The 57671-nt window shown below is 70.0% G+C and carries 45 protein-coding genes and 7 pseudogenes (1 of these 52 running past the window's edge); 20 read left to right on the plus strand and 32 right to left on the minus strand.

Annotated features, from left to right (window positions below):
- The 4 genes from AB0M87_RS07720 to AB0M87_RS07735 form a co-directional block, all read left to right on the plus strand.
- The coding region (locus AB0M87_RS07720; RefSeq protein WP_365850996.1) for a zinc-binding alcohol dehydrogenase at positions 1-663 on the plus strand (663 nt) is incomplete at its 5' end.
- 81 nt (positions 664-744) lie between these two features.
- Positions 745-1545, plus strand: coding sequence for a sugar phosphate isomerase/epimerase family protein (locus AB0M87_RS07725; RefSeq protein ID WP_365850998.1), 801 nt, complete (start codon positions 745-747; stop codon positions 1543-1545).
- Positions 1546-1550: 5 nt separating this feature from the next.
- On the plus strand, positions 1551-2933 hold the full coding sequence (locus AB0M87_RS07730) for a trehalase family glycosidase (RefSeq protein ID WP_365851458.1): 1383 nt from the start codon (positions 1551-1553) through the stop codon (positions 2931-2933).
- Positions 2930-4891, plus strand: a complete 1962-nt coding sequence (locus tag AB0M87_RS07735) for a glycogen debranching N-terminal domain-containing protein (protein WP_365850999.1) — start codon at positions 2930-2932, stop codon at positions 4889-4891. Before AB0M87_RS07730 ends, AB0M87_RS07735 begins: the two co-directional genes overlap by 4 nt.
- A gap of 168 nt (positions 4892-5059) precedes the next feature.
- Here the strand turns inward: AB0M87_RS07735 and AB0M87_RS07740 are convergent, their stop codons facing one another.
- The 3 genes and pseudogenes from AB0M87_RS07740 to AB0M87_RS07750 form a co-directional block, all read right to left on the minus strand.
- The gene (locus AB0M87_RS07740) at positions 5060-6151 is read right to left on the minus strand and encodes a DUF1996 domain-containing protein (RefSeq protein ID WP_365851000.1); all 1092 of its coding nucleotides are present in this window, start codon (positions 6149-6151) and stop codon (positions 5060-5062) included.
- 124 nt (positions 6152-6275) lie between these two features.
- Positions 6276-8453 carry a discoidin domain-containing protein gene (locus AB0M87_RS07745; RefSeq protein ID WP_365851001.1) on the minus strand — a complete coding sequence of 726 codons (2178 nt, stop codon included), beginning with the start codon at positions 8451-8453 and terminating at the stop codon, positions 6276-6278.
- A 244-nt stretch (positions 8454-8697) separates the two neighbouring features.
- Positions 8698-8931: pseudogene (locus AB0M87_RS07750) on the minus strand (coagulation factor 5/8 type domain-containing protein); the annotation flags it as partial.
- 807 nt (positions 8932-9738) lie between these two features.
- On the opposite strand from AB0M87_RS07750, the pseudogene AB0M87_RS07755 reads away from it, so the two are divergent.
- Positions 9739-9969: pseudogene (locus tag AB0M87_RS07755) on the plus strand (NAD-dependent dehydratase); the annotation flags it as partial.
- A gap of 204 nt (positions 9970-10173) precedes the next feature.
- On the opposite strand, the gene AB0M87_RS07760 reads toward AB0M87_RS07755, so the two are convergent.
- The 5 genes from AB0M87_RS07760 to AB0M87_RS07780 all read right to left on the minus strand — a co-directional run bounded on the left by AB0M87_RS07760 (position 10174) and on the right by AB0M87_RS07780 (position 17787).
- On the minus strand, positions 10174-10755 hold the full coding sequence (locus AB0M87_RS07760) for a hypothetical protein (protein ID WP_365851002.1): 582 nt from the start codon (positions 10753-10755) through the stop codon (positions 10174-10176).
- Positions 10756-10860: 105 nt separating this feature from the next.
- Positions 10861-12078: an SGNH/GDSL hydrolase family protein gene (locus AB0M87_RS07765; protein WP_365851003.1), complete on the minus strand. Its 1218-nt coding sequence runs from the start codon at positions 12076-12078 to the stop codon at positions 10861-10863.
- A 50-nt stretch (positions 12079-12128) separates the two neighbouring features.
- Entirely contained in the window at positions 12129-14546 is a 2418-nt protein-coding gene (locus AB0M87_RS07770; RefSeq protein WP_365851004.1) for a glycoside hydrolase N-terminal domain-containing protein, read from the minus strand.
- An 86-nt stretch (positions 14547-14632) separates the two neighbouring features.
- Positions 14633-16510: a carbohydrate-binding protein gene (locus AB0M87_RS07775; protein WP_365851005.1), complete on the minus strand. Its 1878-nt coding sequence runs from the start codon at positions 16508-16510 to the stop codon at positions 14633-14635.
- A gap of 23 nt (positions 16511-16533) precedes the next feature.
- A complete protein-coding gene (locus AB0M87_RS07780; RefSeq protein ID WP_365851007.1) occupies positions 16534-17787 on the minus strand; it encodes an ROK family transcriptional regulator in 1254 nt (417 codons plus the stop codon).
- A gap of 135 nt (positions 17788-17922) precedes the next feature.
- On the opposite strand from AB0M87_RS07780, the pseudogene AB0M87_RS07785 reads away from it, so the two are divergent.
- Positions 17923-18103, plus strand: a pseudogene (locus AB0M87_RS07785) (acyl esterase); the annotation flags it as partial.
- Positions 18104-18441: 338 nt separating this feature from the next.
- On the opposite strand, the gene AB0M87_RS07790 reads toward AB0M87_RS07785, so the two are convergent.
- The 17 genes and pseudogenes from AB0M87_RS07790 to AB0M87_RS07870 form a co-directional block, all read right to left on the minus strand.
- On the minus strand, positions 18442-18882 hold the full coding sequence (locus AB0M87_RS07790) for a DUF6278 family protein (protein ID WP_365851008.1): 441 nt from the start codon (positions 18880-18882) through the stop codon (positions 18442-18444).
- A 59-nt stretch (positions 18883-18941) separates the two neighbouring features.
- On the minus strand, positions 18942-19742 hold the full coding sequence (locus AB0M87_RS07795) for an exodeoxyribonuclease III (RefSeq protein WP_365851010.1): 801 nt from the start codon (positions 19740-19742) through the stop codon (positions 18942-18944).
- 29 nt (positions 19743-19771) lie between these two features.
- Positions 19772-20404 (minus strand): MBL fold metallo-hydrolase, encoded by a 633-nt coding sequence (locus AB0M87_RS07800; protein ID WP_365851459.1) that lies wholly within the window; start codon positions 20402-20404, stop codon positions 19772-19774.
- 18 nt (positions 20405-20422) lie between these two features.
- Entirely contained in the window at positions 20423-21721 is a 1299-nt protein-coding gene (gene pcaC, locus AB0M87_RS07805) for a 4-carboxymuconolactone decarboxylase (protein ID WP_365851011.1), read from the minus strand.
- Positions 21722-21828: 107 nt separating this feature from the next.
- Complete coding sequence (locus AB0M87_RS07810; RefSeq protein WP_365851013.1) at positions 21829-22275, minus strand: hypothetical protein; 447 nt, start codon at positions 22273-22275, stop codon at positions 21829-21831.
- Positions 22276-22860: 585 nt separating this feature from the next.
- A complete protein-coding gene (locus tag AB0M87_RS07815; RefSeq protein ID WP_365851460.1) occupies positions 22861-23970 on the minus strand; it encodes an Mrp/NBP35 family ATP-binding protein in 1110 nt (369 codons plus the stop codon).
- Positions 23971-24062: 92 nt separating this feature from the next.
- Entirely contained in the window at positions 24063-25160 is a 1098-nt protein-coding gene (locus AB0M87_RS07820) for a 2-oxoacid:ferredoxin oxidoreductase subunit beta (RefSeq protein ID WP_365851014.1), read from the minus strand.
- Positions 25157-27070, minus strand: a complete 1914-nt coding sequence (locus AB0M87_RS07825) for a 2-oxoacid:acceptor oxidoreductase subunit alpha (RefSeq protein WP_365851015.1) — start codon at positions 27068-27070, stop codon at positions 25157-25159. Before AB0M87_RS07825 ends, AB0M87_RS07820 begins: the two co-directional genes overlap by 4 nt.
- Before the next feature lie 257 nt (positions 27071-27327).
- Complete coding sequence (locus AB0M87_RS07830; protein ID WP_365851017.1) at positions 27328-28272, minus strand: hypothetical protein; 945 nt, start codon at positions 28270-28272, stop codon at positions 27328-27330.
- The gene (fdxA, locus tag AB0M87_RS07835; protein WP_365851019.1) at positions 28269-28607 is read right to left on the minus strand and encodes a ferredoxin; all 339 of its coding nucleotides are present in this window, start codon (positions 28605-28607) and stop codon (positions 28269-28271) included. The genes AB0M87_RS07830 and fdxA overlap by 4 nt, the downstream gene beginning before the upstream one ends.
- A 56-nt stretch (positions 28608-28663) precedes the next feature.
- A complete protein-coding gene (locus tag AB0M87_RS07840; protein ID WP_365851020.1) occupies positions 28664-29437 on the minus strand; it encodes an ABC transporter ATP-binding protein in 774 nt (257 codons plus the stop codon).
- A complete protein-coding gene (locus AB0M87_RS07845; protein WP_365851021.1) occupies positions 29434-30330 on the minus strand; it encodes an ABC transporter permease in 897 nt (298 codons plus the stop codon). The genes AB0M87_RS07840 and AB0M87_RS07845 overlap by 4 nt, the downstream gene beginning before the upstream one ends.
- A gap of 21 nt (positions 30331-30351) precedes the next feature.
- On the minus strand, positions 30352-31806 hold the full coding sequence (locus AB0M87_RS07850; RefSeq protein ID WP_365851023.1) for an ABC transporter substrate-binding protein: 1455 nt from the start codon (positions 31804-31806) through the stop codon (positions 30352-30354).
- 17 nt (positions 31807-31823) lie between these two features.
- On the minus strand, positions 31824-32051 hold the full coding sequence (locus tag AB0M87_RS07855) for a ferredoxin family protein (RefSeq protein ID WP_175436735.1): 228 nt from the start codon (positions 32049-32051) through the stop codon (positions 31824-31826).
- A gap of 130 nt (positions 32052-32181) precedes the next feature.
- Positions 32182-34880: pseudogene (locus AB0M87_RS07860) on the minus strand (fumarate reductase/succinate dehydrogenase flavoprotein subunit).
- Between the two features lie 5 nt (positions 34881-34885).
- On the minus strand, positions 34886-35683 hold the full coding sequence (locus tag AB0M87_RS07865) for a GntR family transcriptional regulator (protein WP_365851025.1): 798 nt from the start codon (positions 35681-35683) through the stop codon (positions 34886-34888).
- 457 nt (positions 35684-36140) lie between these two features.
- Positions 36141-36350, minus strand: coding sequence for a DUF6243 family protein (locus AB0M87_RS07870; protein ID WP_221174717.1), 210 nt, complete (start codon positions 36348-36350; stop codon positions 36141-36143).
- Positions 36351-36688: 338 nt separating this feature from the next.
- Here AB0M87_RS07870 and AB0M87_RS07875 point away from each other — a divergent pair.
- Positions 36689-36850, plus strand: a pseudogene (locus AB0M87_RS07875) (TetR/AcrR family transcriptional regulator); the annotation flags it as partial.
- A gap of 33 nt (positions 36851-36883) precedes the next feature.
- On the opposite strand, the gene AB0M87_RS07880 reads toward AB0M87_RS07875, so the two are convergent.
- From AB0M87_RS07880 to AB0M87_RS07890, 3 genes are all read right to left on the minus strand, one after another.
- A complete protein-coding gene (locus tag AB0M87_RS07880) occupies positions 36884-37078 on the minus strand; it encodes a hypothetical protein (protein WP_365851490.1) in 195 nt (64 codons plus the stop codon).
- Between the two features lie 9 nt (positions 37079-37087).
- Positions 37088-37210: a hypothetical protein gene (locus tag AB0M87_RS07885; RefSeq protein WP_365851491.1), complete on the minus strand. Its 123-nt coding sequence runs from the start codon at positions 37208-37210 to the stop codon at positions 37088-37090.
- Between the two features lie 182 nt (positions 37211-37392).
- Positions 37393-38790, minus strand: coding sequence for an amino acid permease (locus tag AB0M87_RS07890; RefSeq protein ID WP_365851027.1), 1398 nt, complete (start codon positions 38788-38790; stop codon positions 37393-37395).
- Between the two features lie 754 nt (positions 38791-39544).
- Between AB0M87_RS07890 and AB0M87_RS07895 the strand changes: the two genes are divergently transcribed.
- The 10 genes from AB0M87_RS07895 to AB0M87_RS07940 all read left to right on the plus strand — a co-directional run bounded on the left by AB0M87_RS07895 (position 39545) and on the right by AB0M87_RS07940 (position 50340).
- Positions 39545-40000, plus strand: coding sequence for a hypothetical protein (locus AB0M87_RS07895; protein WP_365851029.1), 456 nt, complete (start codon positions 39545-39547; stop codon positions 39998-40000).
- A gap of 95 nt (positions 40001-40095) precedes the next feature.
- Positions 40096-41742 (plus strand): multicopper oxidase family protein, encoded by a 1647-nt coding sequence (locus AB0M87_RS07900; RefSeq protein ID WP_365851030.1) that lies wholly within the window; start codon positions 40096-40098, stop codon positions 41740-41742.
- A 356-nt stretch (positions 41743-42098) separates the two neighbouring features.
- Entirely contained in the window at positions 42099-42440 is a 342-nt protein-coding gene (locus AB0M87_RS07905; protein WP_365851032.1) for an NADH-quinone oxidoreductase subunit A, read from the plus strand.
- Positions 42431-43729 (plus strand): hypothetical protein, encoded by a 1299-nt coding sequence (locus AB0M87_RS07910; protein WP_365851033.1) that lies wholly within the window; start codon positions 42431-42433, stop codon positions 43727-43729. The genes AB0M87_RS07905 and AB0M87_RS07910 overlap by 10 nt, the downstream gene beginning before the upstream one ends.
- Positions 43722-44651 (plus strand): NADH-quinone oxidoreductase subunit H, encoded by a 930-nt coding sequence (locus AB0M87_RS07915; RefSeq protein WP_365851034.1) that lies wholly within the window; start codon positions 43722-43724, stop codon positions 44649-44651. The genes AB0M87_RS07910 and AB0M87_RS07915 overlap by 8 nt, the downstream gene beginning before the upstream one ends.
- 19 nt (positions 44652-44670) lie before the next feature.
- Positions 44671-45240 carry an NADH-quinone oxidoreductase subunit J gene (locus AB0M87_RS07920; protein ID WP_365851035.1) on the plus strand — a complete coding sequence of 190 codons (570 nt, stop codon included), beginning with the start codon at positions 44671-44673 and terminating at the stop codon, positions 45238-45240.
- Positions 45237-45542: an NADH-quinone oxidoreductase subunit K gene (locus tag AB0M87_RS07925; protein WP_365851036.1), complete on the plus strand. Its 306-nt coding sequence runs from the start codon at positions 45237-45239 to the stop codon at positions 45540-45542. The genes AB0M87_RS07920 and AB0M87_RS07925 overlap by 4 nt, the downstream gene beginning before the upstream one ends.
- Positions 45539-47410, plus strand: a complete 1872-nt coding sequence (locus AB0M87_RS07930) for a proton-conducting transporter membrane subunit (RefSeq protein ID WP_365851037.1) — start codon at positions 45539-45541, stop codon at positions 47408-47410. The genes AB0M87_RS07925 and AB0M87_RS07930 overlap by 4 nt, the downstream gene beginning before the upstream one ends.
- Positions 47411-47416: 6 nt before the next feature.
- Positions 47417-48922, plus strand: coding sequence for an NADH-quinone oxidoreductase subunit M (locus AB0M87_RS07935; RefSeq protein WP_365851038.1), 1506 nt, complete (start codon positions 47417-47419; stop codon positions 48920-48922).
- Positions 48919-50340 (plus strand): NADH-quinone oxidoreductase subunit N, encoded by a 1422-nt coding sequence (locus AB0M87_RS07940; RefSeq protein ID WP_365851039.1) that lies wholly within the window; start codon positions 48919-48921, stop codon positions 50338-50340. Before AB0M87_RS07935 ends, AB0M87_RS07940 begins: the two co-directional genes overlap by 4 nt.
- A gap of 197 nt (positions 50341-50537) precedes the next feature.
- Here AB0M87_RS07940 and AB0M87_RS07945 read toward each other — a convergent pair.
- The 3 genes and pseudogenes from AB0M87_RS07945 to AB0M87_RS07955 all read right to left on the minus strand — a co-directional run.
- A pseudogene (locus AB0M87_RS07945) lies at positions 50538-51290 on the minus strand (FAD-dependent oxidoreductase); the annotation flags it as partial.
- A gap of 133 nt (positions 51291-51423) precedes the next feature.
- Entirely contained in the window at positions 51424-51957 is a 534-nt protein-coding gene (locus tag AB0M87_RS07950; protein ID WP_365851040.1) for a MarR family transcriptional regulator, read from the minus strand.
- An 8-nt stretch (positions 51958-51965) separates the two neighbouring features.
- Positions 51966-53000, minus strand: coding sequence for a PP2C family protein-serine/threonine phosphatase (locus tag AB0M87_RS07955; protein WP_365851461.1), 1035 nt, complete (start codon positions 52998-53000; stop codon positions 51966-51968).
- A 377-nt stretch (positions 53001-53377) separates the two neighbouring features.
- Between AB0M87_RS07955 and AB0M87_RS07960 the strand changes: the two genes are divergently transcribed.
- Complete coding sequence (locus AB0M87_RS07960) at positions 53378-53785, plus strand: nitroreductase family deazaflavin-dependent oxidoreductase (RefSeq protein ID WP_365851462.1); 408 nt, start codon at positions 53378-53380, stop codon at positions 53783-53785.
- 3 nt (positions 53786-53788) lie between these two features.
- On the opposite strand, the gene AB0M87_RS07965 is transcribed toward AB0M87_RS07960, so the two are convergent.
- Positions 53789-55468 (minus strand): chloride channel protein, encoded by a 1680-nt coding sequence (locus AB0M87_RS07965; RefSeq protein ID WP_365851463.1) that lies wholly within the window; start codon positions 55466-55468, stop codon positions 53789-53791.
- A 409-nt stretch (positions 55469-55877) separates the two neighbouring features.
- Between AB0M87_RS07965 and AB0M87_RS07970 the strand changes: the two are divergent.
- A pseudogene (locus AB0M87_RS07970) lies at positions 55878-56127 on the plus strand (MerR family transcriptional regulator); the annotation flags it as partial.
- 353 nt (positions 56128-56480) lie between these two features.
- On the plus strand, positions 56481-57671 hold the 5' portion of the coding sequence (locus AB0M87_RS07975; protein ID WP_365851041.1) for a cation:proton antiporter. It continues 69 nt past the right edge of the window; the window shows 1191 of its 1260 coding nt (coding positions 1-1191); its start codon is at positions 56481-56483; its stop codon lies off the right edge, out of view.

Consider the following 57671-nt stretch of genomic DNA (forward strand, 5'->3'; position numbering starts at 1 on the left):
CCCTCGGGGCTCGAGCCGCTGGCCGGCGCCTTCGCCCGGGTCGGCGCCATCGCGTACAACGCTGTTCTCGGCGCCGACATCCACCTCGGCGAGAATGTCGCCGTCTTCGGCCAGGGCGTCATCGGTCTGCTCACCACCCGCCTCGCCCAGCTCAGCGGCGCCCGGGTCACCGCGGTCGACGCACTGGACGGGCGGCTCACCACTGCCCGCGAATACGGCGCTCTGCACACCCTCAACGCCCGCACCGGTACGGTCGCCGAGCAGATCCGCCAAGCCACCGGAGGTGTCGGTGCCGACGTCGCGATCGAGATCAGCGGCGTCTACCCGGCGCTCCAGGAGGCCATGCGGTCCGTCACCGTCGGCGGCCGGGTGGTCGCATCCGGCTTCTACCAGGGCGACGGCATCGGCCTGCGTCTCGGTGACGAGTTCCACCACAACCGGGTGCAGCTTGTCTGCTCGCAGATCGGCGGTGTTCCGCCGCAGCTCGCGGGACGGTGGACGGTCGAGCGCCTCCAGCAGACCTTCCTGTCGCTGGTGGCCGAGGGCCGGATCGACGTGAAGTCGCTGGTCAGCCACATAGTGCCGGTGGCGGACGCAGCAGACGCGTACGCCCTGCTCGACGAACGGCCCGCAGACGCCCTGCAGATCGTCCTGGAGTTCTGAGATCTCCCGTCGGCGCCCGCATCCGGCCGCCGCACCGCCGCCAGACACCGAACGCCGGCACTCCGGCTCTGAAAGGCCCCCATGTTGAAGACCGCCTGCCAGGAGCAGCTCCTCCCCGGCACCACTCTCCAGGAGAAGTGGGAGTTCGCACAGGGAGTCGGCTACGACGCTATCGAGCTGCGTTCCAAGGGCGACTTCCAGTTCCGTGACCGTCTCCCCGAGTTGACGCGGGCCCACGCCGATGGCGTCGTCATGCCGACCGTCTGCGTCGACATGCTGCACTTCTTCGCCGCCTTCGACGACTCCCTGCGCCGCGACGCACTGGAGCAGCTGAAGTCACAGCTCAGCGTGGCGGCCGAGATCGGCGCCCTGGGCGTGCAGACTCCCGCCTCGTACGGCATGTTCTCGCGCAGGCTGCCGCCCTTCGAGCCCCCGCGTACCGAGGAGCAGGATCGTGAGGTGCTGATCACGGGCCTCACCGAGCTCGGCGAACACGCCCGCCGGGAGGGCGTGAGCCTTTACCTGGAGCCGCTCAATCGGTACGAGGACCACATGGTCAACCGCCTCGAACAGGCCGCCGAGCTGATCAGAACAGTGGGCATCGACTCAGTCCGTATCGGCATCGACAGCTACCACATGAACATCGAGGAGGGCGACCCGTCGGCAGCCATCCTGGCCGCAGCGCCCTACATCGGCCACGCCCAGGTCAGTGATTCCAACCGATTCCAGCCGGGCGCCGGGCACCTGGACTGGCCCGCCTGGCTCGGTGCGCTGCACAGCATCAACTACGACGGGTACCTCGCCGTCGAATGCCGGCTGACCGGCGACCCCACGGAGGCCGTCCGCTCGATCCCCGCGTTCCTACGGAGGTCCGGCGCGTGACGTCGCTGCTCGAAACGCCCGCGCCCGCCGCAGCCGATGGCCTGACCCTTCGGCGCGGTGCGGCGCGGGTCCTGCTCGCCAACTGGACGGGAACATCGACAGTCCCTTCCCGTGGCCTGTATCCGCACCAGTGGAGCTGGGACTCGGCCTTCATCGCGATCGGCCTGCGCCATCTGTCGGTGCGGCGCGCCCAGCGCGAACTGGAGAGTCTGTTCGGCGCCCAGTGGGCCGACGGACGCATCCCGCACATCGTCTTCAACCCGGCTGTCCCACTGGACGCCTACTTCCCCAGCCCCGACTTCTGGCGTTCGTCCAGCGCCGGCGCGACGACGGGTGCCCCGGCGGGCACCGAAACCTCAGGGATCGTGCAGCCCCCGGTTCACGCCCTTTCCGCGTGGCTCGTTCACCGTGCCGACCCGGAAGCCTCACGCCGGCGCGGCTTCCTGCCCCGGCTCTACGGGCGCCTCGCCGCCTGGCACGACTACCTCACGGGTCCCCGCGATCTCGGTGGCGGCGGGCTCGCCGCCGTGGTGCACCCGTGGGAACCCGGGATGGACAACAGTCCTTGCTGGGACAGCCCCCTGCAACGCGTGGAACCGTCCGCCCCCAGCTCCTACCGGCGCGCCGATCTCGATCACGGACAGCCCGCGGAGCGCCCCACCGATCTGGACTACGGCCGCTACGTACGCCTCGCCACCGACTACCGCGACCGGTTGTACGCGGACTCCGGAGAGGACCACACCTTCGCCGTCGAGGACCCCTGCTTCAACGCTCTGCTGATCGTCTCCGAACACGCTCTCGCCCGGATCGCCACCGCGACCGGAGCCGACCCCGCTCGTCACGAGCGCCGGGCCGCGCAGCTGACCGACGCACTCGTGGCGCGCCTGTGGTCCTCCGCCGAGGGAATGTTCCTCTGCCGGGACCTGGTGGGGGGCGAGCTCATCCCCGAGCGCAGCGTCGCCGGGCTTGTCCCCCTCATCGTGCCCGGGCTCCCTCGGGACCTGGTGGACGCACTCCTCTCAACGGCGGCGGGCCCCGGCTTCCGCCTCGGCGAGGTACCGATGGCACCCTCGTACGACTTCACCGGCCACGCCTTCGACGGGTCCCGTTACTGGCGCGGACCGGCCTGGTTCAATACCAACTGGCTGCTGGAGCGCGGTCTGCGCGAGTACGGGCAGACCCGGGAGGCGGACCGGCTGCGCGCATCGATGCTCACCGCCGCGGGCGCCTGCGACTTCGCGGAGTACGTGGATCCCTTCACCTCGCAGTCCCGGGGCACCCGCGACTTCGCATGGACGGCCGCCCTCACCCTCGATCTGCTGGCCGCCGCCCGGCCCTCGGAGAGGGCCGACCGTACAACCGGCCCCACGAACGGAGTACGTACGTGAGCACCACAGCGGACACCATCCTGGTCCGGGCGGGCACCTTCGCCATCCTGGGTGCCGACGGCGGTATCACCGGCAGCCTCGGTGCATCGCCCGACGGGATGTTCCGGCAGGACGCAAGGCATTTGAGCCTCTGGTCCCTGACCGTGGACGGCACGGCCCCTGCGGTGCTTGTCCCCTCAGCGGGAGAGTTCTCCGCCGCATGTGTGCTGACCCCGCCGGGCACCCGTGACGAGCCCCCCGCGTACACCGTCTTCCGTGAGCAGTCCCTGGCCGACGGAGCCTTGGCGGAGCGGCTCCGACTGGTCAGCAACCGGTCGGAGACCACCACGGTGGTGGTCGGGCTGACGGTGGCTGCCGATTTCGCCGACCAGTTCCAACTACGCTCCGACGAGCGTCACTACGACAAGGGCGGCGCACAGCGCAGCGCCCGTGTGGTGCCCGGCGGAGTCGCCTTCACCTACGAGCGCGGTGACTGGCTCTCCCGTACAACGGTGTCCGCGACACCTGCCCCCGATAACGTCGTGCCGGCAGGCGGGCAGGACACCGCACACCTGCTGGAGTGGCGGCTGGACCTGCCGCCACTCGGTGCGGTGGAACTGCTGCTGACGGTGACGGCGTACCCACACGGCGGGCCTGCCCCGGCAGCGGTCGCCACTCCCTCGGAGACCGCAGCGGTCTGTGCCGCCGACGTCGCGGCCTTCGTCGGTGACGCGCCGCTGCCCATACCCCGGGATGCACCCCCCGGTCTGGCCGCGGCCTGCTCACGCGGCCTGCGCGACCTGGCAGCGCTGCGCATCCCCGCCACGGGACCGGATGGCGAAGAGCTGAGAGTCCCGGGCGCCGGCGTCCCCTGGTTCCTCACTCTCTTCGGCCGCGACTCCCTGCTCACCTCGCTCTTCGCACTCCCGTATCGCCCGGAGCTGGCCGCGGCGACCCTCGCCGCGCTCGCGGCGACTCAGGGCAGCCAGTACGACCCGGACCGCGGCGAGCAACCTGGCCGCATCGTCCACGAGCTCCGCCACGGTGAGCTGGCCAGTTTCCGCCAGGTGCCCTACGGCCGCTACTACGGATCGGTGGACGCGACCCCCCTCTTCCTGGTGCTCCTGGGCAGCTACACGCAGGCCACGGGGGACAGCACGCTCGCCGCTCGCTTGGAGCCCCATGCCCGCGCAGCCATGGCGTGGATGTTCCGGGACGGCGGCCTGGACACCGGTGGCTACCTGGTCTACACACCTGATCCCAACGGACTGATCAACCAGAACTGGAAGGACTCCGCCGGAGCCGTCTGCTTTCTCGACGGCACGCAGGCCGAGGGGCCGATCGCGGTCGTCGAGGCCCAGGGATACGCTTACGACGCGCTGGTCCGCACCGCGCGGCTCGCCCGTTCGGTCTGGAACGACGCGGGCTACGCCGACCAACTCGAGGCCGCCGCCGCCGGTCTACGGGAGCGCTTCCTACGGGACTTCTGGATGCCGGAAACCGACTTCCCAGCCCTGGCGCTGGACGGCCAAGGGCGGCAGGTCGACTCGCTCGCCTCCGACGCGGGACACCTCCTGTGGTCGGGCATCCTCGACGAGCCCCACGCGCACCGCGTAGGGCGGCGGTTGCTGGAGCCAGACTTCTTCTCCGGCTGGGCCATCCGGACCCTGGCATCGGACCAGCCCGGCTACCACCCGCTCTCCTACCATCGCGGCAGTTCCTGGCCGCACGACAACGCAATCGTGTTGCTCGGGCTCGTACGCTGCGGTCTGACGGACGAAGCCCGCACGGTCGCGCTCGGTCTGCTGGACGCGGCCGCACACCACGGTCACCGGCTGCCCGAGGTGATGGCGGGTTACGGACGCACCGACCACCCACAGCCGGTGCCCTACCCGCACGCGTGTTCGCCACAGGCCTGGGCGGCGGCCACTCCCCTGGCCCTTCTCACGGCGCTGCGTCAGACGTCCTTGGCATGCTGAACCTCGCCGCGACCACTGACCTCCAGGAAGCAGCCTCTGTAGTCCCCTCCGACAAGCCGGACCCGGGCAACCGGCTGAGACAGCCGGTTGCCCGGGAACAGCCCGAGGGCCCGGTCGGCCTGCGTGGGGTGCGCGGGACCGGCCGGGCCGAGTGGAACGGGTCGGGGGTCAGGGAAGCCGGTAGTCCTCGTTGAGGGCAGCACCCGCCTCCGGGTGTGTCTGGTCGTAGCCGCGGGCGTCGCACTGGAGCCCGCCCACGATGCAGTGGTCGACCATGGCCTTGAGTGTGCGGTCCTCCCAGGCGTCGAAGAAGTCGTAGTGGAAGGAGTGACCGCTGCCGCTGGCGAGGTGCACCTGGCTCATGTCACCGTTGACCGGGAACGCCATCTTGAACTCGATCATCGGCACGGCGACCGGATGGTCGGCGGGGCAGACGTTGTCGTTGGTGCCGGGCTTGACGACCGGGTAGGCCATGTGGCTCTTGTGGTCCGGCGTGTCGAGGTACTTCCCGTCCCAGCAACTGGGGGCCTGGAAGCGGATGTTGAGTTGGACGTCGGCCCGGTTCGCGCAGTTCGCCGGGAAGTCGACGTTGAAGTAGCTGTCGCCGCACTCCCAGCCCTCGACGAAGCCGGGGTGGTGGCGGAACTCGTCGGCGCTCTGCATCGGGCTGCCCACGACGAACCGCAGTCCCTTGGGGAAGGGCCGCACACTGGTGTAGTCGGTGACGCCGGACTTGTAGTAGATGGTCTGCGGGCCGACCGGGAGGATCTTCTGGTCGCCCTTGAACAGCGAGGGCATCCAGTACGCCGAGGCGTCGGCGGGCGCCTTGCAGGTGGTGGCGCCGCCGTCGAGGGAGGCGGTCGTGCTTGCGGCGTTCGTCGAGGTGTTGCCCATGAAGGTGTGGTCGTGGGACTTGCCGGGCTGGCCCGGGTAGACGATCGGATCGTCCGGAGCGGTGTGCGTGACCGAGCAGTTGGCCTGGAACTCGTGGAAGTAGCGGTGCGGCGGGTCGGCCGAGGACGGCGTGACGCCGGTGACCTGCGGCACGGCCGGTATGTAGCCGTCGCCGTCCGGGTCGTCGGCGGATGCCTGGGGGGACACGGACATGGTGTGCCCGGCGGCGACAGCGGCAGGCGCACCGCCGTCCTTGTCGCCGGCGGCGGAGGCGGAGGCAGAGGCGATGGTGCCGATGCCCAGGACACTGGTGAACAGCGCGGTGCCGAGGAGGAGTGCGGGGAACCGTTTCGGACTCGATCTCATGGGGGTCTCCTGCCCGTGGAGTGGAAAGAGGGCCCGCGCACGCGTGGGTGCGGCACGCGGGAGGTGCGATCGGTGCGGTGGCGGCGCACCCACTGAGGGGCCGCCGCCGTCCGGGGCACAGCCGTCAGCTGTAGATCCCCAGATCGTGCAGCGAGTAGCCCCAGCTCGTGCCGCGCGCCGTCAACTGCAGGCGCACGTAACGAGCGGTGGCCGAGACGTCGATGGTGTCGACGTCACCGTCGCCGGCGGTCGTGGAGTACACCGAACGCCAGTTGCTGCCGTCGTCGGAGACCCGCACCTCGTAGGACTTGGCGTAGGCCGGGTCCCAGACGAGCTGCAGCTTGCGCAGGGCCTTCGACGCGCCGAGGTCGACCTGCAACCACTGCGGATCGCTCCAGTCACTGGCCCAGCGGGTGTCGGTGCGGCCGTCAACGGCCATCGCCGGGGTGCAGGGGCAGTCGCCGTAGGACTGCTGCGAGGAGGAGGCGGTCGCGGGCCGGTTCAGCGCCAGGTCGGTCCCGCTCACCGGCGGGGCGACGACCTTGACCGACTTCGTCTCGATGCCGGCGTTGCCGTGCCCGTCCTCGGCCTGGACGTAGACCTTCCACACACCGAGCTTCTGCGGCGCGGTGACGGCGAAGTTCCCGTTGCCCAGCGAGCGCCACTGCGCGTCGACGAGCCGCTTGTCGCCGTTGGCGTAGTTGCCGCTGAGGTAGATCTTGTAGGTGACGGGGTCGCTGTCGGGGTCGCGGACGGCGGCGTGCACGGTGAACTCGCCGCCGGCCGGCGCGGAGGAGGCCGGGGCGACGGTCATGTCGCTGATGACCGGCGGGGTGTTGTCACCGGACGTCGAACCGGTGTAGGCCTTCTTGACAGCGTAGTACGACAGCCGCTTCAGCCCGTCGGGCACCAGGTTGAACCAGACACCGCCGAAGTCGTGTTCGGTGCCGTAGTGGAAGAGGGTGGCGCCCAGTGCAACGCCCTGGTGGCCGGTGACGCAGTTCCAGGCCTTGGTGTACCCGTCCGCCTTCTGCACGTCGGTCGGCTCGTCGGGGATGCCGTTGGCGTCGTTGGGCACCTCCCACTCACCGGCCGGACCGGTCTCGGTGATGATGTACGGCTTGGTGTAGCCCCCGTCGATCCAGTCCTGGCGGACCTTGCACACATTGCTGTAGGAGTTCATCGCGTACAGGTCGAGGTCGGGTGCGTTGCGCTTGTAGTACGCCCAGGCCCCGGTCCACGCGTCGGTGGACGTGACCGGGTGGTCGGGGTCGATGCTGTGGATCTTCTTGGCGACGTCGTTGACGAAGCTGGTGTACGCGTTGCGCTCAGCCTCCAGCTGACTGCCGCTGTAGCAGTTCTGCAGACCGAGCACCGACTCGTTGCCGACGTTCCACATCAGCGTCGCCGGATGGCTCTTGTAGGCGTCCACCCACTTGGCGAACTCGGTGAGCATGTCGTTCTTGTACGTCGTGTCGGTCACGTAGTCGACGCAGCCGCCGGCACCCGGCCCGCCGCCCGGTTGCAGCCAGAAACCGTTGATCACGTGGATCCCGTTGGCCGCCGCCGCGTCCAGGAGCGCCTTGCTGGAGCCGTCGGTGCCCCAGGTGCGGATCGTGTTGGCGCCCATGGCCTTCACATCCGGCAGATACTTGGGAGCATCCGAGATCGCCGGGCCCCAGGTGACTCCCTTGACGGTGTACGGCTGACCGCCCACGGTCAGGCGCCAGTTGCCCTGGGTGCCCTCGACCTTGACTGCGCCCGAGGTGGGGGGCGGTGTGGTGCCGCCGGCGGAGCCGTAGACCTGGAACTCCCACAGCGAGTATCCGTACCCGCTGGACCGGGCGAGGCCCTCCATCCGGACGTAGCGGCCGGTCCCGGACACAGCGAGGTCGTCGGTGCCGCCGTCGCCGCCGGTCACCCTCTTCAGGGTGTGCCAGTCGGTGCCGTCGTCGGACGCCTGGATCTCGTAGTCCTTGCCGTAGGCCGGCTCCCAGGTCAGAACGACATGGCTGAGATCCGACTCCTGCCCCAGGTCGACCTGGAGCCACTGCTCGTCACTCCACTTGCTGGCCCAGCGGGTGCCGGTCAGGTCGCCGTCCACCGCGGCGGCGGCCGAGTAGCCGTCACCCTCCTGCGAGGAGGCGGTGGCGGTCCTGCCCTGGGACAGGAGGGTGTCGGCCGCGTGCGCGCTCGGCGCGAGCGCGACGGTGAGCAAGGACGCGAGGAGGGCGCCGAGCGCGAGAAGGGCGAAGGCGGCGCGGCGGGGAGCGAGCGTCACCGGTGAGGGTGGTCTGGGCACGGGTACTCCTGAAGGGTCGGTCCGAGGGAAAGGTCTGCTGCGGCAGCCATGCGCTTCGATGGCCTTGTGGGCTTTTTCGGGGTCGGGGTGAAGATGCGTCGGGCTCACGCCGGCGAAGGAGGCCGGTCATGTGCTCGAACTGAGTAGGGCGTCCCTCTCGGGGCCGGGGACGCGGAGCAGGGTCGTCCGGCCCGAAGACAGCTGGCCGGGCCCGAATTCCGGACGGCACCGCCCCGGGCGTGGATCAGGGGGAGGCCACGACCGTGAGGGGGACGGTCGAGGTAGCCGAGGTGGGCGATCCGGGGTCGTTGATGACGTGCTCGTACTGTCCGTCGCCGGCCAGGGAGACCACCAGGAGGCTGTGGAACGTCACTCCCGGTTTCACCGGCGCTTCGGATCCGTGGCCATGCCGGATGACCGGGACCGTGGTGCAGTTGCAGTAGCTGCCTCGGCCCCAGGCCTCGTGCGTGCTGGACGCCGGCACGGGTCTGCCCTGAGACAGCAGCACGGGAACGGCCTGCGCCGCGGTGGCCGGAAGAAGGACGAGCAGGACGCCGACGAGCGCGTTGACCAGCGCAGTGGCGATGGCCCTGCGCGCTGGGCCGGAGCGTCGTCTTCGTGGCGGTCTCGCCACGGTCATACCAACTGCGGACACAGAAGTCGCCTCCTCCCACAGGGAGTTGAGAGATGAAGCGCCTAGGGAGAGCGCTCTCCCGAACGATGCCCGGCAGTCATGTATCGGTCAAGGACCCGGGCGGGACTTTTCTTTCGGCTTGACTTAAGCCCTGTCTTCGGGGCAGGGCGACGTTTGGTGATATTCCGTCCGATGTCGGCCGGCGAAGAGGCATTCTCTCCCGGCCTTCCTCGACGCCACGACGACGCCGGGCCCAGCGGGGCCGCGGTGGAACAGGTTCGGGTGGCCTCGCCCCCTGGCACTGATGTGACGCGCGGTTGCCGGGCCCGGTCGTCCCGGGGAGGCGCGCCGCCCGGCCCTTCGTCGGAAGGGGGCCGAACCGAGTGCGCCAACTGCTCGTCCTGGCGCGCCAACCTGACCACGCGCCAACTGACCCTGAGGCGGGTGTCCAAGTCGGCGGCAGACCGGATCATCAAACGCCTCGGACCGATGCGGCGCCCAGCCGCCGCCAGAGGGCAGTAGGGGGGGCGGCAGCATCGCCATTGCCGGCAGGCCTTGGCTCAAGGCCCTCGTGGCGCGGTCAGTGCCTCGTCGACGAGGTCACGGACCGCCGCCGGCGACCCCGCAATCGCGGGCACCGTCTGCCGACCGCTCGCCAAGGCGCTCATCAACGCCTCCCGCCGCGACGCGGAGATCGTCGTCGACCAGAGCCGGCTGTGTCCCGCCGGCAGTGAGGTGCAGCGACTGCTCCCCGACAACTCCCGCGCCCGGGACTGAGGCGGCGGGCAGCCGCAGGTCTCGCTGGACGAAGGACTGCGACGTACCTCCGACTGGGTCGCCGACCACCTCCACCTCTTCGCCGCCGACCGCTACGGGGTCTGAGGAAACCGCCGTCCGCACCCCATCACCGCAGACGGCGGCCCCTCCCTTCGGTGGGCCCCCGCCCGGCGATCGGAAGAAGCACCTTCACGTCCACACACCCGCGCCACCGTCGTCCACCGGCCGCCCTGCTCCCGCGCCGACGTCGGCTGAAGGTCATCAACTCGCAGGCGTACGGCCCGGATGTGGTGGCGCTGGTCGCCGAGGTCACGCTGGCCGCGCAGGCCCCGGCTCCGGCGTGCCGTAGCTCTCACCGTGCGGACCGCTGACGGGTACGCCGGCCGGGGCCCACCGTCCGATCGCGGCCAGCAGACCGGCCGGATCCAGGTCGAAGACCTCCTCCTCCAGGCAGAGGCCCTTCGCATCTTCTCCCCGATCCATCGCCGGGCCGAGCCTGCGGTACATCGAGCGCGGGCGGCACAGCGCGGGCAGCGCGTCAGCGCCCGGTGCGAAGTCCACCACGACGTAGGAGTGCGTGCGGCCACCCGAGGCGACGACCACCCCCGATACCCCCGCCAGCGCCGCCCAGGGCACGGTACGGGTGGGCCAGGTGGGCAGGCGCACGCTCAGGCCGGCCTCGCGCGCCTCGATGCGCAGCGGGCGGACCAGGTAACCGACGAAGGTCACCGTGAAGACGGCGAGGAGCACGCCCGCGATCACCATCAGGGTGCCACCGATCGCTCCGTACGCCCCGTGCATGACCGGGGGTATGGCCACCGCCCAGGCGGCCAGCACGATCACCGCACCCACCGGTACCCACTGCAGCTTCCCTCGGAGCCGCAAGGTCATGTCCGTCCGTCCCGGTATTGCTCCGCTCTCTGAATTCGTCACACCGAGAGCTTGGAACGAACGACGCTTTTTCGCCAGAGGGTCGGCCGAAATCGGTTGCGCGGGTCAGCTGTGCAACAGCCGCAGGTCGATCGCGTCGGCCATCACCTCCATGCCGGCGTCGTTCGGGTGGATGTGGTCGCCCGAGTCGTAGGCCGGGTCGAGGGCCGCGGGGTTCGCGGGGTCGCGCATGGCCCGGTCGAAGTCGATGACGCCGTCGAAGGCACCGCTCGTACGCATCCACCGGTTGACGCTCCGGCGGATCGTCTCGGCGGCGGGCGTGTAGTAGCCGTTGCCCTCGTCGGGCATCAGGGTGGCGCCGATGACGTTGACGTGCGCGGCGTGTGCCTCGCCGATCAGGGTGCGGTAGCCCTCGATGAGAGCCTGGGCGGTCAGCGGCGCCCCGTCGGTTCCGGCGTTGTTGCCGATGTCGTTGATGCCCTCGAAGAGGATCACGTCCTTGACGCCCGGTTGGCCGAGTGCGTCGTGGCGGAAGCGTTTCAGGGCGCTGACGCCCTGCCAGAGGTTGGGGACGTCGGTGAGGACCCGATTGCCACCGATGCCGGCGTCGACGACACTCAGCTTCTGCGGCCCCGGTTCGGTGCCCAGCCGGCGTCCGAGAAAGTCGGGCCACCGGGTGTAGGTACCGGTGGAGGAGTGGTAGCCGTCGGTGATCGAGTCACCGAAGGCGACGACTGTGCCCTTCGCGGTGGGCGACACCACATCGAGGCCCGCCAGGTAGTACCACGAGGTCGTGCTGGTGTCGAAAGCAGCCGCGCTGTCGTCGCCCGTGTGATCACCGGCTGCCGTGTAGGTGGTGTCGAACGCGTCGGAGTGCCAGGTGGACGTGCCCGTCGCGCCGGGCAGGTAGAGACTGACGAGCAGGTTCTCCCCGGCGCTCACCGAGATCGGGACGGCGTCGCTGATCGCTTGGCCGCCGGCCGGGATGCTGAGGTGACCGGAGTGGCCGAAGGTGACGTTGAAGGTGGTGCCCCGCTTCGCCGCTGCCCCGCTCTGCTGGACGGCGATGTCCACCGCGCTGACGTCGAGCGGAGTGTCGCTGTACCGGTTGGACAGCGTGATGCGGGCATCCGAGCCGCTGACGCTGGAGTGGGCCACCATCCGGATGGTCCGGTTGTCGAAGGCCGGGCCGCCGGTCGTCATGCTGGGCGACCAGGCACTGACCCGGCCGCTCTGATGCTGAGGTGAAGGTGCGGCGACGGCCGAGGCGTTCACGCTCGGCGCGAGGACCGCCAGCAGCGCGCCGGCCAGTGCGGCAGCCATGGACAGCGGGGCTCTGCGGCGCGGTCGGTGACTCGCTGCCGGTCCGCCGCTCATCCGAGGTTCCGCAGCGTGACGGACTCGCCGTGCTCGAGATGGACCGTCCGCGAGACGCCGCCCGCGTGGACGGTCGTGCTGCGGCCGCCGACGCTCCTCAGCGTCGCCCGGGTGACTTTCCCGTTCTTCCATCCGATGTCGGCGACGAAGCCGCCCCGGATGCCTACACCGGAGACCGAGCCGGACGCCGCCCAGGCGGCCGGCAGCGCGGGGAGCAGCTCGAGGTGTCCCGGCCGTGAGTAGACGAGCATCTCGATGATCGCGGCGGGGGTACCGAAGTTCGCGTCGATCTGGAAGATGCCGCGGCCCTGTCCGGCCTCGTAGATGTCGAAGAGGTTCATCGCGGTCCCGTTACTGCCGTTGGCCGACGGCTTCAGGTTGTTGACGACGAGCTGGTACGCCTTCTCCGCGTCCTTCAGCCTCGCCCAGCACAGGCTGCGCCAGGCGTTGGCCCAGCCGAAGTTGTTCATGCCGCGGGCGGTGAGCAGGGCCGTCGCCCCCTCGAGGATGTCCTTCGGCGTGGAGTCGTCCGGACGGATCCGGTCACCGGGGAAGAGGCCGATGAGTGGGGAGAGGTGACGGTGCGTGGTCTCGCCGAGGTTGTCGGGCGACATCCACTCCTCCAGCCAGCCGGTCTTCGGGCTGACCACGGGCAGGTACAGCCGTGCGCGCAGCCCGTCAACGGTTCTGCGGTAGCCGGCGTCCTTGCCGAGCGCCTCGGTCGTGGTGCGGTAGTTGCCGAAGAGGTTCCACACGAGTTCCTGGGCGTAGGTGATGCCCTTGGCGTCGAGAGGTCCCTGCTCGGGCGACCAGTCACTGTCGGCGATCAGGACCTCGCGCGCGGCTCCGGACGCGTCGGTGACCGTCGTGGTGATGAGCCGGGCTTCCCAGAACTCCACAGCACCCTTGATCAGGGGGTAGATCTTTTCCAGGTAGGCACGGTCCTGGGTGTACTCGTAGTGTTCGAACAGGCTCTGGCAGAGCCAGGCGTTACCGGCCGGGTGCCACCACCAACCCCCTCCTCCGTACGGATTGGTGGAGATCGCCACGGTCCAGCCGGCGATCTTTCCGCTGGAGTTGCGGTATCTGTTCGTCGAGCTGTTGAAGAGACGCCGAGTGACGTCCGTCCAGGAGGGCAACTGGGCCAGGCAGTAGTCCGCGAAGGCATCGAAGCAGCCGGACAGCCCGGCACGGTCGGCCATCCAGTAGTTCATCTGGACGTTGATGTCGGTGTGGTAGTCGGCCATCCAGTCGGGGTCGTTGCCGTCCAGCCACAGGCCCTGGAGGTTGAGCGGCAGACTGCCCCGTGATCCGGAGATCATCAGGTAGCGGCCGAACTGCAGGTAGGCGGCCTCCAGTTCCGGGTCGGGGACGTCGTCCCGGTAGCGCGCCCGCACCCGCTCCCAGGTGTCCAGTTCGCGCTGCGCGGCGGACGAGGGGCCGAGGTCGATGTCCAGCTGCCCGAAGGCTGCCCGGAAGTCGGCCACATGGGTGTGCAGCAGGGTGCTCGCCGAGTGGCCGCAAGCGTCGATGACCTTGGTCCGGGCGAGACGCTCGGGGTCCACCGACGGGTCGCGGAACTTCGCGGCCGCGTCGGGCGCGTAGTCGGTTCCACCGCTGACGACGACGGTGAGGTCCTCGCAGCCGCTGAAGGAGATCGACGTACCGTCGACGCGGACCGTGCCGGTGCTGCTGTGGGCGGTTACCGCGGCACCGTATGTCAGGCCGTTGGCGAAGGAGGCGCCGAACGACGCCCAGTGCCCGGTGCTGCTGCCGGTGGTGGACTCGCCGTGGGTGCCGACGAGGGAGACCGTACCGGTGTAGGTGCCCCCGCCCTGCTGGGAGAAGTACAGGACGATGGCGTCGTCGGGGCGGCTGGCGAAGATCTGCCGCCGATAGGTGACGCCGGAGATGTCGTACGAGGCGCTGACCAGGCCCTGGGCCAGGTCGAGGGAGCGACGGTAGTGGGTGGCGGCGCCCAGGTCGTGGTCGGGTATGTCCACGGTGAGCTGGGCCAGCAGGGTGAAGGAGCCGAAGTCGTCGCGGCCGTACGGGAACTGGCCGTCGCTCTGCAGCGTGTCGTTGACGCCACCGGTCCACAGGGTGGCATCGGTGATCAGCAGAAGTTCGCCGGACGGGCTGTTGCTCGCGAGCGCGCCGAGGCGCCCGTTCCCGACCGGCAACCCCTGCTGGATCATCGAGTCGGCGGAGCCGGGAGCTTGCCACCACAGCTGGTTCTTGGCGGCGTCGGCCGCGGACAGCAGGGCGGACTCGGTGGGGCGACGGGGAGCCGCCGAGGCGGTGAAGGCAGGCAGCCCGCCGAGTGCGGTGGCCACGCCCGTAGCGGCCGCGAGAGCGAGGAAGCCCCTGCGGCTGCGGAGGTTGTCGGGTGAGTCGGTGTGCGGGATGTCCACGGTTGTGCGCTCCCGGTATCTGAGGAATGGCGCGTGCGGGAACGACGGCTGCCGGCCGTCGACGTTTCGGGGAAGAGCACTCGGAGTCAGAGCGAACGCGCTACGTCGACCTTGTCGATATCAGGTGCGTATCCGCTGCCGCTGTCAAAGGTGACGGTGTTGGAGCCCGCCTTCAGGGCCAACTGGACGCTGATGGTGTCGACCGTGCTCCAGTCGCCCGTGGAGGGGAACTTCGCGGTGCTGCCGTTGCCACTGTTGGAGTAGACCGTCACCGAGCGGGGGTCGCCGCTGCCGTAGGCGATGGTGACGGTGTAGATCCCTGGCTTCTTCACCGTGATGTCGTTGAACTGCAGTCTGCCGCCCAGGTAGAGGTCGCCGACCTTCTTGCCCCCGGAGCAGGCCGCGCACGAGGTGACGGCGGCGTTGCCTGTCAGTGTGTTGACCGAGGACTCGGCCTGGTAGCTCGTCGTCACCGGGGTCCGGCCGCCGGGCTTGATGGTGAACAGCCGTGATCCGTGGGCGGGCAGTGCCTCGGTGATCTTGTTCTTGTACGTCCCGAGGTCCTCCTCGTTCCACAGGTCGCGCACGGAGGCGTTGCCGCCGAAGCCGAATGAGGCCCAGTCGGCTGTGACGGAGGCAGGCGCATCCCCCAGGTTGAAAAGGGCGACGGTGTAACTCCCATCGGAGTTCTTGGTGCCCCAGACCTGCTGGTCGCCCATCGGGGTGACCGGGCGCGCGACGGGCGAGTCGTTCCGGTCGACGGCGATGACTTCCCTGTCGGTCAGCAACGAGACGCCGTAAGCGTCCAACTGGGTGAGGTCGTCACCGGTGAAGAGCGGCGACTTGTTGATGGCCCACAGTGTCATGTAGCTCTGCCGCTCGGCCTTCGTGAGGCCGTCCATCCGGCCGTTGCCGACGTCGATCGCGTCGAGGTCGTTCCAGCCCCCCGGGCCTGCTTCGTGGCTCCACGCAGGGGCGTCGTTCCACCGGTCGTTGACCGAGTTCTCCCAGGTGACAAGGGTGTTGCAGTAACACTCGACGTCGGTGTCGATGCGCCAGCCGTTGGAGTACTGCTTCCAGTCGGCGGCGTGGCCGATGTCGAGCGACCAGGAGAGTTCGAGGTGGATCGGGCGTCCGGTGGCGGCGATGGCCCGGTGCCAGGCGGCGACGTCGGCAACGTTGTCGTAATTGTCACCGGACTTTGAGGAGCCCGGGCCCACACCGTCCAGTTTGAGGAAGTCGTAGCCCCAGTCGGCGAGCATCTGCGCCTGCGAGTCGATGTACTTCTGTGCGCAGGGATTGTCGAAGTCCAGTTTGTAGGAGCTGTCCCAGCCGTTGGTGGTGCGCAGGTCCGGGTACACGATGTCGGCGGTGGTGCAGCCGGAAGCATTCCGGATCGGCACCTCGCCTGCCCCGTACGCGCCCTTCTCCAGGCCTGCCGGCAGGTAGATGCCCGCCTTGAGGCCCTGGGAGTGGATGTGGTCGGCGACCGGCTTCATGCCGTGCGGGAATCGGACCGGGTCGGGCGTCTGCCGTCCGTACGGGTCGAACTCGGACTTCCAGTCCTTGTCCATCCACCAGCCCGCATCGATGTTGACATGGTCGTATCCGTACTTCTTCAGCTTGCCGGCGAGGGCGTCCGTCTGCTTCAGGACGTTCGCCTCGGTGAGGTAGCTGTAGTCGCCGTCCGGGTTCAGGCCCGGATACTTGGAGGACTGCATACTCCAACTGGACCAGCCCATGTACGGCTTGGCGGCGACGCCGGAGGCGGCGTCCACCGGGGTCGCGACCGGGGCCGCGGTTATGGAGGCCGGGCTCTGGGCCCTGGCCGGCGCGGCGGCCCAGCCGGCGGTGACGCCCGTCGCGAGACCGGCGGTGACGGCCAGGACCAGCATGGCTCTCATGGTCCGGCGCACGGAGCCGGCATGGGCTCCGAGCAGGGGTGAGTACGGGGATGACCGCATGGGTCGGACCTCCTGTTGTCGAGTCACGGGTTTGCGCGGTCGAACCGGAGCGCATGGTGAACCGGCGGTGCAGCGTGGGTCGGCAGGGCATCGTGCCGCCGCTCCTGGTAGGTGTCCGACCGGATGAAGGACTGGATCGCGGTGGCCGCGGCCCCGCGCGCCCACTCCTCGAAGGGCAGCGGGCGTGTCATCACATCGCACTGGGCAGCAGTGCCGAAGGCGGACGCGGCGAACGCGTCGCGGATGCCCTCGGCGAAGAGGTCGTACGCGGCCAGGCCCTCGCCGGAGATGATCACTCGTTCCGGACCGAGGAGGTTGGCCACGGAACCGATGGCCCTCCCGATGGCCTCGCCGGCGCGGGCGTAGACCTCGCGGACCCGGGGATCTCCGCTCCGGGCCAGTTCGAGCGCCTCGGCTGCGGTGGTCACGGGCGTGCCCGTGGCCTCACGGACCGCGCGCACAATCGCGGGGTCCGCGGCGATCGCTTCGACGCACCCGTTGTGACCGCAGTGACAGGACGGGCCGAGGGGGTCGATGGACAGGTGCCCGATCTCGCCGGCCACGCCGTGGGCACCCGACACCACGCGACCGTGCACCACCAGACCACAGCCGATGCCGGCGCCCACGGTCACCAGGGCGAAGTTGGCGAGACCGACTCCGGCCCCGAACCACTGCTCGGCGACCGTGAGCGCCCGTACGTCGTTCTCGACCGTGACCGGCAGCCCGGTCGCGGTCCGCAGGATTTCGGCCAGGGGTACGTCCCGCCACTCCAGGAACGGCGAGTAGCGGACCGTTCCCTCCGCACGCTCCACATCACCCGAGACGGCGATGCCCAGGCCCTGTACCTGGACGCCGTATCCGTCGGCCTCCGTCAGGAGTTCCTGCACCAGGTCGGTGATGGCAGGGAGTACCACTTCCGGCTCGCGGCCCGTGAGCCATACGTGCCGTGCACACCGGATACGGCAGCACAGATCGGCCAGGACGGCGATGATCTCGTCTCCGGTCACCTTGATGCCGATGAACAGCGCCCTGCCCCCGTCGACCCGTACCGGGTTGGCCGGACGTCCCAGAGCGGGCCGCGTCCCTTCGCTGACGCCTTCGACGAGGTAGCCGACCTCCATCAGCGGGCGCACCGCCTTGGTGACTGCGGCCGAGGACAGCATGGTCCGCCGCGCGATCTCCGTGCGGGTGAGCGGGCCGTGGGAGAGCACGGTCGTGAAAACCAGGGAAGCGGCCGGCAGGGCCGGGACCGCCTCGTGAGGAGAGGGCGGGCGCATGGCCGGAAACCTAGGGTGGTTCTTTTCCGCTGTCAATGAAAGAAGCAGAATCCTCCGGAAGAGCACTGCGCGACGTGTCGTCGGCTGTATAACCCAGGCAACGAGAGGGAGTTGGCCACGCATCGAAGGTGCGATAGCAAGGAGAGCGGCGCCCCCATCGCACACTTGCACGACGCGGGCCCGCTCGTCCTCGGCAGGCCGGCCCAACACGGCCGACCCGCTGTACATCGAGCTCAACCCGACCGGCGCGCAGCTGACCTTCTCCTCGCCCGAGTCCGACCTGTCGTACCCGTCGGTCCCGCTGCGCGAGAAGTGATCACCGGCCGCTGCCGGGCGGGCATGGCCCTAGGAGCTACTGCCCACCCGGCAGCAGCGTTCTGGGGATGAACGGCACATCGTAGTCGAGATCCGACGCGATGAGCTTGCCTGCATGGAGGAACTCCCCTTAGGTGACGACATGACCGGGCGCAGCGTGCGGAAGCGCGACGAGCTGCTGTGCGGCGAGCCCCTGGCGCTCCACACGTCGAGGTCTGCGCAAACTATCCGTCCCATCAAGGGACTTCGCACCCGACACGCTCTAATCGGACATAAGCCGTATTTGCATTGAAATACAGCAACCGGCTCGCTGGGGTGCGCACGGCCCAGGGGCACCGGTCAGGCCTCGGCCGCTTCCGCATAGACCTGCGAGAGCTCGGGAGCTCCGGCCACCGCCCAGTCGAGGCCGGCCTCCACGACGTTGATCTCGCGGCCCGAGGTCAGCCGCACCACGGGCTGCCCTCCCGGCCAGACGTCCCAGACCGCGCCGGGGACGGTCCTGACGATGATGGTGCCGAGGTAGAGCCCGGCGTCATTGCCCAGCCAGGGCAGTTCCTCCGGGTCGTCGCGCCAGTGCGGCGGCAGTTGGTCGAGCGCTGCCAACGACTCCGGGGAATCGTCGAGTTGAAGCCCCTCTCGCCCCGCGCGGGCCCTCAACAGCTCGCACTCGGCCAGCAGTTCGCCGACACCCTGGGGATCGTTCTGCATCGCCGCCATGAGCGTTTCCGCGTACCCCGTGCCGTGCCGCCTGCGCCAGTTGTCCAAGAAGGGGATATTCACACCACTCAGCCTCGCATTCAGCAGCATGGTCGCACCACAGGCGCGCGGAAACCGCACACTTATTCGCTCGGCCCTTCGCTCATCACTCCCAGGTCGACCACCACCGGCGCATGGTCGGAGGCGCCCTTGCCCTTGCGCGCCTCGCGGTCGACGTAACTGTCCTTGACCGCCTCGGTGAAGGGGGCGTTGCCGTACACCAGGTCAATGCGCATGCCCCTGTTCTTGGGGAACGCCAACTGGCGGTAGTCCCAGAAGGTGTACGCACGGTCGTACTTGAGTGGGCGCGGCAGCACGTCGGAGAGCCCCACCTCGCCCAGCGCGGCGAGGGCGGCCCGCTCGGCGGGGGTGACGTGGGTGGCGCCCTCGAACGCGGCGGGGTCCCAGACGTCCGCGTCGGTCGGGGCGACATTGAAGTCGCCGAGGACCGCGAACGGCCTTGTGCCGGACGCGTCCTCGGCGACCGCCGCCTTCAGCGCGTCGAACCACTGCAGTTTGTAGGCATAGTGCGCGTGGTCGACCTCCCGGCCGTTCGGCAGATACACCGACCAGACACGGACCGGGCCACAGGTCGCCGAGATCGCCCTCGGCTCCTGGACGCCCTCGTAGCCCGGGCCGCCGGGCAGGCCCGCGGTCACGTCCTCGAGCCCCACCCGGGAGATCACCGCCACGCCGTTCCACCGTCCGGTGGCGTTGACCGCGGAGTCGTAACCGATCTCGCGCAGCGCCTCGGCGGGGAACTGCTCGGCGGTGCACTTGGTCTCCTGGACGCAGAGCACGTCCGTGTCGCTGCTCTCCAGCCAGGCCAGCAGTTTGGGGAGCCGGACGGTGATCGAGTTGATGTTCCAGGTGGCGATGCGCATACGACAAATCTAGCCGGTGGGTCCGACAGTCACAGTCGGGTGGACTCCCCCGGGCTCAGCCGGCTGTGATCGGACCCTCCCAGATTGCCGATGTGCGTGTCGTACATCCCCCGTGCCATGTCCTTGAGCAGCACGTCATGGATGTCGATGGCCCGCTGCGGGCCGACCTCACGGACGTAGTCGATCACCTCGGAGACCTTGTTCCACGGAGCGTGCACCGGGAGCATCAACGTCTCCACCGGCTGGTCGGGAACGGTGAAGGCATCGCCCGGATGGAAGACCGAACCGTCGACCAGGTAGCCGACGTTGGTGATCCGCGGCAGGTCCGGATGGATCACCGCGTGCAGTTCGCCGTGGACCTGGACGCCGAACCCCGCGGCGGTGAAGGTGTCACCGTGGCCGACCGTGTGGACCCGGCCCGGGAACGCCGCGGAGAGCTGGTCGGCGACGCTGCGCAGCGTCCAGATCTCGGCGGCCGGATTGGCCTCCAGGCCGGCCCGCAGCCGGTCCTCGCTGAAGTGGTCGAGGTGCTCGTGCGTGACAAGGATGGCGTCGGCACCGACGGCCGCGTCCTCCTCGCTGAAGGCGCCCGGGTCGATGACGAGCGTCTGCCCGTCCTTCTCCAGGCGGATGCAGGCGTGGGTCTTCTTCGTCAGCTTGATCGTCATGCCTCCATCCTGCTACGTCTCGGGCGTGGTCTCCTGCTGGATGACGGATTGGGCCACCTTGAACGCCGAGTTCGCCGCCGGGACACCGCAGTAGATCGAGGTCTGGAGCAGCACTTCCTTGATCTCCGCCGGGGTGAGCCCGTTGCGCAGCGCCGCCCGCACATGGAAAGCCAGCTCGTCGAGGTGGCCACCGGCGACCAGCGCGGTCAGCGTCACCGCACTGCGGGTGCGGCGGTCAAGACCGTCGCGGGTCCAGATCTCGCCCCACGCGTAACGAGTGATCAGCTGCTGGAAGTCCTCGGTGAACGCGTCGGCCGCTGCCTCCGCCCGGTCCACGTGGGCATCACCCAGCACCTCACGGCGTACCTTCATCCCCGCGTCGTAGGGATCCGGGCGCCCGGTGGACGTGGCATCCGGCTGGAACGACGGCGGGGCGATCGCCGCGACGGGCCCGGCGGGCGTGACGGACAGGGGCCGGCCGGTCGCCGCGGGAGGGACCGGGATGCCGGTCGACGTCGACGAGGACATGTCCTGCCATGACGAGGAGAAGTGGCGTACCAGGAGGTCGGTGACGGCCGCGGGCTGCTCGACCGGTGCGAGGTGCGAAGCACCGGGAACCAGGGCGAGCCGGGCGTCGGGTATGCCCGCCACCAGCGTCCGGGCGTCCGCGGGCCCGGTGATCCGGTCCTCGGCGCCGACCAGCACGAGGGTGGGGAGTCCGATGCTGCCCAGTTCCGCGCGGATGTCGAAGGAGGCGAGGGCCTCACAGGCGGCGATGTAGCAGCCGGGATCGGTGGTACGGACCATCTGCACGGCCCACTCCACGATGGCCGGCTGGGCGGCGGCGAAGCCATGGGTGAACCAGCGCTCGGGCGCGCTGCGCGCCATCGGATCCAGCCCGTTGGTCCGTACGATCACTCCTCGCTGGCGGAACTCGTCGGCCGTGCCGAACCGCGGCGAAGCGGCCACCAGGGCCAGCGAGGCAACCCGTTCCGGTCGGCGCAGGGCGAGCTCCATGCCGATCGCGCCGCCGATGGAGCACCCCGCGTAGCCGAAGCGCTGCACTCCGAGCTCGTCGAGGGTCTCGAGCAGCAGCTCGGCCATGGCCGCGACCGAGGGGACCGGGTGGGCGGGGGCCCCACCGTGACCCGGCAGGTCGAAGCGCAGGACCCGCCAGGTGCGGGTCAGCTCGGGCGTCTGCCGGTCCCACATGTGCCATGTGGTACCGAGGGAAGGGCCCAAGACCAGGACAGGGGCGTCTTCCGGCCCGTCAAAGCGGTACTGCAGGGTTCCGATGTTCTTCGCGCTCACCCGTTCACGCTCCCACATCTCACATTCTCGTCGTGAGCGGGGGCGGGGTCACTCGCCAGATCTCCCCACATATCCGCTGCCGGCCGAAGATCCTCCACTTTCCGGCTTCACGTACCAGCGCTTCGTGGTCCGGACGTCGCTGTGCCCGGCCCACCGCACCAGCGGTGGTCCGGCACTCCGTTGTTCGCCAGGCAGGTCAGGCAGCTCGTGCGGGCGTCGTACGGTGTGATCACTTCGGCAGCCCCGATGCTTGCACGGCCCGCCACCTGGCGCCCGAGCATCATCGAGAAGGCAGTACCGATGGGCCCTCCGTCGAAGCTCGGGAGGTCGATGGACATGCCGGTTACGCGGGTCTCGATGCGGGAGTGTACGGCTGCCCAGAAGCGCATGGGGTCGACGGCGGCGAGAGGTCCGGGTCCGTAGCCGGACAGCGCTGTTTGCCTGGTCAGGCTAGAGGTGTTCGACTCGCCGGTCGTGCCGATGATCTGGAGCGGGTTGCTGGCGAAGTTCGGGATGCCGGTGGGGCTGCACACCCAGACCTGGGAGCTGCCCACCTCCGCCCCCGCCGCGTGGAACTCGCTCAGCGCGGCGCCCCAGCGGCTCTTACCCTTTCGGCCTTGAAGCTTGTCCAGTTTGTGAAGATCAGCCCATCGGCGTCACCGAGGGGAGCGATGTCCGACTCAGGGTAGCGGTGATGGGCTCGGCTTCAGGAATGTCGAAGTGGTCCCACTCCGATCCGTTGAACATGAGCAGGACGCCCTCGTCACCGTTCGGGCCCCGAGGATAGGGGCGGGCCTCCGGAACGATCGGATCACCCGCGACCACGGCCAGCCGAACTCGTTTCGGAATCCCCGGATGTAGCCCGCGAGCTTGTTGACGGATGCCGTGTAGCTGCGCCCGTACAACGCGTAAGGCGTCAGCGCCCTTAATGCCGCGGCGGTGTAAGTAGCGGCGGCAATGTTACGCATGGACAACGGTGTTGGCGTCGCGGAGATGGGCTGTCCAAGCCGCCGTCGTCCGGAGGAGTCCGCGCCTACTGGGTACCGGCCCTGAACGGTCCCCCGAGCGGACGCAAAGCCTGTGTGGTGCCGAGCCCGTAGCCCGTCCGATCGGCGGGCTGCGGGTCGCGCCACGGCCCCTCAGCTGTGGGCCGGGCTGATGGGGAGCAGGCAACCAGCCAGGCCGCGTGGTCGCACGGCGAGGCGTTCGGCGATGGCGCGCAGGGTCACTGCGGCCGGGGCGGCCGGGGTTGTCAGCACCAGCGGGGTGCCGTCGTCACCCGCTTCGCGCAGGCGGGGGTCGAGAGGTACCTGGCCGAGGAGGGGGACATGGGTGCCGATCTTGCGGGAGAGCGAGTCGGCGACCGCCTGGCCGCCGCCGGAGCCGAAGAGTTCGGTGCGTGAGCCGTCCGGGAGCAAGAGCCAGGACATGTTCTCCACCACGCCGGCCACTCGTTGGCCGGTCTGCAGGGCGATGGCGCCGGCCCGTTCGGCCACTTCGGCGGCGGCGGACTGCGGGGTGGTAACCACCAACAGCTGTGATTCCGGAAGCAGTTGGGCGACCGAGATCGCGATGTCGCCGGTGCCGGGCGGCAGGTCGAGCAGGAGGACGTCCAGGTCGCCCCAGTAGACGTCGGCGAGGAACTGGTGCAGCGCGCGGTGCAGCATCGGACCGCGCCAGACCACAGGGGCGTTGCCCGGGGTGAACATGCCGATGGAGATGACCTTCACGCCGTTGGCCCGGGGCGGCATGATCATCTTTTCGACCTGGGTGGGGCCGGTCCTGGCGCCCAGCATTCCCGGGACCGAGTGGCCGTAGATGTCGGCGTCCAGCACGCCGACGGACAGACCGCGGTCCGCCAGCGCGGCGGCCAGGTTCACCGTGACGCTGGACTTGCCGACCCCGCCTTTGCCGGAGGCGACGCAGTACACCCTGGTCAGTGAGCCGGGTTCGGCGAATGGGATGACCGGTTCCGTCGCGTCGCCCCGCAGGCTTCTGCGGAGTTCGGTGCGTTGCTCGTCGCTCATGACGTCCAGTTCGACCCGGACCGTGCGTACGCCGGGCAGCGCGGAGACGGCGGCTGTGGTGTCCGCGGTGATCCGGTCCCTGAGCGGGCAGCCGGACACCGTCAGGTAGATGCCGACCGTGACGGTGCCGTCCGGGTCGACCGTGATGTCCTTGACCATCCCGAGGTCGGTGATCGGCCGGTGAATCTCGGGGTCCTGGACCTCGGACAGTGCCCGGTGGATGTCGGCGACGGCGGGCGTGCGCGCCGGGGACGGGGCGGTCGTTGTCATGAGGGCTCGCAATCGGTGGTGGAGCACGGCGGTTGGGGGAGGTTTCAGCCGCGGACGGTCCAGGTGTCCTTGCCGGTCAGGAGGTCCTGGAGGTCGGCCGGGTCGGCGGTCCGGGCCTGGTCGATCTGGGCGCGGACCTGGTCGTCGTAGACAGGGCGGTCGACCGAGCGGAAGACGCCGGTGACGCAGTGGGTGAGGTCCTGGGACGACAGCCGTGACAGGGCGAAGGCGGGGGTCGGGTCCTCGCAGGTGGCGTCGTGCACCACCAGTGCATCTTCGCCGACCTTGGCCACCTCGGCGGTGGTGAGTCCGCCGGAGCCGGTGCGGATCACGCCGTACTCGCCCTCGGCGCCGAAACGGATCGGTTCGCCGTGGCGCAGGGGGACGATGCGCCGCTCCTTCTCACCCTGCTGTCGGAGCACCTCGAAGGCCCCGTCGTTGAAGATCGGGCAGTTCTGGTAGATCTCCACGAGGGCGGTGCCCCGGTGCTCGGCGGCGGCGGTGAGCACGTCGCTGAGGCCCGCGCGGTCGGAGTCCAGGACGCGGGCGACGAAGGTGGCTTCGGCACCGAGGGCGAGCGAGACGGGGTTGAAGGGTGCGTCGACCGATCCGACCGGGGTGGATTTCGTGATCTTGCCGGTCTCGGAGGTGGGACTGTACTGGCCCTTGGTGAGGCCGTAGATACGGTTGTTGAAGAGCAGGATCTTGAGGTTGACGTTGCGGCGCAGGGCGTGGATGAGGTGGTTGCCGCCGATGGAGAGGGCGTCGCCGTCGCCGGTGACCACCCAGACGGACAGGTCGGGGCGGGCCACGGCCAGGCCGGTGGCTATGGCGGGGGCGCGGCCGTGGATGGAGTGCATGCCGTAGGTGTTCATGTAGTAGGGGAACCGGCTGGAGCAGCCGATGCCCGAGACGAACACGGTGTTCTCGCGGGCCAGGCCCAGCCGGGGCATGAAGCTCTGTACGGCGGCCAGGACCGCGTAGTCACCGCAGCCGGGGCACCAGCGCACCTCCTGGTCGGACTTGAAGTCCTTCGCCGAGAGCTTGACGTCGGCGGCCGGTACCAGCGCCTGGCCACGGAGGCGGGGCAAGCCGAGGTCCGGCGTATCGAAGCCGGGCAGGCCGAGGTCGGTGGTGGTCATGTCCGGGCTCCTTCGATCACGTCGGTGAGCACACCTTGAAGCTCTTCCGCCCCGAACGGCAGCCCGGCGACCTTGGTGTACGAGACGACGTCGGTCAGGTACCTGGCGCGCAGCAGCATGGCGAGCTGGCCGAGGTTGAGTTCGGGGACGACGACCCGCTCGTAGTGGGCAAGGACCTCGCCCAGGTTGGCCGGGAAGGGGTTGAGGTGGCGCAGGTGCAGGTGGGCGACGGCACGACCGGCGCTTCGCACGCGGCGTACCGCGGCGCCGATCGGCCCGTACGACGAACCCCAGCCCACGACGAGGACGTCGGCCGCCTGGGACGGGTCGTCGACCCGCGCGTCCGGTACGAGGATTCCGTCGATCTTGGCCTGGCGCAGTCGCACCATGCGGTCGTGGTTGTCCGAGTCGTAGGAGATGTCGCCGGTGCCGTCGGCCTTCTCCAGGCCGCCGATGCGGTGTTCGAGTCCGGGGGTGCCGGGTACCGCCCAGGGCCGGGCGAGGGTCTCAGGGTCGCGCAGATAGCCCCAGAAGCCGCCCGATCCGTCGGGGGCGTTGGGTTCTGTGGTGAACTCAACGGTGAGGTCAGGCAGTTGTGCTGCGTCGGGTACGAGCCAGGGTTCCGAGCCGTTGGCGATGTGGCCGTCGGACAGCAGCAGCACCGGGGTTCGGTAGGCCAGGGCGATCCGGGCCGCGTCGAGTGCGGTGTCGAAGCAGTCGGCCGGGGTGGCGGGGGCGAGGACGGGTACCGGGGACTCGCCGTTGCGGCCGAACATGGCCTGGAGCAGGTCCGCCTGCTCGGTCTTGGTGGGGAGGCCGGTGGACGGCCCGCCGCGCTGCACGTCGATCACCAGCAGCGGCAGCTCCGTCATCACCGCCAGGCCGATGGTCTCGCTCTTCAGGGCGAGGCCGGGACCGGACGTGGTCGTGACCCCGAGCGCACCGCCGAACGCGGCGCCGAGTGCGGCGCCGACGGCGGCGATCTCGTCCTCCGCCTGCAGGGTGGTCACACCGAAGTTCTTGTGCCGGGACAATTCGTGCAGGATGTCGCTGGCCGGGGTGATGGGATAACTGCCCAGCACGACCGGCAGTCCGGACCTGACCCCGGCGGCGACGATGCCGTACGCGAGGGCGGTGTTGCCGGTGATCTGCCGGTACTCGCCGGGCGGAAGCGTCGTCGCCGGAGCGACCTCGAACGTCACGGCGAACGACTCGGTGGTCTCGCCGTAGTTCCAGCCGGCCCGGAAGGCCAGGATGTTCGCCTCGGCGATGTCGGGTTTCCTGGCGAACTTCTTCCGCAGGAACCGCTCCGTCCCCTGTGTCGGCCGGTGGTACATCCAGGAGAGCAGGCCGAGGGCGAACATGTTCTTGGCCCGATCCGCGTCCTTCTTGCCCAGGCCGGTGGCCGACAGGGCGCCGAGCGTCAGCGTCGCCATGGCCACCTGGTGGACCTGGAGGGAGGACAGGGCGTCGTCGTCGAGCGGGTTCGAGGGGTATCCGGCCCGGGCGAGGTTGCGTGTGGTGAACTCGTCGGTGTTCACGATCAGCGTCCCGCCGGGCGGCAGGTCGGCGAGGTTGGCCTTCAGGGCGGCCGGGTTCATCGCCACGAGTACGTCCGGGCGGTCGCCCGCGGTGAGGATGTCGTAGTCGGCGAAGTGCACCTGGAAGGAGGAGACACCGGGGATGGTGCCCTGCGGGGCGCGGATCTCCGCCGGAAAGTTCGGCAGCGTGGCCAGGTCGTTCCCGAAGGCCGCCGCCGCGGAGGTGAAACGGTCCCCGGCGAGTTGCATGCCGTCGCCGGAGTCCCCGGCAAACCTGATGACCACGCGGTCGAGTCGTTCGGTGCGGGTGGCGCGGGCGCGGCCGGGCGCGCTGCCGGTGCTCGTGCTGTCGACGGTGAGGTCAGTCATGGTGCTGCTTGCTCCTTCGCAAAGGTGCTGCGGTCGCGCGATGTCCCGTTCCGCCTGCCGCTTCTGCGGCTGGTGGCGGCGGGAATGCGGCGCCAAGGGGACTGGGCTGCCGGTTCACCGGCTCCCGACTCCGTCCGCTGGGAGCCACTGAACTCCGTGGCGCGGGTGACCCGGCTGGATTGAACGGTGGCGGGCATGCCGTCGCCCAACGAGGCGCGGCGGCGCCGAGGGTGGCCCGGACGGGAGCGGCCTGGCAGTCAGGATGTGCCGTCGGAGGGTACGAGATCCTGCACCGCGCGCAGGTACCGGGCGAGGCGGAGCCGGGTGCGTCCCGCTGTGACGGCGGCAGGTGACGATGACGGCAGGTCCCGTGCCAGACGGTCCGCTCCGGCCAGCGCCCGGCGAAGGAACCCGGCAACATGCGCGGGGTCTCGGACGCCCGTGCGGAGGCGCACGGCCGCCGAGGTGTCGGCCGCGTCCGCCGCCCGATCGGCGGACGGCGCTGTCTCCGCACCGGCAGAGAGCCGAAGGGCGGAATCATCGCGCGGCGGGGCCGCCGGACCGGCAGAGGCCGTCGGACCCGCCCACAGAGAGTCGGCCGGATCACCGGACGCCGGCGCCCAGGCCGACACCGCCCCAGCAGTCCGCGAAGGCACCGGAACGCCGGCGGTTGACGCCACAGCACCCCCGAGCGGCACGTGCACCGAACCAGTCGGGTCCGAAAGAGGAGCAGGGGCTGGGACTGGAACTGGCACCAACCGAGCGCCCCGCAGTGCCGCCAGCACCGCCTCTGGCGAACCCGTACCGCCAGGATCGTCCAAATCCTCGCACAGGATCCAGTCGCCGTCCGGGCCGAGCAGGCCGAGGCCGTCGAGTATCCGGCCCGACGCCTCGTCCCACACGCCCAGTTCCCGGGCGACCGGCTCCCCCGCCGCCTCGGGCAGCCACCGGAAGGGCAGCCGCCAGACCGCGGCGGTCGTCTCCCGCTCCTGTGGCGTTCCCGCGCCAAGCAGCAGCACTTCGGCGCCGGCGGCGGAGAGGAGGGGGGCGAGGCGGCGCACCGTACTGGCCAGCCCGCAGGAGTAGGGCCAGTGGCCGCCGCGGAGGGCGACGACGAGCACCGCCGCGCCTGGGTAGGTCCGCGCCGCCAGCACCGTACGGGCGGCGCGGTCGGCGCCCGCGGCGGTCACCGCGCCGCTCATGGCGCCGTGTAGCCCTGGACGAAGGGCGTGTCGGTGTCGATCGGGCCGAGCCGCTCCGCACCGCCGGGCGTGCCCAGCGGCTCGGTCCGCCCGGGCAGCACCGAGGTGAAGAAGCGGGCGTTCTCGGCGACGAACGCGGCCTGCTCCGGAGGGACTTCGTCCTCCATAGTGATCGCCTCGACGGGACAGACGGGTTCACAGGCGCTGCAGTCGATGCATTCCTCGGGGTTGATGTAGGCCATGCGCTCCCCGACGTAGATGCAGTCCGCCGGGCATTCGTCGACGCACGCGCGGTCCATGACGTCGACGCACGCGGCCCCGATGACGTAGGTCATGACGAGGTCACTCCTTCGCTGTGGTGATGGTTCGGTGGTGGTCCTCGTTGGGAGGTTCAGGCGTTTTCGGAGGAGAGCTCGGGGGATGGCGCGTCGCTCATCGAAGCGAGGATCTCGTAGCGGCGACGGGCGAAATCGGGCTCGAACTGCGCTCCTGGCCAACGCGGTTGGGGAATGCCGACGATCTCGCGGACCGTCGCGGGGCGGGGGCTGAGCAGCACGATCCGGTCGGCCAGCAGCAGCGCCTCGTCGACGTCGTGGGTGACGAACAGGATCGTGGTCTCGTACTGCTGCCAGACGGAGATCAGCAGTTGCTGCATCTCCGAGCGGGTCTGGGCATCCAGCGCGCCGAACGGCTCGTCCATCAGCATCACCTGAGGACGGGTGGCCAGAGTCCTGGCCAGCTGGACACGCTGCCGCATGCCTCCGGACAACTGGCCGGGCAGATGACCGGAGAAGCCCTCCAGGCCGACCTGGGCCAGCAGGCCCTCGGCCTCTCGGCGCCGTTCGCGGCGCGGCACGCCGCGTAGTTTCAGGGCGTACTCCACGTTGCGTGCGGCCGAGCGCCAGGGCAGCAGCGCGTCCTCCTGGAAGACCATCGCGCAGGAGGCGTCCGTGTCGCCCACAGGTTCGCCGTCGACGTCGGCCCGTCCGGCGACCGGCTTCAGCAACCCGGCCAGCGCGCGCAGGATGGTCGACTTCCCGCAGCCGGACGGGCCGAGCAGGACCACGATCTCTCCGGGTTCCACGTCGAGGTCGACCTCGGCGGCCGGCATGTCGCCGAAGGCGAGTTTCAGTCCCTCCAGCCGGATCCGCGCTCCGGCGGTCACCGGGCGGCCCTCGGCAGCCAGCGGTTGACGCGTGCTCCGAGCCGCTCCACGAGCCAGGCGGTGCCCCAGCCCAGGACGCCGATCGACAGCATGCCGACGACGACGCCGGAGTAGTCGAGCAGTCCGTACGACTGCCAGGTGTAGTAACCGATGCCGAACTGACCGGAGATCATCTCGGCGCTGATGACGCAGATCCAGGCGACGCCCACGGAGACCGAGAGTCCGGAGAAGATGCCGGGCATGGCCCCGGGAAGTATCACGTGCGCCAGTACGGACAACCGGCCGGCGCCCATGGTCCGGGCGGCCTCCTCCCACACCTTGGGCAGGGTGCGCATCGCGTGGATGGTGCTCACCGCGACCGGGAAGAACGCCGCGAAGAAGGTGATGAAGACGATGCCCTGCTCGCCGGTGGGGAACATCAGGATCGCCAGGGGTACCAGGGCGATCGCGGGAATCGGCCGGGCGACCTCGATGAGCGGCCGCACCAGTGCCTGCACCAGCCGGGAGCGGCCCACCGCGATGCCGATGGCCACGCCACTCGCGGCGGCGAGCCCGAAGCCGAACAGGATGCGACGCAGGCTGGCCAGCAGGTCCTGATAGTAGGCGCCGGACGCGAGCTGGACGCGCAGGGTGTCGTACACCTCGGCCGGGCCGGGCACCTTGTCGAAGCGCAGCCACAGCACGACGTTGTTGGCCGTGAGCAGATACCACAGCAGCACCGCGGCGGCCAGCGGGAGCACGGCCAGGGCTGCGGCGGCCGGCCGGCGCAGCCATCCTCCGGCCGGTGTACGTGGGCGCAGAGCGGCACGCAGACCGTGGCGAGGCGGGGGCGGTGCGGTCGCCGGATGACCGGTGTCGGTCAGAGGCTGGGCGGAGACGGGAGTCGTTGTCATGGGTCCTCTTCGTCCGAGCTCTCACGCGGCGGCGAGTGCCGCGGCGTAGTCGAGTTCGCGGGCGCCCGTGTGGCCCGCCAGGTAGGAGTCCGCGTCGACCGTCACCGCGAACGGCAGAAGCCGGGAGTTCGCGGCTCGGGCGGGGTCGAGCACCCAGGTCGCGGCAGTGGCGAACATGCGGGTGCCGTTCTTCGCATCCGGTACATAGGCGGCCCGTACGTTCCCCTTGTGCGCGGCGATCTGCCGCAGCAGGCAGGTCGGGGTGGCCGCGACCCCTGTCGTCTCCTGGCCGGCGAACCAGACCTCGGAGGCGGTGCCCGGATCGTCGACCGCCGTGTGGCAGACCGGGTCCTGGCCCTTGAGCAGGTCCGGGTTGCTGACCTTCGCGCTGGCGGTCGCGTAGGAGGAGCCGTAGATCTCGCGCAGGTAGCTGTCGTTGACGAACTTCTCGAGGTCAAGGTCCTCGACCGAGCCGAGGTCCTTGAGGAACGGCAGATCGGCGGCGAGGGCTTCGACCAGCGCCTTCTTGATCGTCGGGTCGAAGGTGACCAGGCCGCCCGGCCCGTTGTAGAGGTAGACCACCTCGGGCTCGATGCCGGTGATCTTCGCGACCCGTTCTGCGGCGGCCAGGGGGTGCTGGTTGAGGTAGTCCGTGGTGTCCTGCACCGATTCCAGGAAAGCCCTCATCACCTCGGGGTGGGCCTCGGCGAAGGCCTGGCGCGTGACGACCGCGTGGAAGGTGGGCACCTGGTTGGCGCCGCCGTCGTACAGCAGGCGGCCCTGCCCCCGGAAGACCATCAGCTGCGGCCAGGGTACGAACTGGGAGAGCGCGGCCACCTGCTTGCCCTCCAGGGCGGAGGCGCCGACCGAGGGGTCCTGGTTGAGGAGCTTGACGTCGTCGGGGCTCATTCCGTTCTTCCGCAGCGCCTTGACCAGCATGCCGTGGCCGGCCGAGCCGAGGCTGGTGGAGACGACCTTGCCGCGCAGGTCGGCGAGGGTCTTCGCGGAGGAGCTCTTGGGGACGACGACCTGGTTGAGGGAGCCGCGCAGGTTGTAGCCGGTGACGGCGACCAGTTCCGACTTGGCGTCGGGGTACTGAGCGGTCTTCGATCCGTTGACCAGGACCGGGTAGTCCCCCATGGAGCCGATGTCGACCTTGTCGGCGATCATCTGCGCGGTCAGCGGCGGGCCCGAGGGGAAGTCCTGCCAGACGACCTTGTAGTGCACACCGCTCGCCTTGCCGATGGCGTCGAGTTTGCGTTCGAAGGTGCCGCGGTCACGCAGCAGCGTGCCGGCGGTGACGGTGTTGATGGTCTTGGACTGGTAGCCCATGTCGACCACGACGGTGGAGGAGTCCGACGCGCTGCTGGTGCCGCAGCCGGCGGCTGCGAGACCGAGGCCGAGGACGGACATCAGCGCGGGAAGTGACCGGTTGCGGCAAGCCGCTCTGCGCGGCGGAATCGGGAAGGCGTCCATGGCGGGCTCCGGTCAGGTCAGCGCAGGAGGAAGGGGATGTCGACCGTCACCGCGTCGACCGGGCAGCGGGCCGCGCAGGGGCCGCAGTACCAGCACTCGTCGACATGCATGTACGCCTTGCCGGTGTCGGGGTGGATGGCAAGGGAGTCGAGCGGGCACATATCCACGCAGAGTGTGCATCCGTCGATGCACTTGGATTCGTCGATCGTGACGGGTACGTCCACCCGGTTCGCTGCCTGGGCCATCTGGTATCTCCTTCAACGGGTCGTTCTCGGGCGTGTGGTGGTCCGTTGGCTGTCATGCGGTCGGTCGTCGTCAAGTCCGGCCATGCGGGGAGAAACGCGCGCTCCCCCGGGGCGGTGGTCGGACGGTGGGTCACTCCGCGGCGGCGAGACTCATGCGGGCAAAGGCACGGACATCGGCATCCGCGTCGTCAAGGGCCGCCGTCAGGGCCGCCCGGACCTCCGGGCGGCTCGGCAGCCGGGAGCCGAGGGCCTTGACCGCGGCCTTGCGGACGTCGAGGTTGGTGTCGCGGGTGGCGGCGATCAGTGGTGCGACCGCCTCCTGCGGGTCCGCCACGGACAGAGCGGCGGCCGCTCCCTGCCGGACCTGCCAGGCCGGGTCGGCCAGCGCCGCGGTGGCGACGGCCGCCGCCTGCTCGGCGCAGCCGGTGTGTGCCATGGCCGACAGGGCCGCGGCCCGGACCAGGACATCGGTGTCCTCGGCCAGCGCGGTCAGGGTGGTGGTGCCGCGGGGATCGCCGACCGAGCCCAGCCCCCGGGCGACGGCCAGCCGCACCGCCGGTGACGGATCGGCGGCGGCCGCGTCCAGCGCGTCCAGCGCGTCGAGCGAGACGAGCCCGAGCACCACCTCGCACCGGACGGCCTCCAGCGGGTCGGGCAACAACGAGGCCAACTCCTCGGTGCTGCACAGCCGGTGGCGCCACAGGGCGCCCACGGCCGCGGCGCGGACATCGGCGTCCTCCGACCTGCTCGCCTCGTGCAGAGAACGGGTGAACCGCTCCCCGATCACCAGGACCTCGCGCAGTTCGCCGAGCAGTTCGACGGCGGTACGGCGGACCGCCGCGTCCGAATCCAGCAGGGCTGCCGCGAACAGGGCCGAGGGTTCGTCCCACGTCTCGGCCGCCTCGCTGAGCACGGTCAGCGCGGTGCGGCGTACGCCGGGGTCAGGATCGGTCAGGAACTCGGCCAGTTCGTCGGTGGTCGGGGACTCCTCGGCGAGCTCCAGGAGCGCGAGGATCCGGTGGGGGCCCCGCGTGCCTGCCTGCTGGCCCTGCGTACCTGTTGTCATCCCCACACCGCCGCGAGTTCGGCACTGGCCGGTGCGGGCACGTCGGGCACCCCGTCGGGGCGGACGAAACCGGGAACCGGGACGATGTACGGCGCCACCGGGCGGGTCAGCGTCTCCGTCTCCCCGCCGGTGCTCTTGCGCAGTTGGAGGTGGCGGAACCAGTTGGCGTCGTCCTGCTCGGGCCGGTCGGCACGCTGGTGGTAGAGGCCCCAGCGGCTCTCGGTGCGGGCCAGCGAGGCCCGGGCGGCCATCTCCGCGCAGTCCCGGATGAAGGTGACCTCGGCACAGCGCATCAGTTCGTGCGGGGTGTGGGCCCCCATGCCGGCGATCTCCCGGCCCATCCGATCGAACGCCTCCACACCGAGGGTCAGATAGCGCTCCGTCTTGGGCGGCTGGAGATAGTCGTTGACGAAACGGCGGAGCTTGTACTCCACCTGCGGCTGAGGGGGGCCGTCCGGGTTGGCCAGCGGCCGGTAGACCAGTTCGTGGGCTGCGGCGATCTGGTCCTCGGGCAGCGCGGGACGGCCGGCGGAGGCGGCGAAGGTGGCGGCGTGCTCACCCGCGATGTCGCCGTAGACGAAGGCGCCGATCATGTAGTTGTGCGGTACGCAGGCCATGTCTCCGGCCGCGTACAGGCCGGGGACCGTGGTCGCCGCGTGCTCGTCCACCCACACGCCGGAGGCAGAGTGCCCGCTGCACAGTCCGATCTCGGAGATGTGCATCTCGACGTCATGGGTGCGGTAGTCGTGCCCGCGGCCCGCGTGGAAGGTGCCTCGGGTGGGGCGTTCGGTGGTGTGCAGGATGCCCTCGATCTGGCTGATCGTTGCGTCGGGCAGGTGGCTCAGCTTGAGGTAGACGGGGCCGCGTGCGCTGTCCAGTTCCCGCTTGACCTCCGCCATCATCTGCCCGGACCAGTAGTCGCAGTCGACGAAGCGGTTGCCGTCGGCGTTGACCTGGTAGCCGCCGAAGGGGTTGGCGACGTAGGCGCAGGCCGGGCCGTTGTAGTCCTTGATGAGCGGGTTGATCTGGAAGCACTCGATGCCGGACAGTTCGGCGCCGGCGTGATAGGCCATCGCGTAGCCGTCGCCGGCGTTGGTCGGGTTCTCGTAGGTGCCGTACAGATAGCCGCTGGCGGGCAGGCCCAGGCGCCCGCAGGCCCCTGCGGCCAGGATCACCGCGCCGGCGGAGATGGTGACGAACTCCCCGCTGCGGGTGTCGAAGCCGACGGCTCCGATGGCACGGCCGTCCTCGGTGAGCACCCGTACCGGCATGATCCGGTTCTCGATGGTGACCCGGTCGCGCACATGGCGGGCCCGCAGGGTGCGGTACAGGACCTTCTTGACGTCGCGGCCGTCGGGCATCGGGAGCACATAGCTGCCCGAGCGGTGCACCTTGCGCACGGCGTACTCGTTGTGCTCGTCCTTCTCGAACTTGACGCCGTAGCCCTCCAGGCGCTGCACCATGCCGAAGCCGCGGGTCGCGGTCTCGTAGATGGTGCGCTGATTGACGATGCCGTCGTTGGCGAGGGTGATGTCGGCGACGTAGTCCTCGGGGGTGGCCTTGCCCGGGACGACGGCGTTGTTCACGCCGTCCATGCCCATGGCCAGCGCCCCGGAGTGACGTACATGAGCCTTCTCCAGCAGCAGCACGTCGGCGCCGTTCGCGGCCGCGGTCAGCGCCGCCATCGTGCCGGCGGTGCCTCCGCCGACGATGAGGACGTCACAGGCGAGCTCGCGCCGTTGTGACAGAGGTGGGATCTGCACGGAAGTCAGCCCCTTTCGGGAGAAGGGTGGGGGTCCAGCCGCGGGTGCAGCGGGTCGGGGGTGCGGTGGAGCCAGCCGGCCAGCGACGTCCGGTCGCCCCGGAAGCGGACGAACTCCAGGTCGATGGGCCGGCCCGCGTCGGTGTAGGTCAGCCGTTCGAGGAACAGCAGGGGAAAACCGTCGGGTACGTGGAGCAGGTCGGCCACCGTCCGGTCGGCGGCGATCGCCTCGATGGAGACCGCGGCGGCGCCGAGCGGCAGGCCGAGTTCGCCTTCGAGCAGACCGAACACGTCGTGTCGTGCCAGGTCCATCTCCAGCAGGGGCCTGCCGATGTCCGCCGGCAGGTAGCTGGCGTCCAGGGACAGCGGCTGACCGTCGAGAAAACGCACCCGTTCCAGGGCGATCACTTCGGTGCCCGGACGGAGTTCCAGCCGCTCGGCCACCGTGGGGGTGGCGGGCACGGTGTCCGCCAGCAGGACCTGGTTGACGACCCGGTCGCAGCCGGTGTCGAAGCTCTCCGCGAGCCCGCGCAGCCGATCCAGCCCCTGCACGGCCTTGCCGGAGACCACGAAGGTGCCGACTCCGGGGATACGGTCGACCAGACCCTCCTTGCGCAACAGCGCGAGGACGTCCCGCACGATGTTGCGACTGGCCCCGAACTCCGCCGCCAGTTCTGCCTCGGAGGGCAGCGGCCGGGCTCCGTAAACGCCCGCGAGGACGCGGGTGCGCAGCACGTCCCGGATACGCCGGACTGGTGCGACGCGGCTTCCTGCTGCCCGGCCACCAGCGATGATCCCTGTCATGGCCGGAATGTTCCGGAGTGCTTGTTACGCGTACCGGTGGCTGGAATTGCGCGCTTGTTACGCCAGCCTCGTAGTGCAGCAGCGCGCCGCTGACCTGGGGTGACGGACTGCTGCCGGGCCGTATCGCCACGCAGGGCAGACGCACGAGGCGCTTGTCCGCGCCATCGGGCCACGCGCGGCCTGAGCGGTGCTGGTGCGGGCCACCACGGGCCGGCCGGAGGCCAGGTTCCACCGGCGGCCGACGTTCGGCCGACAGGGAAGCCATCCCCCTGTGGGGGTGCCGAGCCAGGCGCGGGTGCTACCCGTGGGCGGCGGGCGAGCCGCGGCCGGCGAAGGTCAGTAGCGCGGCGGCCGGTCCCGTCGGAGGTGTCTCGTCCAGCCGGACGGCACGGAACTTCCGGCGCAGGGCCCGGACCGCGACGCGCGGTCCGGGCCCTGCGGCCGTACCAGGCGCGGCCTAACTCTGTGCGGTGTCGTCGCCCGTCTGCCCGGCACCCTCGGCTGCGCCTGCCTTCTCGCGCATCTTGCGCACCAGCTCCGCCTTCTGGTCGGCGGCACCCTGGCGGTCGAGGTTGCGGTGCGGACCGTTGTTCTGCCGTTCGGCTCGGGACAGCTTCTTGCGCTGGCCGCCGCCCATGCCCACGGGGTTGTTGATGTTCTTGCTCACGGGTTCTCCCGGAATGATGGAAGTGATCTACGGATTCATCGGTGGGGGACGGGCACGGCGACGTCGAAGGGCGTCAGCACGGGCCCATCACGCTCTCACTCGTAAATCGGCATCTGGAAGAACATGACCAAGACGGTACCTGGTTCCGTCGGCCCTGCACACCAAGTTTTTCGCCGTCACAGCGTCGGCCGGGCGTTCGGCGAGCGCCCGGGTGTCAGCCTTTTCCTTCCAGTCAGCTAACGGACCAGCCCCCACTGAGGTGCATCACATTCTCCTGACGAGCCGGGCCGGCAGAACCGGCCGTGGCGGGAAACTCTGAATGATGGTTCACTTCTTCTATGGCCTCCCGCAAGAGCCCGGCCGAAATTCGCCGGCTTGAAGCCGCCGGGAACGTCTCGTCGTACGCGGCCACCAAGGTCGTGGCCGAGGTCGGCTGGGCTCAGGCGTCCATGACCGCGGTCGCCGACGCGGCCGGGATCACCACCGGCTCGGCCTACCAGCGCTCCTCGCCGCCCGGGCGCGGAGGTGGTGGCTCATCGGCTGGAGGCGCCGGCGATCCGGGGCGAGGTGGCCGGGGCGCACCGGCGCTGGAGGAATTCGACGTACCGATCCGGGCGGCTCTTCCGCCACTGCCGCCGGCCCCGCCGTGCCGGGTGGGCCTGGAGGTGGAAGACGGCGATGTGCTGGAGTTCGGCGGCGGGGCGATGGTGGTCGCGGTACCCGGACATACGGACGGGTCAATCGCGCTTCACCTGCCCGGGGGGCACCTTCCACGCCTCGCCATTGGGGTGTTGGAGGTTCTTCCGGCCGCTGTCGCTGAGGAAGCGGTGCAGGGTCTCGGGCAGGGTGCCCGGTGCCACGTGGGCGGTGCCCTCGATGACGAAACGTTCGTGACTGTGCCCGTCGACGAAGTAGACCTCGTCGGAGTCCTCGACGTCGTAGGCCAGGCTCTGCCCGGTGCGCCCGTTCTATGGGCGCCCGGGCGCGTCTCCTGCCCGTGGAACGCGAGGAACTCACGGGCAGGAGGTGCGGGTGCTCCCGGTCAGGCCGCTTCGGCTCTGGCCTCGACGTCCTCGATGCCGGTGGGCCGGCCGGCACGGTTCCAGCGGACGTACAAGCCGACGGCGATGAGCAGCGCGGCCAGCATCGACAGCATGGGCCAGCCGCGCAGCAGGTTCACCGCGAGGGTGAAAGCTACGGCCGCCGCGGCAAGGCCGTTGACCCATACCAGCGCGGGTTTGCCCTCGCGCCGGGCGAAGCGGGTCATGGCGAGCAGACCCACCAGGAAGCTGACGAAGACCGCGACCGCGTAGAACAGGACCAGTTCCTGTTCCTGCCCGGCGGCAGCGAGGATGATGACCGCTGCCGCGGCCAGGTACACCACCACGGACCAGTACGGGGTGTGGTGGCGGTTCGTCCGGCCCAGCACAGGAGGCAGTACGCCCGGTGTCTCGGCCGTACCGGACAGGGCCTTCAGCAGGCCGGGACCTGCCTGGAAGGAGGAGCTGGCGGCCGCGAGCAGCAGGAGCGAGCTGGTCAGCTGGAAGGCGCTGTACAGCCAGCCGGGGCCGGCCGCGGCGTGGGCGATGTCGGCGATCTGGGTGGAGTCGGTGCCGGGGATGCCGATGTGCAACCGGACCGCGAGCGCAGTCAGGGCCAGGGTAAGGCCACCGACGATCACCACGACCAGGGCCAGGGTGCCGCGGCCGAAGCGGCGGCGGTGGGTGTCATCGAGCTGGCCGAGCTGGGCGATCGCGGTGGACGGCGCCTCGATGCCAGTGGCCAGGGCCATGGCGACCGGGAAGGCCAGGACCACCGCGAGCATGGCCGAGTGACCCGGACCGGCTGTCGACGCCGAGTGGCCCGTGGTGTGGGGCGCGGCGAAGCCGAGGATCAGGACGGCCACGGAGATCACCACGAACGCCACGGTCATGACGGCGAACAGCAGCCGTCCGCCGTGCCCGAACCAGGTCAGTCCGGCCACCACGAGCAGCAGCACCAGCGCCAGCGGGATGCGGATCGGGGCGAGCCCTGGGAACAGCGCGATCACCGCACTGGCCGCCGCGGCGATCGAGATGCCGATGGTCAGCACGAAGTCGACCACCAGCGCGCCGATGGGCAGGAACGTCCACCGCGGCCCGAACGCCCGCGCCGCCGCAGCCGCCGCGCCCCCGCCTTTCGGGAAGCGGCGCACCAGCTGCCAGTAGTTGGCGGTGACCACGACCACCAGCCCGACCACCAGGCTCATCGTGGGCAGCAGCAACGCCAGGTCCCCGTGCAGGGCGCGCAGCGCTGCCTCGATCGCATAGGCAACGGAGGAGACGGGGTCGGCGATCACCGCGAAGGCGAACGCGAAGAAAAGGACGGACCGGCGCGGTGTGTGACCGCGCAGGCCCCGGGGGGCAGCCGTGGTGACGGCGGCCTGGCTGGGGGTAGGCACGCGAAGACCTCTCGGTAAAAAAAGTTGAAGGAACTTCGCCGACCAGACTTCCCGGCACACCGGTGACAACCGTACGTCAGCAACTCATCCGTGCACCATCAGCGCGACGTCAAGGACGCGTCAAGGTCACTGATGAACGCCCGCTTCTGGGCCGTATTCACCAGCTTTTCCCTGTCGTCGCCGGCATGTGACGGCGCATCCCTGGTGAGATTGCCTGGTCGGCTGCTTCATGTGGTGCGGGGCTGCGGGGTCATGGGCTGGGAGCCCGGCAAGTCCGCCCGGACGCGCCGCAGGTATCAGCACCTCACCGGCCCCTTGCTGCAGCGGACGGCCGCGAGCAGCGATGACGTCGAGCACACGCAGGACGCCGATGTCCTCACCGAACAAATTCCTGCGGCAGGGACAGCCGGACACACGGCTGACGCCGCAACAGCCGGCCACACAGGTGCATGCACCGGGGGAGCCTCAGGTCGGAAGCTCCGCGAGAGCGCGGATTCCTTAAGGTAGTCCTCACCTCCGTGTGTCCAGCCCACCGCGTTGGAGCCGATGTTGTCGAAGGTGGCGTCGGCTCGCAGCTCAGGTCGCCGGCGAGAGCCCGTGCACAGAGGAAGCCGTCACGATCAAAGCAGTTCCGTCGGCGCGCGTACCGCCTCATGGACATCTGTGGGCTCCGGCGTGTCCGGCGAGGAACCACGTCGTCAGGGTACCCCGCAGGGGTATAGTGTCCCCTGGCAGTGAACGGATGGGAAAGGCGATGACGGCAGCGATGTACCGGCGGATCAGCCCCCGAGACGCTGCACTGCGCTGGACGTGGGCCGCCGTCCTGGCGCTGGTCGCCGCTTTCGCTGTCCTGGTTCACCATGACACGGTCGGCGTCGCCACACCCACCGCCGCGATGGGTGTGAGGCCCGGGATGGACCACGGCGCGGTGGTGCCGACGCAGGCGATCGCCCAGACCGTGCACGACCAGGCCGGCCAGGCCGTGGCCCCGGCCACGGACCATGACGGGGGCGGTCCCTGCTCCGGCCCGTCCATGCAGCACTGTTCGTCCGGGGATGTGGGCACGCCGCAGCTGCTGGCGCCGCCGGCTGCCCTGCACCACGCCGTTCAGGGCTCTTCCGTGCCCGGCGCCCTTGCCGCGCAGCGTCCTTCGGGGATCTGGCACCGTGCTCCGCCCGACCTCTCAGTCCTCTCCCGGTTGCTGATCTAGGCCCGCCGTCCTGCGGTCTGCTGCCGCTTTCCGTTCGGAAGCGGAGCTGCCGCAGGCACCTGGATCATCCGCGCATCGAGAAGAGGACTTACCCCATGAACAGCATCAACCGTCGCTCCGTCCTGCTGGCCGGACTCGGAGTCGCCGGCTCAAGTGCGCTCACCGCGTGCAGCGGTGGCTCCGGCAGCTCCCCCGGCGCCCCGTCTCTGGTCGGCCCCGACAGCAAGCTGGTCGCCGCCACCGACAAGAGGCGCAGGAGCACCGGCAAGGTGCACAACGTCACCCTGACTGCCGCGCCGGCGATGCTGGACCTCGGCGGCGGGGTGCTGGCCAAGAGCTGGGCCTTCAGCGGCCGCGCGCCGGGCAAGGAGATCCGCCTGTCGGCCGGTGACACTCTCGCAGCCGAGCTCTCCAACCAGCTGCCGAACCGGACCGCCACCTCCGTCCACTGGCACGGCATCGCCCTGCGCAACAGCATGGACGGCGTACCCCCTGCCACCCAGACCGCGGTACGGGCCGGGAGCAACTTCGCCTATCGTTTCGTCGCTGACGCCCCGGGCACCTACTTCTTCCACCCGCACGTCGGCGTCCAACTCGACCGTGGCCTGTACGGTCCGCTGATCGTCGAAGACCCGAAGGAGCCGCTGTCGTACGACGACGAGTGGGTCATCGTCCTCGACGACTGGATCGACGGCACCAGCGGCACCCCCGACGAGGTCCTTGCCGGACTCAAACACGGCATGGGCGGCATGGACATGGGCGGCGCGAGCCCCAGCCCGAGCAGTTCCACCGGTGACGACGACATGGGGGGCATGGGCGGGATGGACATGAGCCACCTGAGCATGGGCGGCGGCACCTCGGACAACGCGACCGCCTCGCCGCCCCGTTCCGGCGGCATGTCGATGAAGTTCATGCTCATGGATGCCCAAAGCAAGCTGCTCGGCGGTGACGCCGGCGACGTCAAGTATCCCTACCACCTCGTCAACGGCCGTGTGCCGGCCGACCCCGATGTATTCACCAGCAAGCCCGGTAAGCGGGTCAGGCTGCGCATCATCAACGCCGGCGGCGACACGGCGTACCGGGTCGCGCTCGGCGGCCACAAGCTGACCGTCACCCACACCGACGGCTTCCCGGTCCAGCACCAGCAAGTGGACGCGCTGCTGGTCGGGATGGCGGAGCGGTACGACGTCCTGGTCACCCTCTCCGACGGCGTCTTCCCGCTCGTCGCGCTCGCCGAAGGCAAGAAGGCCAGTGGCATGGCCCTGGTCCGCACAGGGTCCGCCGGCGCGCCGAAGCCGACCGTCCGCCCTAAGGAACTGGACGGCATGACCATGACGGCCGCTCAGCTGAAGGCGGCCGACGATGTCCGGCTGGAGACGAAGCAGGCCGACCGCGTGCACCGCATCGAACTGACCGGGGGCATGGACACGTACGACTGGGGCATCAACGGCCAGCGGTTCGACATGAACAACCCCACCGCGAACCCCGTCCTGGTAGAGCAGGGAGAGCGGGTCCGGCTGGACTTCGTCAACAAGACGGACATGTGGCATCCGATGCACCTGCACGGCCACACCTACCAGCTCGCCAGGGGCGGTCCGCGCAAGGACACCACCATCGTGCTGCCGAAGACGACCTTGTCGGTGTTCTTCGACGCGGACAACCCGGGGCAGTGGTTGCTGCACTGCCACAACGCCTACCACGGTGCTGCCGGAATGATGGCGCTGGTGGCCTACCAAGCCTGAGTCGCGCGGTGATTCTGCCGGCGGGGGCATTCCCTGCCGGCACAGTCGCTGCTGCGCGGGTCGGGCGGCCGCCATGCGCGCGGTCCCAGGGGGCGGGACGTTCCCCCTGGCGTGGCGCGCCCTCCCCCCTTCCGGCGTCCTGAGCCGCGATCCTCACAAGGACGCCGGTCCACCACTTGGGATTACAGATGCCCCCCGGGGGTACGCGACCGGCCCGGACGACAGTAGGAGAGGAGCGCGGAGATGGCCGTCCAGACCGCCGCCCCGCACGACGCGGCCCCGGCCGTCCTTCCGGCCTGGCGACATCAGGAGGGTCTGCCGGCCACCTGCCAGGACGGTGAGGCGGAGTGAACGGGATGACGGCGGCGCTGTCGCTGCTGGGCGTGGCGGTACTGGCTGTCGCCGGTGTCTACGGGGCGGCCTGGGCGGCGCGGTTGTCCTCCGATCCGGTGGCCGCCGCTCCGTTCAACTCGGGGCTGGACCCGGTCGAGCACGCGGTCAGCCGGTTCCACGTGCGCTGGTACACCGTGACGATGCTGTTCCTGGCCTTCGACATGGAAATGGTGTTCATGTATCCGTGGACGCGGGTGGTCTCCGCGATGGGTCCCAGCGCGGTGATCGAGATGTTCGTCTTCCTGGCGGTCCTGTTGGCCGGCGTCGTCTATGCCTGGCGGGAGGGCGCACTGCGATGGACGTGACCGGCCTCGCGCTGCGCGCTGCCGCTGCCCGGCCCTGCGTACTGCTGGCCACCCTGCCGGGAGGAACGGCTGCGCGGCTTCAAGCCGAGCGCCTGTCGCGGCTGCGGGACTGGCCGCTGGCCGCCACTCCGGCCCAGGCGGATCTGCTGCTTGTCGTCGGCCCGGACAGCCCGCACCTGCACGCGGCAGTCAACCGGCTCTGGCAGGCCCTGCCCGCGCCCCGCGCCCGGGTGCACGCGCCCGACGCCGACTTTATCGAGGCCGCACTGGAGGCCGGACAGACTCAGCTCGGCTCGCCGGCTGTTCAGCGCGAGCATGTCGAAGCATCCGCCGAAACATTCCGCAACGACGACGACGGCGCCCCGGACCATCAGGAGTCTTCCGGAGGTGCTCACCACGAGGACGAAGACGAAGGCGCAGCGCACGGCCATGCCGGTGCGCACGGCGAGCATGCCGATGGGAACGGCGGTCACGGTGGCAGGCAGATGGAGATGCCGGGCGGGCTGCCGATGGCAGAGCAGGGTGAAGACCGCGACGGCCTGATGCTGGACCGGCTCCATGTGCCGCTGGGGCCTTTCCTCAACGACTGGCCGGTCGGCCTGACCATCCACCTCGTTCTGCAGGGCGATGTCATTCAGCAGGCCGACCTCGAAGTGCCGCGTCCGCCCACGGCCGGGGCCCCCGCGCCGTTCTGGGTGCAGCCGTGGATGCGCGCGGCGGCCGGTGAGCCGGTGAGCGTCGGCGAGGGAGCCCGCCGGCGGGCGGCTGCGCGTCTGGACGGCCTGGCCCGGCTGTTGTCGGTGGCCGGCTGGCCCGCCGAGGCGGTCGCGGCGCGGCGGCTGCGCGATGACCTGCTCGCCGGTGCTCCTGCCTCGGAGGTGGTGCCCAGGCTGGACCGTTTCGCCCGCCGGGTCGGCCGGTCTCGGACGCTGGCCTGGCTGACCCGCGGGATCGGCCACGTGAGTACGCGAGAGGCGCGGGAGGCCGGGGTGAGCGGACCGGCGGCGCATGCCGGCGGGGACGTAACCGACCGCTACCGGCGGTGGCTTGCCGACATCCGCCGCGATGTCGGGCGGATGGATGAGCTGCCACTGCTTCAGCCGGCGGTGGAAGAAAGCCCCCGTGGTTACTGGAAGGCCGATGACCCGCCGTCGGCCGCGCTGATCAGGCTACTGCCGAAGCTGTTGACCGGGGCGGAGATGGCCGCGGCCCGTCTCATCGTGGCCGGCCTCGACCCGGACCCGGACGAACTCGCCGCGAGCGGACGTGAGGTGACGGCCCATGGTTGAGGCAGGAGCCTGGTGGACGCTGCTGGCCGCACCCGCACTGCTGCTCGCTCTGGCCGCGCTGGCGGTGGCCGGCAACGCCGTGCTCGACGCTCGCGATGCGGGCCGGCCTCTCACCCCTGCGGCCGCGGTGGGGCCGTTCCTGGGTGTGCCGCGTGCGCTGCTGAAGCAGCCGCGGCGCCTGCCCGCCCCGGATGTGCTGCTGTGGCGGGCGGGTGTGATCACCGTGCCGGTGGCCGCGGTGCTGTCCACGTTGGTGATCCCCTTCGGCCACACGGTGGTGGCCGACGTGTCGGTCGGCGTCGTGTGGTTCAACGCCATGGAGGTGCTGACCTGGGCCGGGCTGTGGCTGGCCGGGTGGGGCCCCAACGCGGCCTTCTCCCTCATCGGCGGTTACCGCTTCCTGGCCCAGGGCCTGGCATACGAGTTGCCGCTGATGTTCGCACTGATCTCGGCCGCTACCGGCGCGCAGTCCCTGCGGGTAGGTGACATCGCCGCTGCCCAGCACGGCCTGTGGTACGCGGTGTGGATGCCGGTCGCTTTCGTCGTCTATCTGGCCGGCGTCCTCGCCTTCAGCTTTCTGGGCCCGTTCGCCTACCCGGCCGGACCCGACCTCGCCGGCGGGGTACTGAGCGACGCTGCGGGGCCGGACCGGCTGCTGCTGCAGGCCGGGCGGTGGCTGTGGCTGGCCGCGGGGGCTGCGATGGCGGTGCCGCTCTTCCTGGGCGGCGGCGCCGGCCCGGGACTGCCGGCCTGGGCGTGGTCGCTGGTCAAGACGCTGCTGGTGCTCGCTGCGCTGGTGGTGGCGGCGCGGCGGCTGCCGGTGATCCGCGCGGACCGGTATGTCGAGTTGACCTGGGTGGTGCTCATCCCGCTGACGATCGTGCAGGCCCTGGTGCCGGCTCTGGTCGATCTGAACCGATGACGAGCGAAGGGAGCACGGCATGAGTACGACGGACCTCGTGCTGCTGGCCGTACTGGGCGTACTTGCCCTGGTCGGTGGCGTGTTGGTGTTCACCCTGAACTCGATGGCCCGCGTCACCTTCGCCCTGCTGGCGTCGCTGTGCTGTGTCGGGGGCGTGGTGAGCGTGCTCGGGCTGCCGTATCTGGGGGTGGTGATCGTGCTGATGATGGTCATGGAGATGGTGGTCATGGCCGTGTTCATGATCGCCTACATGATGAACCCGGCGGGTCTGATGCCGATGTCGATGCTGCACAACAAGCGCGGCTCCCTGGCCATCAGCGCCGCGGTGTTCGCCGCCCTGGTCGCCGGGATCTTCGCCGTCCCCTGGCCCGAGCACACGGGAGTCCGGCCGGAGGACACCACTTTCCAGGTCGGCATGTCCCTGATGGGGCCTCAGATGCTGACGATGGTGACGCTGGGGTTCGTGCTGCTGGCCACCATGGTCGGAGCCACTGTGCTGGCCACCCACCGGGGCCGCTACGACCGCTTCGGCGACGACCTCGACCAGCGGCCCGCGAACGACCCGGCCGGCGGAGGGGTGGGCCGATGACCTTCGAGCTGCTGTTGGTGTTGGCCGCGGGCCTGTTCTGCATTGGTCTGTTCGGTGCGCTGTCCCAGCAGTCCATCGTCATGATCATGATGGGGATCGAGCTGATGATCGGCGGGCTGGTCGTGGCCGCCGCCGACTTCTGGCACTTCCTCGCTCCGGCAGCGCCGAGCGGCCAGGTGGTGATCGTGGCGGCAGTTGTGGCGATGGCGGTGGAGATGGCCATGGGCTTCGCCGTCACCACGGCCATCTACCGGGCCCGGCAGGTCGACATGACCGACATGGCCGAGGAGTTGAAGGGGTGAGCGCGCTGATCTGGCTGCTGATCGCCATCCCCTTGGGTACCGGGGCCGTCCTCGGCCTGGCAGGCCGAGGCGTCAACCGCTCGGCTCCGGTCCTCGGCGTGGCGGCGGCCCTGGTGACGCTGGGCCTGGCGGTCGCCGCCGCTGTGACACGCCCCGAGGCGAGCGCACCGCTCTTCGCCGGGATGCGGGCCTCCCTGGCGGTGGACGGCCTGTCGGCGGCCCTGGTGGTCACGGTCGCCGCGGTCACCCTGGGCGTGCTGCTGTCCGCCGCCGGGGAGTTCGGCCCGGGCGAGAACCGGGGCCGGTTCTTCGGACTGATGCTGCTCTTCGCCGGGGCCATGCTCGCCACCGTCACAGCGACGACGCTGCCGCTGCTGCTGATGGCCTGGGAGGTCATGGGCGCCACCAGTTGGGCGCTGATCGGCTACTGGTGGCAACAGCCGGAGCGGGCGCGGGCGGCGGACGTCGCCTTCCTCACTACGCGTACCGCCGACCTCGGTCTGTACCTTGCGGCCGGGGCCGCACTCGCGGGCGGCATCGGCTCCCTGCGCCTGGACAAGCTGCCCGAGGCGAGCTCCCCGTGGCTGCAGCTGGTCACCGCGGGAGTCGTGGCCGCGGCGCTGGGCAAGTCCGCTCAACTGCCGTTCTCTTTCTGGCTGTCCAGGGCGATGCAGGGCCCCGGCCCGGTCTCGGCGCTGCTGCACTCGGCGACCATGGTCGCCGCCGGCGCCTATCTGCTGCTGCGACTGCACCCGCTGCTGGCCGCCACCGCCTGGGCAGGCCCGCTGGTCGCCTGGACCGGCGCGCTCACCGCCCTGGTCCTGGGAGTCGTGGCCGTCGTCCAGCAGGATCTCAAACAGCTGCTCGCGGCCTCCACTTCCGCACAGATCGGCTTCATGGTGCTGGCCGCCGGCAGTGGCGGCGTGGCGGGCGGCGTCACGCAGCTGATCGCGCACGCCGCCACCAAGTCGGGGCTGTTCCTGGCCGCCGGAGCATGGCTGACCGCGCTGGGCACCAAACAGCTGCCCGCCCTGCGTGGCGCTGCCCGCCGCCACCGGCTCCTCGGCGCCGCCTTCGCCCTCGGCGCCCTGACGCTGGCGGGGCTGCCTCCTCTGTCACTGTGGGCGGCCAAGGACGAGGTCCTCGCCGCCGCCCGCGCTCAAAGCACCGGCCTGTACGCCGTGGGTCTGGCGGGTGCCGTCGTGGCGGCCGTCTACAGCATCAAAGCCGTGTGGTACATCACCCGGCCCCTGCCCCGGCACGCGGAAGCCGGCTACGACACCGAGCGGCACGGCACGCGCCAGGTCTCACGCGCGGTGCCGGCCCCCTTGTGGGCGCTGACGGGAGCCGCGGCGGTGCTGGGCGTGCTCGCTCTGCCAGGCCCGGCGTCCTGGCTGAAGCGTCTGGTCGGCACCCCCGACGAGCCGGTGCCCGCGCCCTGGGAACTGGGGCTGTCCGCAGGAGTTGTTGCCATGGCCGCCGCTCTGACCTGGTGGTGGCCACGGCGTACCGCACCCGCGCCTGGCGCCGCGGTGCGGTGGGCCGAGGAGTGGCTGCGTCTGGAACGGGCCGCTGACGTCCTGGTGGTGCGGCCCGTCCTTGCCCTGGCGCGGGCGCTGGCCGTCTTCGACGACCGGGTCGTCGACGGCGCCGTGCGCCGGACGGCTCGCGGCGGCCTCACGCTCGCCCGCTGCGCCGGACGGCTGGATGACGGCGGCATCGACGCCGCCGTCCACGCGGTCGCGGCCGGCGCCCGGCGGCTGGGCCGGTGGGCGCGCCGCCCGCAGACCGGGCTGCTGCACCAGTACTACGCCCAAGCCGCCGTCGGCTTCGCGGTGCTGACCCTGATCGTGCTGTTGGTGAGGTAAATCCCTGTGCTGAGTCTCGTCACCTTCCTGCCGCTGCTCGTGTGCGCGGTGCTGCTGCTCTGGCCGCGCACCCTGCCCGACCGGATGTACGTCTGGCTGTGGATCTCTGCCGCGGCCGCGGACCTGGCCCTGGTCATCGCCCTGTGGGCCGGCTTCGACGCTGGTGGCGGGACGCAGTATGAGCAGCGGATGCGCTGGATCCCCAGCGCCGGGGTCGGCTACCACGTGGGCGTCGACGGGCTCTCGCTGCCCCTGGTAGCCCTTACCTGCCTGCTCTTCCTGGCCGTCGCCGTGTACTCGCTGCGCGAGACCGAACGCGTGCGCTCCTACGTCTGCCTGTTCCTCTTCCTGCAGACCGTCAGCCTGGGACTGTTCGTCGCCCTGGACCTGATCCTGTTCTTCGTCTTCTTCGACCTGTCCATCGTCGGCATGTTCTTCGTCATCGCCGGCTGGGGCCACGGCGAGCGTGCCCGGGCGGCGGCCCTGAAGTTCTTCCTCTACACCTTCCTCGGCTCCCTCGCCCTGCTGCTCGGCTTCATCGGCCTGTACCTGGCCGCCGACCCGCACACCTTCGACATCACCGAACTGGTCCGCGCCAACCCGCTGGCCGGCCGCGGCCTGTACGCCGGACTGGTCCTGCTGGCGATCGGCGTCGGGCTCGCGGTCAAGACGCCGACCGTGCCGTTCCACACCTGGCTGCCGCCCGCCCACACCGACGCCCCCGCCGCCGGCTCGGCGATCCTCGCCGGCATCCTGCTGAAGATGGGCACCTACGGATTCGTCCGTATCGCCATGCCCCTGCTGCCCGGCTCCTGGCGCCACTACGCCCTGGTCATCGTCATCATCGGCGCGCTCTCCGTCGTCTACGGGGCATTGGTGGCACTGGCGCAGACCGACTTCAAACGCATGATCGCTTACACATCGGTCAACCACATGGGCTACATCGTCCTCGCCATCGGAGCCGCCGGAACCCTGGCAGGCAGCGATGCCCAGGCCCGCTCACTCGCGGTGACCGGGGCGGTCACCCAGATGGTCAGCCACGGCCTGATCACCGGGGCGCTGTTCCTGCTCACCGGAGTGCTGTACGACCGGGGGCGGACCTACGCCATGGACGCCTACTCCGGCCTGGCCGCGCACACCCCCCGCTTCGCCGGCGTCACCGCCGTCGCCGCGTTCGCCAGCCTCGGCATCCCCGGCTTCTCGGGCTTCATCGCCGAGTTCCAGATTCTCACCGGTTCCCTGGCCTCCCAAGCGACGGCCACCGCCATCGCCGTGACCGGCATCCTCATCACCGCCGCGCTGTTCCTGCGCGCCCTGCGCTCGGTTTTCCTTGGCATCCCCCGCCTGCCGCAGACCGTCCCCACCGGTGGGATCAGTGACCTGCGAAGCGCCGAGGCGCTGTCCATCGTGCCCCTGCTCGCGGTCGCCCTGATCATCGGCGTCGCGCCGCGCTGGCTGCTGGACGTGATCGAACCAGCCAGCCGCACCGTGACCGGGCTGGTGGCACGGTGAACGAGAACCTGATCGCCCTACTGCCCGAACTCGCTCTCCTCGGCGCCGCGGTCATCGGTCTGCTGACCGGCTCCTGGCTGCCCCGCCGCCGCCAGTGGATCATCGCCTTCCTGGCAGCCACCGCTTGCGCGGCGGGCCTGGTGGCCACCGCCGTCACCATGGCCAACGACCGCGAACAGACCGTCTTCTCCGACACCTTCGCCGTCGATGCTGCCACCGACATGGGCCGCCTCATCGTCTTGGCCGCCCTGCTGCTGATCATCGGCATGTCCGTCGAATCCGTCCGCGGCCACCAACGAGAGACCGAGTACTGGGTGCTGTTGCTCATGACCGGCGCCGGCACTCTCGCCTTGGTCGGCGCTGACGACCTGCTGATGCTGTTCGCCGCCTACCTGCTGGCCAGTGTCCCCGCTTACGCGCTCGCCGGCTTCGCCAAGGACGCCCCCGGTACCGAAGCCGCGTTGAAGTACTACCTGATGGGCGCTCTGCTCGGCACTACCATGCTGGCCGGTATCGCCCTCCTGTACGGCGCCGGCCACGCCACGCTCTACCGCGAACTGAACACCAGCCTGCCCACGGCCTCGTACGGACTCGTCGCCGTGGGGCTCGTCGGTGTGCTGGCCGGGCTGCTGTTCAAGATCGGAGCCGTCCCGGCCCACTACTGGGTCCCCGACGTCACCGACGGCGCCCCTGCACCGGTCGCCGCCTACGTCACCACCCTGCCCAAGGTCGGCGGCCTCATTGCCGGCTACCGCCTCCTTCACCAGGCGCTGCCCGGCACGGACGTCAACTGGCCCCTGCTGCTGGCCGTTCTCGCCGCGATCACCATGACTCTGGGCAATCTCGCCGCGTTCTTCCAGACGTCCGTGAAGCGCCTGCTCGCGTACTCCACGATCAGCCAGGTCGGCTACCTCCTGATGGCCCTGTCCGTGGCCACGCGCAGCGACCTCGCCCAAAAGAGCCTGCTGTTCTACCTGGCCGCCTACGCCGCCACCAACATCGGCGCCTTCGCCGTCGTCACCGAACTGCCCAACGCCCGCACGCTCCAGGACTACCGCGGCCTCGCCCACCGCCACCCCGGCCTCGCCGCCGTCCTCGTCGCGTGCCTGCTCGGCCTGGTGGGCACCCCGCCGACCGGCGTATTCCTCGGTAAACTGGAGATCTTCAGCGCGGCCGTCGACGGTGACTACACCTGGCTCGCCGCCCTCGCCGTTGCCAACACCGTCGCCTCCCTCTTCTACTACCTGCGCTGGCTTGCCCCCCTCTTCGCCGCCACCGCTCCCACACCCCTCGGCGCACAGGCCGTCCAGGGCCGCTGGACTGCCGCCACCGCCTACACCGCCGGCACGATCTCCGTCGTCCTCGGCGTGGCCGGCGGCGCGGTACTTCCCCTCACCACCGGGCCGCTCCTGCGCTGAGGGCGCGGTCGGCAGTCTCGCCTTGTTCTTACGCACGGGCAGGCAGCGGCAGCGGTTCTTCGGCGTAGGCAGCCGTGAGCTGGTCGATCTGCTCGTAACCGGTGCGCAGCAGGAAGGTGTTGAGGCGGCCGTGGGAGGTCGTCATCGGCTCTCTCGGCACGGTAGCCGGTCAGCACGGTGACCCCCTCGGCCTCCAGCCGCTCCCGCAGCACCTGCGAAGCGCGCGGTTCCTCACGGGGCACCAGACGGTCCATCACTTCTACGAGGGTGACCTGCGAGCCGAGCCGGGCGAACGCCTGGCCCAGTGTGCAGCCGACGGGCCCGCCGCCCAGCACCACCAGGCGCCGCGGGAGTTCGGACAGCTCCCAGATGGTGTCGCTGGTCAGCGGCCCGGCCGAGGCCGGACCGGGGACCGGCGCCGGCGAGGAGCCCGTGGCGATGACGGCGTACCGGAAGGAGATCTCCCGCTCGCCCACCCGCATGGTCCTCGGGCCGGTGAAGGACGCCGCGCCATGGGCGACGTCGACGCCCAACGGGGCGAGCGCCTCGGCCGAGTCGTGCGGTGAGATCGCGCCGATCGCCCGCTTCACCTCCCCGATGGCCGCCGCGAGGTCGGCACGGCCGGACACCGGCGGGAGCCGTAGGCGACGCCGCGGCGGGCCGCCTGGACATCGGAGGCCACGGGCAGCAGCGCTTTGCTCGGTACGCACCCTGTCCACAGACAGCCCCCACCCAGCCGGTCCCCCTCGATGAGCAGCGTGCGCGCGCCGAAGCGCCCGGCGGCGGGCCGCGGTCAGCCCGGCGCATCCGCCGTCGATGACCACCAGGTCGTACCTACCCGGACTGACTCCCCGCCGCGCCGCGGCCGCCAAGCGCTCGCTGGCGCGGCGGGCGGTCCGTGGACGACGCCTGGAGCTGCCGCTGCGCCGTCTGGGTGCCGGCCTTCCCACCGAGCAACCGTCACAGTCGACATGAAACGCCCGCCAGCCCGCTCGGGGCCTGGCACGGCCGACCCCTCTCCACGGCGTCCTCGACGAGCACCGGCGCGAGACGGTCGGGTGCCGAATCCAGCCGGCGCCGCCGTCAGGTTGAGCGGCGCACAGGTGGGTCGGACCAGCCGAGCGGGTAGAGCGTGGCGTTCTTGTCGGGGGCCGAAGGTTCGCCGCCGGCGTTGCTGAACGCAGTCAGGGCGTCCACCAGGGCGGACCTCTGTTCCGGGGCGATCTTTGCCACGATCGATGCGATCTCCTGACGGCGCCGGGTGGTGACCTCCTCGACGAGCCGGTATCCATCCGCGGTGAGGCGCAGCAACGTCTCGCGCCGGTTGTCGGGGTTGGTCTGCCGGTCGGCGAGGCCGGCCGAGATGAGGCGGTCGAGCATGCGCATCGCGGTGGAGGGGTTCACATCGAGCAGATCGGCGAGCACCACGAGTTTCGCCGTGTCATGGGTGGACAGGACCACGAGCAACCGGAACTGCGGAAGGGTGACCCGGTCCTCGACCTCGGCCAGCGACCTGGCCGACACAGCGACCAGCAGACGTGACGCCGTCAGTACCGCGTGGGTCACCGCGTCGACGTCGTCGATACCTGGGGCAGTGGGTCGCGCGCGTTCGCTCATGGTTCTTTCTACCGTGCCACGGCCCGGTCTTCGCTGCCGGTCCCCTCCTGACGATAGCGAAGCAGAAGCATGGCCGCGTCATCCTGCGGCGGTCCCTCGGCGTACTCTGTCAGATCGTGATGCAGTGCGCTGAGCGCCGCCTCCGGGTCAGGGTCCCTCAGCAAGTGGGCTCGCTCCCCGAGTGGATAGAAGGTCCGCTCGTGATTGCGGGCTTCGGTGACTCCGTCCGTATAGAGAAGCAGCTGGTCACCCGGACCGAAGGCGACATGGAAGGGCCGCGGCCCTTCCGACATGTGGATGCCGAGTCCCAGTGGCAAGGCGTACTGATCGGGCTCCGGGAATTCCACCGCTCCGTCGACGCGTACGGCCATCGGCGGCGGATGACCGTAATTGAGGAACATCGCCCCGCGCTCGGGGCTGATCTCCGCGATGAGAGCCGTGACGAACTTCTCCCCTCTCAGGACACGGTCGGCAGCCCGCTCCACCCGGGCCCCGACACCCGTCAGTTCCGTCTCCTCGTAGGCTGCCTCCCGGAAGGCGCCCAGCACGACAGCCGCCGTCTCCACCGCGGCCAGGCCCTTCCCCTGCACGTCACCAACGATGACGCGCACCCCGGCGGGGGTGGCGACCACCTCGTAGAGGTCCCCACCGATCCTCGCCTCGGCGACCGCCGAGGTATAGGAGAGCGCTGTGTGCAGATGCCCCGCCCGGCGCGGCACCGGTCGCAGCAGCACCCGCTGCGCGACTTCCGCGATGGAGCGCATACTGGCGAACTCCGCTTCACGCCGCTGCCGCATCACAGCAGCCACCCACCCCGCCGCGGTCACGCCGGCCACCGATGCCAGAGCCGTATAGCCCCGTCGCCCGTGGAACGCTTCGTCGTACAGGCCGAGTGCGGTGCACAGGGCCAGCGCGAGTGCGCCGACGACGGCCGTACGCGGCCAGCCGCCGATCAGTCCGGCAAAGGCCGGCCCCAGCGCCACCAGCGGCAGAAACCCGGCTCCTGAGCCGGCCGACACATCCACGGCAGCGACGATCAGCATCACCGCGAACGGCAGAACCGACAGCACGATGGGCGCGGGTGGTGTGTGCTCCGTCTCGGCACCTCCCGACAACGGGTCCCCGTCCGTGTCAGCCGACCGTCTCCGTCCGGCCGTGCGTGAGCGCTTGCGCGGAAAGGATCCGGGCCGGACTGGACGCATCGTCGTCCTCTCTTGGACTCGACGTTTAGACTATGCAAAGGTTTGCAAGCCGAAGCACTTGCTGTAGTTCCTGTCACCGAATCGAGACGCATCATGCGCGATTCCCGTTCACCGGAAGGGCCCGAGCCATGACCTCCGTGGAGTCTCAGTCCGGGCCGCAGCCCCCGCACAGCGCTCGGAGCCGGTGGGCAGCCAGTCTGATGGTCCACCTCTTCCGGATGGGTCTCGGTCCGGTCGTCGGCCGGCGTTTTCTCCTGCTGGTTCACAGTGGACGTCTCTCGGGAGCGCCGAGCCGAGTCGTGGTCGAGGTTGTGGCGCACGACAAGGAAGGACGAACCTGGACAGTGGCCTCCCGATCCGGTGACCGCGCTCGCTGGTACCAGGATCTCCAGCACACGCGGCAGGCCACGATCCAGGTCGGCCGGCGCTTTCACGCGGTGACCGCGCACTTCCTTTCCGCGGCCGACGGCGGCGAGATGCTGGCCGACCGCACAGCGCACCGCCCTCTGACGGTCAGAGCAATCCATACGCTGCTGGGCGAAGAGACGGACTCGGGCGCGGAGAGCTCCCGGGTGACAGACACCCAGACGCGCTGCGTACGCCTGCATGAGTCCGGGCCCCGATGAGGCTCAGGCCGTCACCGGATGCAGCGCTCTGAGCGCACTCTGGTGGGTGATCCACCCCACCAGAGCGTGCTTGTCCGAATCGAGCACGGGCAGGCCGGTACCCGGCGCCGAGACCAGGGCGTGCAGGGCCGCCGACAACGACATGTCGGGGGCGAGCGGCGGTCGCAGTTCGGCGAGATCACCGGCCGTGGCGGGCGCCCCGGCCTCGCCGTCCGGCGTCTCGGCCAGGGCTTCCGCCACCGCGCGGGCGGTGACTGTTCCCACATAACGGTCCTGCGCGTCGAGCACCGGCAGGCTGCCGTGCTCGGAGTGGGAGAGCATCAGCGCGGCTGCCGACAGCGAGCTCCCCGCGGACAGCGGGTCCGGAGCCTGTTCCATGACCTCGTCCACTCGCTGGCCGCCCAGCGGGGCACCCGGAGCAGCCGCGTCGAGGTCGATGCCTCGCCGGCGGAGTTTGAGGGTGTAGACGGTGTCCCGGCTGAGCAGCTTGCTGACCAGGGTGGCGGTGACGATGGCGAGCATCAGCGGCAGGATGATCGAGTACTCCCCGGTCAGTTCGAAGAGGATCACCACCGCGGTGATCGGCGCCCGCGCCGATCCGGCGAACACCGCGCCCATCCCGACCAGCGCATACGCCCCGGCCGCACCGGCTGTGCCGGGCAGCAGGACGTGCAGCCCGGCTCCGTACGCGGAACCCAGCATCGCTCCGACGAACAGGCTCGGGGCGAACACCCCGCCGGAGCCGCCGATACCGATGGTCAGGCTGGTCGCCAGGATCTTGCCGACCAGAAGCAGCAGCAGGAAACCGGCGGCGTATCCGCCCTCGGTCGCCTTCTCCAGGACCGGGTAGCCGACTCCGTACATTTCGGGCAGCAACAGCAGCACGACGCCCAGCAGGAGACCACCGACTGCGGGCCTCAGCCACTCCGGGCCGCGCCAGGCCCAGTCACAGGCGTCCTCCACCCAGTAGAGGATCCGGGTGAAGCCGACGCCGACGAGTCCGGCAGCGATACCGAGCAGCGCGAACAGACCGTACTGGGCGACGTGTTCGACGTGGAACGACGGCAGGTTCAAGAACGCGGCATTACCGAACGCGGCCCGTCCGATGACACTCGCGGCCACGCTGGAGAGAACCACCGCGCCGAACGACTCGATGGCGAAATCCCGCAGGATGAGCTCCATCGCGAAGAACACCCCGGCCAGCGGGGCGTTGAAGGTCGCGGCGATGCCGCCGGCCGCACCGCAGGCCACCAGCAGCCGGACCCGGGCCTCAGTGACCTTGGTCAGCCGGCCCAGAGTCGATCCGAGTGCCGAACCGATCTGCACGATCGGGCCCTCGCGCCCCACCGAGCCGCCGGAGCCGATGGTCAGCGCCGAGGCCAGCGACTTGACGACCGCCACATTGGCATTGATACGGCCGCCGCGCTGGGTCACCGCCAGCATCACCTCGGGAACACCGTGGCCGCGCGCCTCCTTGGCGAACCGGTCCACCAGCGGCCCGTACAGCAGCCCGCCGACGACCGGCACCAACAGCACGAAGAACGGTCCGAGCCACGACAGGTGCGGGTTCGCGGCATGGCCCGCGCCGGCGTAGTCCCCGTGCCCGGTGAAGAGTTGCGTGAAGACCTTGATCAGCCAGCGGAAGACGACGGAGCCGAGCCCCGCGCCGACACCGACCAACAGGGCGAGAACCGCGAGCCCCCACTCGGCCTCGCGCGCCCCGGAGAAAGTCCAGCACCACGAGCGAGGACTCAGCGCCCCGGCCCCGGCGGTCACATGGATCTCCTCAGCAAGGACGCCACTCGGCCCAGTTCTCTGTGTTCCCTCTCTCCGCATATTTGCATTATGCAAAAAACGACGCGGCCAAGTCGCCCTCAGGAGCCGTATGTGATTTTTTGCACTATGCAAACGAGACTTCCGGCTCGGTCCTGGCCGCAAGTCGCTCCACGGTGAGCAGCGACTCCTGCGGGGGCCTGCAAGAGCGGCCGCCCTGACCAGCGCCTCCTACGGCACCTACCGCGGCCCGGGGCCGTGCCTTCGGCAAGGGCGCCACCGGCGACGAATAAGCCGGCAGCCCGTCTCGCCGGGCGGCCGCATGAAGCCACTCGGCTTCACCCTCGAGCAGACGCGCGACCTGCTGGAGGCCACCGACCGCCTCGACTCCGTCGGCGGCACCTCCGGAGGCGATGAATCAGGAGCAGCTGCTCGAGCGCGTGCACGGATACGAACGGGCCGCGGCCGAGAAGATCGAGGACCTGCGGGTGCAGCTGTCCCGCGCCGAGGAGTTCACGGCCACCCTCCGCACTCGCCTGGACCGGACAGCCCCTGCCACCCGGGCCTGACCCCGCTCCGCGCACCCCGGCCCGGCGCGTGTGGTCGACCGGCGCGAACAGAACGCTGAGTTCGGCGATCACCCACCCCCTGGCACGGCGTGAAGTGGCGCCCCGCGTTCTTCGCCACCGCCGAGGCGAACCCGACCTCGCGGCGGGCCGTTGGCCGCCTGGTATCCGCGTCCCGGTTCAATGCCGGGTTCCGGCAGTGTTGCGGGACCGCACCTGCGGCTGGGGTCACTGTCAAGGATGCGTAAAGAACCTGTAGGATTCATCACGGTGTGCCGGGAAGTCTGGTCGGCGAGCAAGGAGATCCGCTCCAAGGATCTCCGGCTCAGTGCTCTGCCGATCGGGGTCTCTTTTCCGTGGTACTCATCGCCGTCTTCGGTGTTGCCCTGCTGGTCGCAGTCCTGCTGTCCGGACTCGCCGCCCGCACGGTGCTCTCCACCTCGTTTCTCTTCCTCGCCGGCGGCGCTCTGGTCGGTGACGGCGGTCTCGGCCTCATTCACATCTCCGCGGACAGCCGGATCGTGTCCGTGACAGCCGATCTCGCGCTCTTCGCGGTGCTCTTCACCGACGGGATGCACATCTCCTTCCCCTCGCTGCGACGCGCCTGGAAGCACCCCGCACGCGCTCTGGGCCTGGGCATGCCACTCGCTTTTGTCTTCATGGCGCTGGTCACGCACTATCTGGTGGGGCTGGACTGGGTCACCTCGTTCCTGGTCGGGGCGGTACTCGCACCGACCGACCCGGTGTTCGCCTCAGCCATCGTGGGACGCAAGGAGGTACCCGCCCGGCTGCGCCAGCTGCTGAACGTGGAGAGCGGCGTCAATGACGGTCTCGCCCTGCCGGTGGTCCTGCTTCTGATCGCAGCCGCGGGCCCGGTGGCCGGCGCACACGCCGAGGCGTCGCCTCCGACGATCGTGCTGGAACTCGCTCTCGGGCTGGTCCTGGGCATCACGATCCCGCTGCTCGTGAACGGGCTCGTACGTCTGCCGTGGCTGGGGGCGGAGCCCAAGCTCCAGCCCCTGCTGCCGCTGGCAACCGGCGTCACGCTGTACGCGCTGTGTCACCTCACTCATGCCAACCCCTACCTGGCCGCTTTCTCCGCCGGGGCGGTAGTCGCCGCCGTGTCCCCCGAGGCGAAACGCGCCTTCGAACCGCTGGGCGAATCACTGGCTGAACTCGCCAAATTCGCCGCGCTGCTGGTTTTCGGTGCACTCCTCACCCCACACCTCTTCGGCGACCTTCCGCTCGGCGGGTACGTGGCCGCAGTGCTGGCGCTCGTGCTGATCCGCCCCGCGTCCCTGCTGCTCTCGCTCATCGGGACGACAATCGACCGCAGGGAGAAGCTGACCGCGGCCTGGTTCGGGCCGAAGGGCTTCGCATCGGTGGTCTACGGGCTGCTGGTCCTGCAGTCCGGCATCCCACAGGCGGAAAAGGCGTACACGCTCATCGCCGTATGCATCGCCTTCTCGATCGTGGCGCACAGCAGCACCGACGTCCCGATTGCCCGTATGTTCCACGTCAATGATCTCGTCGGCATCCCGGACGCG

Source organism: Streptomyces sp. NPDC051320 (genome assembly GCF_040682175.1).
Classification (GTDB): Bacteria; Actinomycetota; Actinomycetes; order Streptomycetales; family Streptomycetaceae; genus Streptomyces.

What these genes read in the sequence shown, in the direction of transcription:
- AB0M87_RS07725 (WP_365850998.1), top strand. Translation starts at nt 745, where the DNA reads ATGTTGAAGACCGCCTGCCAGGAGCAGCTCCTCCCCGGCACCACTCTC.
- AB0M87_RS07740 (WP_365851000.1), bottom strand. Translation starts at nt 6,151, where the DNA reads ATGAGATCGAGTCCGAAACGGTTCCCCGCACTCCTCCTCGGCACCGCG.
- AB0M87_RS07760 (WP_365851002.1), bottom strand. Translation starts at nt 10,755, where the DNA reads ATGACCTTGCGGCTCCGAGGGAAGCTGCAGTGGGTACCGGTGGGTGCG.
- AB0M87_RS07765 (WP_365851003.1), bottom strand. Translation starts at nt 12,078, where the DNA reads ATGGCTGCCGCACTGGCCGGCGCGCTGCTGGCGGTCCTCGCGCCGAGC.
- AB0M87_RS07775 (WP_365851005.1), bottom strand. Translation starts at nt 16,510, where the DNA reads ATGCGGTCATCCCCGTACTCACCCCTGCTCGGAGCCCATGCCGGCTCC.
- AB0M87_RS07780 (WP_365851007.1), bottom strand. Translation starts at nt 17,787, where the DNA reads ATGCGCCCGCCCTCTCCTCACGAGGCGGTCCCGGCCCTGCCGGCCGCT.
- AB0M87_RS07795 (WP_365851010.1), bottom strand. Translation starts at nt 19,742, where the DNA reads ATGCGCATCGCCACCTGGAACATCAACTCGATCACCGTCCGGCTCCCC.
- AB0M87_RS07820 (WP_365851014.1), bottom strand. Translation starts at nt 25,160, where the DNA reads ATGACCACCACCGACCTCGGCCTGCCCGGCTTCGATACGCCGGACCTC.
- AB0M87_RS07825 (WP_365851015.1), bottom strand. Translation starts at nt 27,070, where the DNA reads ATGACTGACCTCACCGTCGACAGCACGAGCACCGGCAGCGCGCCCGGC.
- AB0M87_RS07830 (WP_365851017.1), bottom strand. Translation starts at nt 28,272, where the DNA reads ATGAGCGGCGCGGTGACCGCCGCGGGCGCCGACCGCGCCGCCCGTACG.
- fdxA (WP_365851019.1), bottom strand. Translation starts at nt 28,607, where the DNA reads ATGACCTACGTCATCGGGGCCGCGTGCGTCGACGTCATGGACCGCGCG.
- AB0M87_RS07845 (WP_365851021.1), bottom strand. Translation starts at nt 30,330, where the DNA reads ATGACAACGACTCCCGTCTCCGCCCAGCCTCTGACCGACACCGGTCAT.
- AB0M87_RS07850 (WP_365851023.1), bottom strand. Translation starts at nt 31,806, where the DNA reads ATGGACGCCTTCCCGATTCCGCCGCGCAGAGCGGCTTGCCGCAACCGG.
- AB0M87_RS07855 (WP_175436735.1), bottom strand. Translation starts at nt 32,051, where the DNA reads ATGGCCCAGGCAGCGAACCGGGTGGACGTACCCGTCACGATCGACGAA.
- AB0M87_RS07865 (WP_365851025.1), bottom strand. Translation starts at nt 35,683, where the DNA reads ATGACAGGGATCATCGCTGGTGGCCGGGCAGCAGGAAGCCGCGTCGCA.
- AB0M87_RS07880 (WP_365851490.1), bottom strand. Translation starts at nt 37,078, where the DNA reads ATGTCCGGGTACCGCGACCACCATCGCCCCGCCGCCGAACTCCAGCAC.
- AB0M87_RS07895 (WP_365851029.1), top strand. Translation starts at nt 39,545, where the DNA reads ATGACGGCAGCGATGTACCGGCGGATCAGCCCCCGAGACGCTGCACTG.
- AB0M87_RS07900 (WP_365851030.1), top strand. Translation starts at nt 40,096, where the DNA reads ATGAACAGCATCAACCGTCGCTCCGTCCTGCTGGCCGGACTCGGAGTC.
- AB0M87_RS07905 (WP_365851032.1), top strand. Translation starts at nt 42,099, where the DNA reads ATGACGGCGGCGCTGTCGCTGCTGGGCGTGGCGGTACTGGCTGTCGCC.
- AB0M87_RS07910 (WP_365851033.1), top strand. Translation starts at nt 42,431, where the DNA reads ATGGACGTGACCGGCCTCGCGCTGCGCGCTGCCGCTGCCCGGCCCTGC.
- AB0M87_RS07915 (WP_365851034.1), top strand. Translation starts at nt 43,722, where the DNA reads ATGGTTGAGGCAGGAGCCTGGTGGACGCTGCTGGCCGCACCCGCACTG.
- AB0M87_RS07920 (WP_365851035.1), top strand. Translation starts at nt 44,671, where the DNA reads ATGAGTACGACGGACCTCGTGCTGCTGGCCGTACTGGGCGTACTTGCC.
- AB0M87_RS07925 (WP_365851036.1), top strand. Translation starts at nt 45,237, where the DNA reads ATGACCTTCGAGCTGCTGTTGGTGTTGGCCGCGGGCCTGTTCTGCATT.
- AB0M87_RS07950 (WP_365851040.1), bottom strand. Translation starts at nt 51,957, where the DNA reads ATGAGCGAACGCGCGCGACCCACTGCCCCAGGTATCGACGACGTCGAC.
- AB0M87_RS07955 (WP_365851461.1), bottom strand. Translation starts at nt 53,000, where the DNA reads ATGCTGATCGTCGCTGCCGTGGATGTGTCGGCCGGCTCAGGAGCCGGG.
- AB0M87_RS07960 (WP_365851462.1), top strand. Translation starts at nt 53,378, where the DNA reads ATGGGTCTCGGTCCGGTCGTCGGCCGGCGTTTTCTCCTGCTGGTTCAC.